We start from the raw sequence: 41,398 nt of genomic DNA on the forward strand, positions 1-41,398 counted from the left end.
GCGTATTGCGACAGAAAACCGCGCGCATACAACGAGGCGACGGCGCCAATGGCAAACATGGCAGCGCTCAAGTGGATGGTACGGCCCAGGCGCGCGGCCGTCAGCTTGGCGCTCAAATGCGCCCACTCGCCCATGAAACTGAGCAAGCCCGAAGACAAGGCGTGCGGCAGTTTGCGCGGCAAGGCAAGGCGCCCTACGCTCAGGTGGCGCACCAGCCCCGCTTTCGGCCAGCCGAGCGAGTGCGAAGGGATGCATAGCCAGATCAGCAAGCCCAGGTAGACCAGCACATTCCAGGCGATGATCAGCAGCAAGGGCGCCGACAGCAAGTCGACGCGATGGGGGTCCGTTATACGGTCCAGTCCGGCGCCCAGCAGCAAAGCCAGCAGGGGCAAGGCCAGCGCCATGGTCTTCATGCCGTTGCGACGCTTCGCGAAAGCAGCGAAGGCGGGAGTGCGCTCGGTGATGCGCTTGAGGATCAGCTCGGAACGCTGCTGCAGGAAATCGTCACCCGTGACTTCGGCCTGCTTGCCCGAAGCTTGCCACTGCGCAAGCTCACGCGCACTGCGGCTGGCATACATGCGGTCATCCTCGCTGAGGACTTCTTTTTTCTGGTCGGCCGTCTCGATAGCACGGACCAATACCACTTCTCTCGCAATCTGCTCGTTCATGGTGCTCCTGTTTTTGTATGAAACGACAACTCGACAGGCAGATTGTGACGTACTTTCGTGTTTCAGGCCAACGCGTCCTCGGCCCGGAACAAATGATGCAGCAGATAGATCAGGAAAGCAGCAATCCAGGCAGACCACAAGGTGTGTGTAAAGAATTGCGTACCTTGCAACTGTTGCTGCCAGCTTGCCGCCAAACCGCACAGCAGCATGACGCAAGCGAGCAGCAGCGCCGTGCGTGGTCGCCCGGGCAGACAGAACAATGGCAAGGCCAGCATCCACCAGGCAGTGTTCGCCTGGGTAGCAGGCAGGCATGCCATGGCAGATGCGCTGGCTGGCAATGTTTCCAACAGGCGCGTGTACGGCTCCAGTCCACCATAACGCAACAAATCCGTGGGACAGGGCACGTCGCTGAAGGAAGAGAGCAAATAGATGCTTAGCGGCACGAAGATAGCCGACAGCGCCACCACGCGCAAGGCGCTGCGACGCGAAGCAAGCCAGGCCAACGGACGCAAGGTGTCCCACACGGTCAGCCCGATCATGACGGCGCCAAGCAAGATCATACCGATCTGAAAACTGCGCGCCCACACGCTGTCAGCGCCGACAAATTGTCCACGCGCACCGTCGAACATACTGTCGGCAATCATGAGGTCGAGGTTGCTGTAATTACCGATCCAGAGTATCAGCATGGCCGACAGCATCAGGATGCTATCGATGCCTTTGGGAGTTTTGACGAGTTTAAGCTTGGCCAGCATGGGTGCACACGTTACTTGATGAGAATGGACGTCATCGTACAGTGTCAATATGAAGAGAACATGACGGTGCCCGCCGTTCACAACATGTGGTGATAAATGACAAAGGCAGCGCGCGGCGCTGCCTTTTTTTCGCCTGCTGAACAGCCGGGGTCAGCCCCCCCTCACACTGACCGTCAATCGGCGGATCGGGCAGGTCGGCGTAGGTCGGCTTAGCGCAGCGTCAGCCGACAACCACCCGCGGCGCCCCGCAAAACCGCCAGACGAAAAAAAACCCGACCATTGCTGATCGGGTTTTTCTCAAGAAACCACAGCCAAAGGCTGTTGCTTCAAATAACAAGCCTGACGATAACCTACTTTCACACTGGTTGCAGCACTATCATCGGCGCAAAGTTGTTTCACGGTCCTGTTCGGGATGGGAAGGGGTGGGACCAACTTGCTATGGTCATCAGGCATAACTTGTACCGGCATTTGTCCTCAGTGGAGCGACAAAGCCATGAATCTGGAAGAAGCAAAGATCGGGGTAATGAATGGTAGTATCAACACACACGCAACGTTGTACCGTCTTATCCTCTGTACCTGCTAAGGTTATAGGGACAAGCCGTACGGGCAATTAGTACTGGTTAGCTTAATGCATTACTGCACTTCCACACCCAGCCTATCAACGTCCTGGTCTCGAACGACCCTTCAAAGAGCTCAAGGCTCTGGGAAATCTCATCTCAAGGCAAGTTTCCCGCTTAGATGCTTTCAGCGGTTATCTCTTCCGAACTTAGCTACCCGGCAATGCCACTGGCGTGACAACCGGTACACCAGAGGTTCGTCCACTCCGGTCCTCTCGTACTAGGAGCAGCCCCCTTCAAATTTCCAACGCCCACGGCAGATAGGGACCAAACTGTCTCACGACGTTTTAAACCCAGCTCACGTACCACTTTAAATGGCGAACAGCCATACCCTTGGGACCGGCTACAGCCCCAGGATGTGATGAGCCGACATCGAGGTGCCAAACTCCCCCGTCGATATGAACTCTTGGGAGGAATCAGCCTGTTATCCCCAGAGTACCTTTTATCCGTTGAGCGATGGCCCTTCCATACAGAACCACCGGATCACTATGTCCTACTTTCGTACCTGCTCGACTTGTCAGTCTCGCAGTTAAGCACGCTTATGCCATTGCACTATCAACACGATGTCCGACCGTATCTAGCGTACCTTCGAACTCCTCCGTTACACTTTAGGAGGAGACCGCCCCAGTCAAACTGCCTACCATGCACTGTCCCCGATCCGGATAACGGACCAAGGTTAGAACCTCAAACAAACCAGGGTGGTATTTCAAGGTTGGCTCCACGAGAACTAGCGTCCCCGCTTCAAAGCCTCCCACCTATCCTACACAGATTGGTTCAAAGTCCAATGCAAAGCTACAGTAAAGGTTCATGGGGTCTTTCCGTCTAGCCGCGGGTAGATTGCATCATCACAAACATTTCAACTTCGCTGAGTCTCGGGAGGAGACAGTGTGGCCATCGTTACGCCATTCGTGCAGGTCGGAACTTACCCGACAAGGAATTTCGCTACCTTAGGACCGTTATAGTTACGGCCGCCGTTTACTGGGACTTCAATCAAGAGCTTGCACCCCATCATTTAATCTTCCAGCACCGGGCAGGCGTCACACCCTATACGTCCACTTTCGTGTTTGCAGAGTGCTGTGTTTTTATTAAACAGTCGCAGCCACCAGTTTATTGCAACCCTTTCACCCTTCTGGAGTAAACCAGTCAAGCTACCGGGGCGTACCTTTTCCCGAAGTTACGGTACCAATTTGCCGAGTTCCTTCTCCCGAGTTCTCTCAAGCGCCTTAGAATACTCATCTCGCCCACCTGTGTCGGTTTGCGGTACGGTCTCGTATGACTGAAGCTTAGAGGCTTTTCTTGGAACCACTTCCGATTGCTTCGTGAACAAGTTCACTCGTCCCATCCCCTTGAATTCCGCGCCCGGATTTGCCTAAGCGCCTTCTATGAGACAGAAACTGACTATTCCAACAGTCAGACAACCTTCCGCGATCCGTCCCCCCATCGCATCATACGACGGTGCAGGAATATTAACCTGCTTCCCATCAGCTACGCATCTCTGCCTCGCCTTAGGGGCCGACTCACCCTGCTCCGATGAACGTTGAACAGGAAACCTTGGGCTTACGGCGTGGAGGCTTTTCACCCCCATTATCGCTACTCATGTCAGCATTCGCACTTCTGATACCTCCAGCATCCTTTACAAGACACCTTCGCAGGCTTACAGAACGCTCTCCTACCATATATATCTGTGATAAATCACAGAACAATATCCGCAGCTTCGGTGACTGGCTTAGCCCCGTTACATCTTCCGCGCAGGACGACTCGATCAGTGAGCTATTACGCTTTCTTTAAATGATGGCTGCTTCTAAGCCAACATCCTGACTGTTTTAGCCTTCCCACTTCGTTTTCCACTTAGCCAATCTTTGGGACCTTAGCTGGCGGTCTGGGTTGTTTCCCTCTTGACGCCGGACGTTAGCACCCGACGTCTGTCTCCCAAGCTCGCACTCATCGGTATTCGGAGTTTGCAATGGTTTGGTAAGTCGCAATGACCCCCTAGCCATAACAGTGCTCTACCCCCGATGGTGATACTTGAGGCACTACCTAAATAGTTTTCGGAGAGAACCAGCTATTTCCAAGTTTGTTTAGCCTTTCACCCCTACCCACAGCTCATCCCCTAATTTTTCAACATTAGTGGGTTCGGACCTCCAGGGCGTGTTACCGCACCTTCATCCTGGCCATGAGTAGATCACTTGGTTTCGGGTCTACACCCAGCGACTGATCGCCCTATTCGGACTCGATTTCTCTACGGCTTCCCTATGCGGTTAACCTTGCCACTGAATGTAAGTCGCTGACCCATTATACAAAAGGTACGCAGTCACGGAACAAGTCCGCTCCTACTGTTTGTATGCACACGGTTTCAGGATCTATTTCACTCCCCTTCCGGGGTTCTTTTCGCCTTTCCCTCACGGTACTGGTTCACTATCGGTCGATTACGAGTATTTAGCCTTGGAGGATGGTCCCCCCATATTCAGACAGGATGTCACGTGTCCCGCCCTACTTGTCGTACGCTTAGTACCACCGGTCCGATTTCACATACGGGGCTATCACCCGCTATGGCTCCTATTTCCAGAGGATTCTGTTATCGGTCCGACTATCACGTACAGGCTCTTCCCATTTCGCTCGCCGCTACTTTGGGAATCTCGGTTGATTTCTTTTCCTGCAGCTACTTAGATGTTTCAGTTCGCCGCGTTCGCCTTGCATACCTATGTATTCAGTATGCAATACCCTAAAAGGGTGGGTTGCCCCATTCGGAAATCTGCGGATCAAAGTGTGTTTGCTCACTCCCCGCAGCTTATCGCAAGCTACTACGTCCTTCATCGCCTGTAATCGCCAAGGCATCCACCATGTGCACTTATTCGCTTGTCCCTATAACGTTAGCCTCTTCATTCTTTCAAACGAAAAGAGCGCTACAGGGATAAGAAAGTACAACGTTGTTGCTTGTTTGTTGATACATACAATCATTACCCATCGATCTGCGTTTTACGGCAAACCGATCAATAAATAATCTTTACTTCTTCCAGATTGTTAAAGAACGAAACAGCTTTGATCGCTAAAAGATCAAACCTAAACCTGACTGGCTTACGTTTGCACTTTCAAAGTACTTGGTGGAGGATGACGGGATCGAACCGACGACCCCCTGCTTGCAAAGCAGGTGCTCTCCCAGCTGAGCTAATCCCCCTATGGGTCTTGCGTGGCTTTGACCTCTAAAAATCATCTGGCTTTGCCAGTGGTTTTTAGCTATCAACCAAACGAAAGTAGGTTTGTACTTTCGTTTGACGCTTTTACTGGTAGGGCTGGTTGGACTCGAACCAACGACCCCCGCGTTATCAACACGGTGCTCTAACCAGCTGAGCTACAGCCCCAACGCGGAACTTCTACGACTACTGTTTCTTCTTTGACTAACAGCCGATAAGTGTGAACATTTGATGCGTGAATCATTTACATGATTCGTGCAAACTCTAGAAAGGAGGTGATCCAGCCGCACCTTCCGATACGGCTACCTTGTTACGACTTCACCCCAGTCACGAATCCTACCGTGGTAAGCGCCCTCCTTGCGGTTAAGCTACCTACTTCTGGTAAAACCCGCTCCCATGGTGTGACGGGCGGTGTGTACAAGACCCGGGAACGTATTCACCGCGACATGCTGATCCGCGATTACTAGCGATTCCAACTTCATGCAGTCGAGTTGCAGACTACAATCCGGACTACGATACACTTTCTGCGATTAGCTCCCCCTCGCGGGTTGGCGGCGCTCTGTATGTACCATTGTATGACGTGTGAAGCCCTACCCATAAGGGCCATGAGGACTTGACGTCATCCCCACCTTCCTCCGGTTTGTCACCGGCAGTCTCATTAGAGTGCCCTTTCGTAGCAACTAATGACAAGGGTTGCGCTCGTTGCGGGACTTAACCCAACATCTCACGACACGAGCTGACGACAGCCATGCAGCACCTGTGTACTGGTTCTCTTTCGAGCACTCCCCAATCTCTCGGGGATTCCAGCCATGTCAAGGGTAGGTAAGGTTTTTCGCGTTGCATCGAATTAATCCACATCATCCACCGCTTGTGCGGGTCCCCGTCAATTCCTTTGAGTTTTAATCTTGCGACCGTACTCCCCAGGCGGTCTACTTCACGCGTTAGCTGCGTTACCAAGTCAATTAAGACCCGACAACTAGTAGACATCGTTTAGGGCGTGGACTACCAGGGTATCTAATCCTGTTTGCTCCCCACGCTTTCGTGCATGAGCGTCAATCTTGACCCAGGGGGCTGCCTTCGCCATCGGTGTTCCTCCACATATCTACGCATTTCACTGCTACACGTGGAATTCTACCCCCCTCTGCCAGATTCTAGCCTTGCAGTCTCCAATGCAATTCCCAGGTTGAGCCCGGGGATTTCACATCAGACTTACAAAACCGCCTGCGCACGCTTTACGCCCAGTAATTCCGATTAACGCTTGCACCCTACGTATTACCGCGGCTGCTGGCACGTAGTTAGCCGGTGCTTATTCTTCAGGTACCGTCATTAGCAAGAGATATTAGCTCTCACCGTTTCTTCCCTGACAAAAGAGCTTTACAACCCGAAGGCCTTCTTCACTCACGCGGCATTGCTGGATCAGGCTTTCGCCCATTGTCCAAAATTCCCCACTGCTGCCTCCCGTAGGAGTCTGGACCGTGTCTCAGTTCCAGTGTGGCTGGTCGTCCTCTCAGACCAGCTACTGATCGATGCCTTGGTAGGCTTTTACCCTACCAACTAGCTAATCAGATATCGGCCGCTCCACGAGCATGAGGTCTTGCGATCCCCCACTTTCATCCGTAGATCGTATGCGGTATTAGCGTAACTTTCGCTACGTTATCCCCCACTCCAGGGTACGTTCCGATATATTACTCACCCGTTCGCCACTCGCCACCAGAGCAAGCTCCGTGCTGCCGTTCGACTTGCATGTGTAAGGCATGCCGCCAGCGTTCAATCTGAGCCAGGATCAAACTCTTCAGTTTAATCTCTGTTACTTTGCCGTTTTACCGGCACCGTCATTGCTGACGGGTCGCTCACTCAAAAAACTGACAGGCTACTTCCGAAGAAGTATCCTATTTCATTATTTCTTGTGAACATTTGATATTTTAAGTTAGACGCCAATCCGAAGATTGACGCTGCACTTACATCAAATGCCCACACTTATCGACTGTTAATTGTTAAAGAACTGTATTCGGTTACTGCTTTCGCGCTATCGACAAAGCGTTGTGTTTGTCAGCTGCGAAGAAGGAAGAGTATGAAGCGTTTCGGCTCATTCGTCAACCTTCTTTTTTACCCTGCTTTACTCGGCATTTGCATGCGTCGTTCAGCGAGGGGGCGAATTATAGCCAAGCGACAGCGTGTCCGCAAGAGCCATTTATGGCAAGACGAACGATTTCACCAAGGTCAGCTCGCCGGCGGCCCGCATCGGCACCTGGAAGCTCTGCAGCTTTTCCCGCGGCGTGCCTTCATTGGTGATGATCGACAGGCGGGCGACGGTCAGCATGGCGGTGTTCTCGCCGCTACCGTAGTAATTGACATACGCGTGATAATTGCCCTTCAGGGGTGCCGCGCTGGAAAAGATTTCAGGGCCATAGCCGGTCGTCACGTCCACATCCAGCGCGCCGCCATCTTTCAGGACGCGGTTGCCGTACCAGGCGTGGCCGCCGTCCGGCGTGACCACATGCAGATCAAGATCGGTGCCGGCGCTGTCCCACGACAGCACGATACGCAAGCGCGCTTGCGTCTTGCCCTGGTAGCTGTCGACAAACTGGGTCCGCGCGCGGCTTCTGCCATCGGGCGAGCGCACTTCCACGCTGTTCGAGCCGCTGCCGAAACCATAGGGGCGACCGTAGCTGCCATCCTCCCCCACCTCCATCGGCATCGCCACGCCATTGACCACCAAAGTGGCGGGCTTGCCCTTGACGGCGCCCGCGATACGCCCCCGTATCTGCGCCGTCTCGGCCTGGCCCGGCTGCAGGTTGGCCGACGCGGCGGGATAATTGACCGCTTGCGTGTATTCCTCCTGCGCGCCAGCCGAATTGCGCCAGCCGCCCTTCGGTGCATCGATGGTGACCTGGGCCTGCGCCCATAGTGGCAACAGCATTAGCGGAATCGAGCAACGGATATAAAAACTCACAGGGCCTCCAGGTTAAGGTCGACGAGCCGGCGGGCCAGCCGCTCGACATATTCTTCGTCCTGGCCGCGCGGATGGCGGCGCAGGCCAAGGTGCAAATATTCATGGGCCAAGGTGATCCGGTCTTCGCGCGTGGCCAGCGGGCGCATGAAGATGCGGTTGCGCGACTGTTCCGAATACGGTGCGCCGCTGGACAGGGCGCAGACCAGCGGCGCTTGCGGCGGCGCCTCGTAGCCGGCCTCGCGCAGCAGCACGCGCTGCCAGCGCGGCACGGACCGCGCCAGCCAATCCTCGTTCTGCGCCAGGCGACGGCAACGCACGCCGGTATTGCCAACGGTGCTCAGCGCGCCGCCCGGATAGGCCGCCGCCAGCAATTCATCATAGTGCTTACCCTGTCTGGCCTGCCGCACCGCCTCGCTCCACGCCATCGTGCCCTCCGACGCTTGGTTGCTGTGATAGCGCACGGTGACGCCATCGACGATCAGCTGGTCGGTCCAGCGCGCAATCGCCAGCGCCGCCGGCGTAGCGGGGCTGGGACTGACGCGCTGGGTCGCGCTGCTGTCGGCAATCTGCTGGCAGCCCGCCACCGTCACCGCGTTCTGCTGCAGATACGTGCGCGCGGCAATCGCCAGCGCCTTGGCCGCTTCCGGCTCATTCGCGCTCGCTTCGCGGTCGAGCACGCGCGCCACATATTCATTGACGCCGAAACGGCCGCGCAATTGCGGGCGGCCTCCCTGCTCTTGTACCAGCATCAACTCGCCGCTGCTGCGCAAGGCCAGGTTCTGGCCATTTTCGAACCGAACATGGTAGCGGCCATTCAGCGGGCCGGGCACGGCCACGCCGCGCTCGCCGCGCACGGCACGGATCGGATAGCGCTTGAAGTAATCGACGACCACGCACCCGCCATCGTCGGCCACACCGACTGGCGGCAGACTGGCGGCCAGCCTGGGCGCCCACTGTTCAAAGACATTGCTGCTGCCGCCTGCGCCGCCAAACCAGATCGGGGTGCCATCGGCCAGCCAGCCGGCCGCGCCGCCAATCCGTTCATCTGTCCGGCGCTGCTCGTGCCAGGAATACGTCTTGACGCGCAGCTGGCTGCCGAACCAACGCGCCGTGCCGGCACCGCGTCCATCGAGCACCACGCGCAGCAGCGCCGCTTCGGCGCCCACGCGGCTGGCAGCCGGTATGCTGTCCAGCGCGCGCAGCAGGCTATCCAGCCGTAACAGCCGCCCCGGCGCCAGTTGCGCGGGGTCCGCCAGCCAGGCAAAGTCGCCTGCCGGCGCGCTACCTAAACGGGCGGTCCAGTACCGGCGCCACGGCGCGGCCGCGATCATCAGGCGCCGGGGCGAGAAGAAGGGGCCGCAAGACTGCGCCAGCGCCGCATCGTGGCCGATGCTCTGGCCCGCATCGCAGCAATACACTTCTTCCGGATCGCGGCCGCCGCAGCGGTAGTCGGGCATCGCCACCTTGTTATCGCTCGCGTAGACATATACGAACAGCTTCCACAGGCTGGCCAGCGGCACTTGCCGCGTGCCGTCAAACGGCGGCGAGAATGGCAGCTTGGTGCCGCCCTGGCGCAGCTGGCGCACCTCCATCTTGCCGTCGCGCCACCAGGCCACGTCCAATGAAGCCGACCAGGCAGGCATGGCCAGCAGCATTGCCGCCATCAATGCAGGACGTACAAAGCGCATCACTCGACCTTCAACGCGCGCGTGCTCTTGCCGCCGCCCTCGAAGGCTTTCTGCTCCGGCTGGTACATGCGGTAAAAGCGCGCCGGCGGCAGCACATAACTGCCCTTCTGCGCAAAGCGCAGCAGATGGCGCACGGTCACGGCGCCTTCCAATGGCTCGACCGGCACCGCATAACCGTCGCGGCGCTCCGTGTGACGCGCGCGTTCCAGCGCGGCCGGCTTGTCGCCCGCCATGACCATGCCCCAGGTCGTCGATTCCACCATGGCACCGGGCGGCAGCGCCACCTCCAGCAAGCCAAAGCGGTGCTTCGCACCCGGTGCCGCTTTCAAGGTGATTTCATCGAGGTACAGCGCGTCCGTGCTGAGCGCCTCGCCCGGCTTGACCAGCTCCGTCGTGTAGCCGCCCTTGCCCGCCTTCATGCGCAGGATGCGCCGTTCGACGGTGACCGGCAAGGTCTGCGCTTCGGCGGCATAGCTGTCGTACTGCACCACGGCCACCGTGCCGGCCGGCGCCGGGGCGGCGAGACGCAGTTTGTCAGGCACGCCCTTGGCGTCAAGCCAGCGCCACAGCGGATGGCCGCTGCGGCTGTCGCGTTTCTGCCAGGCGCCGTCCAGCGCGACGGCCGGCCCCTTGCCGAACGATGCGCCACCCAGCTTCTTCTGCACCCACATCAACGTCATCGCGCGGTCCAGGGTCGGCATCTCGGCGCGCACGCCGGCCAGCACCGCGTCCGCCTGCGATGGCGGTATTTCGCCGGCCAGCATCAGCAAGGCTTGCGCCACTGGCGCTTTGGACTCGCGCAACACCTGCCAGGCGCTGGCCACTTGCAGTTGCAGCCCATGCGGCAAGGCGACGCCATTCTGGCTGGCGACCAGCGCCACCAGGCCAAGGCTCATCGCTTGCGCTTCGCGGTCAGATGCCCCGCCCAGCAGCAGGCTGCCGCTGTCGCCCGCCTGGCGCGGCTTGCCGCCCAGGACGGCGATGGCGCTGTCGTCCACCAGGCCCGCTGCCAATGTCTGCGTGGGCAAGCCCATCTCGCGCGCCATCCACAGCACCAGCGCGCGGTCGCCCATCGCATCCTTCAAGCCATGCTCGCTGTAGACGGCCAGCAGCTTGTTCCAGTGCTCGGGCGGCAGTTCGATGTGCAGCGCGCGCGCCGCGTACCAGTCGGCGTAATAAGCGTACGCCGTCATCAGCGCATTGCCGGCCGTGGCATTGCCCCACCAGCCGAAGACGGCATTCGGACCGGCCATCGAGACCAGGCGCAGGCGCTGCGCCGTGAGCAGCGTTTGCAGGGCGCCGGCGTCCGGCCCCAGGCTTTGCGTGGCCAGCGCCAGCGGAATCAAACGGCTGGCCGTCTGCTCGACGCAGCCATACGGATAGTCGATCAGGTCGTCGGCAATGCGCGCGAACTGGCTGGCTGCTCCTTGAGCGAACGAGACGCGGAGATTGCGCGCGTCGGCCGGCAGCTTGAGCGGCATATCACCGGTCGCGCCATCGAGCGGCAGCACAAGCGAACGCGGGCTGCTCCAGGCGGCGGGCAGGGTTTGCATGGCTGCCTCCAACGCGTCGACCGGCTTGCCGTTCTGTTTCAGCTCCAGGCGCAGCGGCCCGCTAGCGCCAGCAGCGAGCGGAAATTCGACGTAGTTGACGCCCGGTTTGGCGGACAGCTTTTCCGTCTTCGGCTGCGCCCCGCCCGAGAGGACGACGTCGAGCGCCTGCTCCTTGCCCGTCTGGTTGAACACGGCCACCGAGGCGCGCGGCGCATCGCCGGCACGCATCCAGTCGGGCGCCGTCCACTTGGCATAGAAGTTTTTGTCGGAACGCAGATAGGCGGTGCGCTGGCCCACGCGCCCCTGCTCATCCATCGTGCGGCCGGTGATCCTCCAGCGGGTCAGCGCGTCGGGCATGGTGAAGCTCACGCGCGCATTGCCGTTGACATCGGTCTTCAGCGATGGCGCCCAGTAGGCCGTATCGATATTGTCGCGGCGCGGGCGTTCAAGCACCTTGACGCCGCGCTCGTTGTAGTTGTGGCGCGCGGGCGCGCCGGCCGTGCGGCCCTGCGCCATGTCGTAGCTGATGAAGGACAGGCTGGCCGTGGTGCGCACGTTGTTGCGGCGCGGATGGTAGAAGAAGTCGCCGATGTCGGGCGCGATTTCCGGCTGCAGCACATAGATCATTTCATCGACGACGCCCAGCGCCACCATGGTGCTCAAGGGCTTGCCGTCCAGCGTGGCCTTGACGTCCAGCGTGACCTTTTCGCCCGGCTGGTAGACTTCCTTGTCGCTCTTGAACTGCAGCGCGATGCGCGGCTCGATCACTTGCAGGCCGGCGTTCTCGAACACGAAATCGCCATTGCGCGTGTACGCCACCGAGAACGTCATGTTCGGGCCATGCTCTTCTTTTACCGGGATGCGCACTCTCCACTGCCGCGGCGCCACGCGCTTCGCCTGGTACCAATCCGCGGCGCCGGCCATCAAGCCATGGTGTTCCACCTTGTCGCGCTCGAGCGTCAGCAGCGCCTGGTCGACCTTGTCGGAGAAGGTGATCAAGGCTTCCGCGGTATCGCCCGGACGGTAGCGGGCGCGGTCCAGCACGATCTCGATGCTGCCCGGCGTCGTCTGCACGCCATCGCCGGCGACCCAGTGGCTGGCGGCGGCCAGCAGGTTGCCCCGTTCGTCGCGCAGCGCCAGCTGATACGAGCCGGAGGCCGGGAATGTCACGTCCCAGCCCTTGGCAGCCGGATCGAAGGCGCCTTCGGTCTTGCTCTGTTTTTCCAGCTGCACCATCTCCCAGCGCACGGGCTTCGCCGCGCTTTGGCCATCGGCCAGCAAATCGAAATGCACGTTTTGTCCCGGATCGGAAAACTGGCGCACGGCCTTCAGCTGGTAGCTGCTGCTCGAGCGCTCTATCATCAGCTCGCGCGTCGTCTTGACGCGGTAGGCCGCGCCATCGGTTGCCAGCACGGTCAAGATGTAGCGCGACGGATCGGCGGCGGGCGGCAAGGTGAAGTCCACATTGCCGCTGCCGTCGCTCGTCACTTCCTCGGTCTTCAAGGCCACCGGGAACAGGCCGCTGTAGCGCAGCTCCCCCTCGACCATGGTGTTTTGCTGGCCGCGCAAGGACAAGGTCATTTTCGCGTTTTTCACCGGTTTGCCATCGGGGTAGCGCAGCGCGATGCTGCCCTTGACCGCCTCGCCCGTCTTGAATTCCGGTTTCGATGGCTGGACGTTGATTTCAAAATGCGGCTTGACGTATTCGGCCACGCGGAAGGCCGCGCCATACACGCCATCCTTGTAATTGAAGCGCAGTTCATAGCCGCCGGCGGTGGCTTCCGTGGGCAGGCGGAAGCGCGTGTCGGCACCCGTATCGCCGGACAGCTGCAGCGTTTGCGTCAGCAGCGGCGTGCCGTTCGGATTGAGCACGCTCAAGCTGATCGGTGCAGCGCTTGCTGCCTGCGAGGCGCGCGCCGAGGTGAATTCGCGGCCCAGGAATTTGACGTTGACCTCGTCGCCGGGACGGTACAGGGGCCGGTCGGTCACCGCATAAATCTTGGTGTTATAGATTTCGCTGTCATAGTAAAAATTCTCGGACACGAACACGCCGCCGGCGCCGTCCTGGCCCAGCACATACGTGTGTTCAGGGCTGCCGCGCTCGAGCGACGCGACGCCATCAATGCCCGTCACGGCCGACTGCAGCACGCCGGTACCGTCCGTCCACGCCACGCTGGCGCCGGCCACGGCGGCGCTGTTGTCGCGCCGCGCCGTCCATACCAGCATCTGGCCGGAAGAGACCTTGGTGACGGCCACCGTGTCCGACACGAACACCAGGGTGGTGGCGCGGTGCTCGCCGATGATCGCTTCGACCAGGTACAAGCCCGGCTTGCGCTTGCCCAGCGGGATCATCACGTTGCCGGCACCGGCGACGATGAAGTCGCTGCTCGATCCATCGAGCTTGACGCCTTTCGGCGGCGCGATGGCCTTGGCCTGCCAGATCGGATAGCGGAAGCTGTCGACCAGCTCCATGCCCTTGATCGGCTTGTACTGCGGATGATTGGCAAATACGGTCGGCTTGCGGATCGCGTCCTTCGTCGCCAGTTGCGGCTGTTCTTTCGTGACCGCGAGGCGCGCTTCGCCGGAAAACAGCTTGCGCCAGGCCAGGCGCGACTGCTTCCACCAGCTATCCCACAGAAAGCTCAAGGTATTGGCCAGGCCCTCGCCCTGATAATTGCCTTCGACCTGGATGCGGTGCAGATTGCGCTGCTTTTTCAGGAATTCCATCGGCTCGGGCACGCGGTAGACGACAATGTCGGCGCCCGAATACGCTTCCAGGTTCATGCGCCCCATGTCGCGCCCGGGCACCTCGAGCCGCACGCGCGCTTCATCCAGACTGCCGTAGCTGGCGTCCGACAGCAGGAAGAAAGGCTCGCCCTTGAAGGTGCTGTAGTTGCTCGATTCGCGCTGCTGCGCAGAGGCGCCGCCAATGAGGACCAAGGCCAGCAGGCTGGCAAAGAATAGCTTCATGACAAAAATCGGCTTCATGATAAAAACGCCAGCCGGAACACGCCGGCGAAATTCGGATTGTTGACCACAGGTTGCCACCGCGTGTCCTTCCAGCTCGTGAGTTCTTTGATATCGACGGTCCGCAGACCATTGTCGTCGGGGGTGACGGTGCCGGTGTGATAGGCGATGCGCGCGCCCATCCAGACCATCAGGTGCTGTTCGTCGCCCTGGTCGAAAAACAGCAAGTCGCCGGGCAGTGCCTGGCTGATCTCGCGGGCGACGAAGCGGCTGTTGTGCTGCACCAGCGCCAGCGCCGTGACGAAATGGCCGACCTTGCCATCCGTCTGCACCCAGCGGTTGCGCAGGGCTGCCTGGTTCGCGTCCAGTTCCAGCTCGGGCGGCAAGCGCCGGTCGCTGGCGATGCCGTTCGCGTGCAGCCATTTCGCGTCATGCACGGTGAGCGCTTCGTTGACGGCAAAGCGCACCAGGCCGGCGCAATCGCGGTGCGTCCAGCGCGGCGACGGCCCCCGTTCGATCTGCGCGTTGACGATGCGCAGCATCCAGGCCTGGAAGGCGCGGCTCTGGGCTTGCGACAGCAGTACTTGCCCCCCGGCGGCCGCGCGCAGCGCCCAGGCATTGGGTGCGGCGACAGCGGCGACGCACACCGCCAGCGCAGCGCGCCGTCCATGCGACACCGTCATCGCGCCGTCTCCTGCCATTCCAGCGTTTCCCACGACGTGCCGCTGGCTGGCTGCCGCTTGAGCACCATGCGCAGCGGCGGATATTTTTTCAGGGCGTTCAGGCGCGGCACCAGGTGTTCGTTGGCGGCCGCGCGCAAGACCGGTTCGTTATTCGCCGGCAGGGTATCGAAGGCTTCCAGCTGGATCAGGCGGGCCAGCGAGGCCGGCGCGATCAGGCCGATCGTGTGCGCGCCATCGGGCAGCAGGTCGCTGGCGGCCGGCGCCTGCTTGCGGCGCACGGCCAGCACCTGGTCCACCAGCTTGCCGTCGGCCGAGAAGACAACCGTATTGCCGGCCACGGCCAGCGCCGGCGTGGATTGGCCAAGGGCCGTGGCGACGCCGCGCTCCCAGCGAATGGCGCCATCCTTGCCGGTGGTCTTGCGCACGGGGTCCTTGCCGCCGATGGCCGCCGCGAACAGGCTGCCATAGACAGCGTCGTCGCCGGCCTGCGCACTGCGCGTGGCGACAAACACGGGCGTATGCAGGCGCGAACTGCCGTACCAGCAGGCGGCGGCGGGGCCTTGCAAGTGCCCGGCCAGCGGCACCACCGGCTCCGATGTCTTGTCGCCCAGGCGCTTGAGCACGGGCTGCAGCGCGGCCCAGTCCACCGGCACGCTGAAGCAGGCGCTCGGGTTATGCGGCAGCTGCGGCCACAGGGCGCTGCTGTCATACGCACCGTTTTTCAGTTTATCGGCATTGAGCAGCACCTTCGATTGCCAGGCGCCCTGTTGAAAATCGAAGCGCAGCGCTTCGAGCGCGCCAAAGAAGGGCTGGTAGCCGAACGACAGGAAGTCGGCCTTGACGGCGATGCTGTGTCCCTCCGGCGCGGCTGGATCGAGATGGAATTGCGCATGAAAGACGTTTTGTTTCGCCGGCTCTGGTGCCAGCAGGCTGGCCACGGTTTTCTCGGCCGTGCCATCGCCATGCTTGCCGTCGCTGCCACCGTACAGCATGCCGGGATGGGACAGGATGACCAGGCGCTGGCCGTGCGCGGCGAACAGCAAGGTGCGCTGGTAGGCATAGTTCAGCGCATACACGGGCACCTGGCCACCATCGACGCGCAAGCTGCCGGCCACGCGCATCTGCGTATCCTTCAAGGCGATCTTGCCCGCTTCCTCGAGCAGGCGCGTCAGCTGGCTGCGCGAGACGGCGATGGCGAAATGCTTGAGCGAGCCGTCGGCGTCGCGCCACAGGGCCACTTCCGCCGGCTGGTCCAGCACCATGCGCAGCAGCTGGTCGCCCCATCCCAATTCATGTTCATAGGCGATGCGGCGCAGGCTGCCCTTCAGGCCCAGCCGGTCTTCGCTCTGCTCGTAATAGAACAGGAAATCCTCGCGCAGCACGTCGCGCGCCAGCGGCACCGTCAGCAGGTCGCGCGGCAAGGCCGACAGGCTTTTCGTGCGGACCAGCGCGTCGGGCCGCGATAAATCCAGCTTCAGGCCGTTGACCGGCCCCAGCGTGCCCCAGCCGAACACCCGGTAACCGACCAGCGCGGCCGCCACCAGCGCCACGCCGGCCAGTGCCCCGACCAGGACTTTTTTATTGAGTACTTTTTTCGCCAGCACCTTGTATCCCTTTTAGCCTGCCGCAGCATTGACAAGTTAGTAATTGTTGACAAATGGTAACATGGCATTGGCAGCCGCAGCGCACAGCTGACGCGACAGCGTAAAATAGCGGATTCGCCGTTTCCATCGCCTCCCATGACCATCCTGCTCTCCACCCTGAACGCCCGCTATACCCACGCCTCGCTGGGATTGCGCTATCTGCTGGCCAATATGGGCCCGCTGCAGGCGCAGACGCGGCTGCAGGAATTCGTCATCGGCACCAAGACGACGGAACTGGTCGAGCGCATCCTCGTCAACAAGCCCCGTATCATCGGTTTTGGCGTCTACATCTGGAACGTCGAGGAAACCACCAAACTGGTGGCCATGCTCAAACGCGTGGCGCCCGAAGTCATCATCGTGCTGGGCGGGCCGGAAGTGTCGCACGAGGCGGGCGAGCAGGAAATCGTCAAACTGGCCGACTACCTGATCACGGGCTGGGGCGACGTCACCTTCCCCAAGCTGTGCGGCGAGATCCTCAACGGCCCGAAGCCGCTGATGAAGATCCATGCGGGCGTGCAGGCGCCGCTGGCGGAACTGCAGCTGCCCTACTCCTTGTACACCGACGACGATATCCGCCACCGCACGATTTACGTGGAAGCGTCGCGCGGCTGCCCGTTCAAGTGCGAATTCTGCCTGTCGGCGCTGGACAAGACGGCCTGGCCCTTCGCGCTGGAGAACTTCCTGGCCGAGATGGAGTCCCTGCATGCGCGCGGCGCGCGCCTGTTCAAGTTCGTCGACCGCACCTTCAACCTGAACATCAAGACCAGTTTGAAGATCATGCAGTTCTTTTTAGACAAGATCGAGGCCAATCCGGACGATCCCATCTATGCCCACTTCGAGCTGGTGCCCGACCACCTGCCCGACGCCTTGAAAGAAGGCATCAGCAAGTTCCCGCCCGGCGCGCTGCAGTTCGAAATCGGCATCCAGAGTTTCAATCCGGACGTGCAATCGCTGGTCAGCCGCAAGCAGGACAACCAAAAGGCGGCCGACAACATCCGCTGGCTGTGCGAGGAATCGAACGCCCACTTGCACGTGGACCTGATCGCCGGCTTGCCGGGCGAGGATGAAGCGAGCTTTGCGGCCGGTTTCAACAAGCTGGTGGCCCTGAAACCGCATGAAATCCAGTTCGGCATCTTGAAGCGGCTGCGCGGCACGCCCATCATCCGGCATACGGAAAACTATGGCATGGTGTTCGACCCGCACCCGCCATACACCATCCTGGCCAATAAACAGCTCGATTTCATGAGCATGCAGCGCCTCGTGCGCTTCGCCCGCTACTGGGACCTGGTGGCCAACTCGGGCCGCTTCGCCAATACGGTGCAATGGATGCTGGGCGAGTCGCCGTTTGAAAACTTCATGGATTTTTCGAACTGGCTGTACGCCCACACGGACGCCACCCACCGCATCGCCATGGAACGCCTGGCCAAGCTGGTGGCGCAATGGCTGCAGACGCGCGGCATGAGCGCGGCCGAGGCCAATGCCCTCGTGGCCAGCGACTATGCGGGCGGCGCGCAGGCGGCCGCACATGCCAAGCCAAGCGAAGTGAGTACTAGCAACGCCAAGGTGCGCCCGGACGTCGCCCTGCCGCAGCGGCAGGCGCGCCACCTGGCGTCCTGAGGGGCGGGCGATTGAACAGCGGTGGCGGTCTGCGCCATTCTCCCTTAAACTGGCACGATGCCGACTGTACAATCGCCGAAACTGACCCTCTCCCAGACCAGCTCCCAACAGGGAGCCCTTGTCACTGCCAGCGGCACCTGGCAGGTGCACGCGCTGGCGCATGACAATGCCATCAAGGCCATCGAGGCCCAGCTCAAGCCCTTGCAGGGTGATACCAAGGCGCAATGGGATTTGTCGGCCATCGACAGCATGGACCATATCGGCGCCCAGCTGTTCTGGAATGCCTGGGGCAAGCAGCGCCCCGCGCAGCTGACCCTGGCGCCGTCGCAGGAAGAGTTTTTCCGGCGCATCGAAGAGACGGGGCCGCTGCAAACGCCGCCGTCGCGCGCCAACCGCCTCACGCCCGTGATGAAGCTGGGCATGGCCATTTTGCTGTTTTTCGAACATTTAAAGGGCTTTATTGCCCTTGTCGGCCAAGTGACGCAGGATATCGGCCGCTTCGCGCGCCACCCGATGCGCGGGCCGTGGCGTGAAATTTCCGCCAATATCTTCCATGCGGGCTTCCAGGCGCTGGGCATCACGGCCCTGGTCGGCTTTCTGATCGGCGTCGTGCTGTCCTATCTTTCCGCGCAGCAACTGCGCGCCTTTGGCGGCGATATTTACCTGGTCAACCTGCTGGGCATGAGCGTGATCCGCGAACTGGGGCCGCTCCTGGCGGCCATTCTCGTGGCCGGCCGCTCCGGCTCGTCCATCACGGCCCAGCTGGGCGTCATGCGCGTCACGGAGGAGCTCGATGCCATGCTGGTGATGGGCATTTCGCACGGTTTCCGCCTGATCATGCCCAAAGTGCTGGCCCTGGCCATTTCCATGCCCCTGCTCGTCATCTGGACGGATACGGCCGCGCTGATCGGCGGCATGGTGGCGGCCAAGGTGGAACTGAATCTGTCGGCGCGTTACTTCATCCAGAAGCTGCCCGATGCCGTGCCGCTGGCCAACTACATGATCGGCCTGGGCAAGGGCGTGATCTTCGGCATGCTGATCGCCCTCGTCTCCTGCCACTTCGGCCTGCGCATCAAGGCCAATACGGAAAGCCTGGGGCGCGGCACCACCACCGCCGTCGTCACGGCCATCACCGTGGTCATCCTGGCCGACGCCGTGTTTGCCATCGTCTTCAATGGAGTGGGCTACTGATGGCGAACGACACCGATATCGCCTGCAAGGCGAGCGAGGGCCAGGACGGCCAGTTCGATCTGCATGGCGACGCGCCCGTGGTGGAAATCACCAATCTCTGGACCAAGTTCGGCCGCACCGTCGTGCACCAGGACTTGAACCTGGAAATCGAGCGGGGCGAAATCCTTTCCATCGTGGGCGGTTCCGGCACGGGCAAGACGGTGCTGCTGCGCCAGATGCTGGGCCTGGAACATCCGGCACGCGGCTGCGTCAAAGTCTTTGGCGAAGATATCAACAAGGCAAGTTCCGACCAGCTGCAGCAGTTGCGCAACCACTGGGGCATGCTGTTCCAGCAAGGTGCCCTGTATTCGGCCCTGACCGTGTTCGACAACGTGGCCCAGCCCATGCGCGAATTGCGCGTGCTGCCCGAAGCGCTGATCCACGACGCGGTATTATTAAAGATGAACATGGTGGGCCTGGGCCCGGAACATGCGCTGAAAATGCCGTCGGACTTGTCTGGTGGCATGATCAAGCGCGTGGCCCTGGCGCGTGCCCTGGCGCTGGAACCGAAGCTGCTGTTCCTTGACGAACCGACGGCCGGCCTGGACCCGGACTTGTCGGAAAGTTTTGTCGCCCTGATCCAGTCGCTGCACCGCGAACTGGGCTTGACGGTGGTGATGGTCACGCATGACCTCGACACTTTGTTTGCCCTGTCCACGCGTATCGCCGTGCTGGCGGAAAAACACGTGATCGCCATCGGCCCCACGCGCGAGGTAATCGAAGTGGACCATCCGTTCATCAAGCAATTTTTCCTCGGCGACCGCGGCAAGCGCGCGCTGGCCGTCCTCGATGAAAAACAGGCGGCGGACAAGGCGGCGCAGCCAGGCGACGACGCCGGCACAGACAAGAAAGCGGAGAAGTAATGGAAAACAGATCACATGCCCTGATGACGGGATTTTTTACACTGACCTTGCTGGTGGCCGCCATCCTGTTCGGCGTCTGGTTCAACCGCGACCGCGTGGAACGGGTGCCGTATTTGCTCGCCACCACCCTGTCCGTGCCGGGCCTGAACCCGCAGGCGACCGTGCGCTACCGGGGCCTGGAAGTGGGCAAGGTCGACGCCATCGACTTCGACACGCAAAAGGCGGGGCAAATCCTCGTGCACATCAGCGTGGCGCCCGATACCCCCGTCACGAATACCACCTTTGCCACCCTGGGCTACCAGGGCGTGACGGGCATCGCCTACATCCAGCTCGACGACGAGCACGTGGGCTCGACACTGCTGGGCACCAGCAAGGACAAGCCGTCGCTGATCCCCCTGCGCGCGGGCTTGCTCGACCAGCTGGAAAAACGGGGCAAACGCATCCTCGACCAGGCCGAGCAGATCACCAACAAAGTGAATAATTTGCTCAGCCCCGACAACCAGGCGGCCATGCTGGGCGCCTTCACTGAAGTGGGCAAGGCGGCCAAGGCCTTTGGCGCCATCCCGCAGCAGCTGGAACCGACCCTGGCGCAATTGCCGCAACTGACGGAACAAACGCGGCAAACCTTGACGGCCGTCAGCACGGCCAGCAAGAACGTGTCGGACTTGACGGCCACGTGGAAAAAACTCGGTAACGACATCCAGGCGCCCGGCGGCGTGCTCGACAAGGTCAATGGCACGGTCGACCGGGTCGGCCATTCCGTGGAAACGGTGGCCAATGGCGTGTCCCTGGAAGTCTTGCCGCAGGTGATAGAGCTGAGCGGCGAGGCGCGCTCCTCGATGCGCGCCCTGAAAACCACCATGAGCACGCTCAATGAACAGCCGCAGAGCATCTTGTTCGGCGCCCCAGACATCCCGCCCGGCCCGGGCGAGCCCGGTTTTTCGGCGCCCGGCAAATAAGGAGAACACCGCATGCCTATTCCTCGCCATCTCACCGCACTCATCGTCGCCGGCGCTTTTTTGCTGGGCGGCTGCGCCAGCCGCGGCCCCGTGTCCACGTTCTATGATTTCGGCCCGGCCGCGCCGCAGGCAGCGGCACCGCAAGCGGCCGCGCCAGCCGTGCCCGTGCTGGTCATTGCCGACGCGAACGGCCCTTCGTGGCTGGATAGCCAGCGCATGTATTACCGCCTGCTGTACGCCGATGCGCAGCAATCGCGGCCGTACGCCTACAACCGCTGGAACACGCCGCCGCTGCAACTGTTAAGCCAGCGCCTGAAAACGCGCGTGGCGCAAAGCGGCGTGAAAGTGCTGTCGACCACGGACGCGGCCGCCGGCATCCCGCTGCTGCGCATCGACGTCGATGATTTTTCGCAAGCGTTTGACACGCAGACGCAAAGCAGCGGCCATGTGTCGCTGCGCGCCTCGCTGTTCCGCGGCCACCGCCTGATCGACCAGAAAACATTCAGCCGCAGCGGTCCGGCCGGCAGCGCCGATGCGCAAGGCGGCGCGCAGGCGCTGGCGGCGGCCTCGGATGCCATCGCCGCCGACCTGCTCACCTGGCTGGGCACGCTGAATATTCCGAAAGAATGACCGACCCCGCATCCCCCGCCAGCCCGGCGGCGCCGCTGCCGCCCGTCCGTTCCTCGCCCGTGTCGCGCGCGACCCTGCTCGCCTACGTCTTCCTGATCGTCTACGCGAGCTGGTTTCCGTTCACGGGCTGGCACAGCAATGGCTTGTCGCCGCTGACTTTCCTGGAAAACACGCGCATGCCCCGTTACTGGACGGGCTTCGATGTCGGCGTAAATATCGTCGGCTACATCCCGCTGGGCGCCTTGATCGTGTATTCGTTGTTTCCAAGGATCACGGGTTTCTTTGCCGTCATCGTCGCCAGCCTGTGCGGCATGTTGATTTCCGGCAGCATGGAAGCCGTGCAAACCTATCTGCCCAGCCGCGTATCGTCGAATCTCGATTTCTATACGAATGCGGCCGGCTGCTGCATCGGTTCCATCATCGGCGCCCTGACGGCGCGCAAGCTGCTCGACCACAGCCATTTGTACCGCTTGCGCCAGCGCTGGTTTGCCCAGCACGCCAGCCAGGGCCTGGTGCTGGTGGCCCTGTGGCCGCTGGCGCAGATTTATCCGCAAGGCTATCTGTTCGGCCTGGGCCAGCTGCTGCCCATCCTGTCGGACTGGCTGTCGCAGCTGGCGGGCGTCGACATCGACCTGGCCACGTATCTGCGTCCCGACGTGGTCTTAACGGTTGAGCAATATTGGCTTTCGGAAACCATCATCACGGCTTGCGGCATGACGGGCGCCGTGCTCACTTTGCTGTGCCTGCTGCGCCGCGCCGCGCCGCGCGCCATCCTGATGCTGACCCTGATCGCCGCCGCCTTGACCGTGCGCTCGATGGCCAGCGCGCTGCTGTTTTCGCCGGAAAATGCCTTCGTCTGGATCACGCCGGGCGCCCAGGGCGGCTTTTTGATCGGCCTGATCATGCTGGGCGGCCTGGCCTTCGCGCCGCACGTGGCGCAGCGCCGCATCGCAGCCGCCACCTTGCTGCTGAGCCTGGTGATGGTGAATACGACGCCGATCAATCCCTATTTCATGTCAACCTTGCAAGGCTGGGTACAAGGCAAGTTCCTGAACTTTAATGGCGCGGCGCAATTTCTCGCCTTGCTGTGGCCCTTCGTGGCCCTGTGGTTCCTGTGCCTGCCCTCGCACCGCCTGAACCGGCAGGACGATGTGCAGCGCCAGCGTCGCGAAGACCACCCATAAGCGCTATCATGGCGCATTGATGAATCAGCAGGAGCATAGTATGAGCGACGCACCGTATTTTGAACGCCACGTTTTTTTCTGCATGAACAAACGTGAAGATGGCCGCAACAGCTGCGGCGACCATGGCGCGGAAGCGGCGCAAAAGCATTGCAAGCGCCGCATCAAGGAACTCGACATGAACGGCGCGGGCAAGATCCGCATCAACCAGGCCGGCTGCATGGACCGCTGCGAGGAAGGCCCGCTGCTGGTGATCTACCCGGAAGCGACCTGGTACACCTATGTCGACACCAGCGATATCGATGAAATCATCGATACCCACCTGGTGGGCGGCAAGGTCGTCGAACGCCTGAAAATCTAAGAACGCTTAACAGAACCTACTGCACGTCGCGATTTGCGGCCTCCGATGCTCGCTGTGCTCAAGCACAGTTCCGCTTCTCAGCCACAACTCACTGCCGCTCGCTACGGTTTTGTTAGGCGTTCTATGCCGCATATTTAATCCTAATTTAAGCCTACGCCACCAGTATGAGCATCATGAACAGAAACTCGGAAAAATTTACCCTCGCCGGCCATGCAGGCAGCATGGAAGGCTTGCTCGATTTCCCGGCAGACACCCCGCGCGGCATCGCCCTCGTTGCTCATCCGCACCCGTTGTACGGCGGCACGATGGATAACAAGGTCACGCAAACCCTGGCGCGCGCGTTTGTCGCCCTCGGTTACGTGGTGGCGCGCATCAACTTCCGCGGCGTGGGCGCCTCCGAAGGCGTACATGACCATGGCGCGGGCGAGACGGACGATATGCAACTGTTATACGAACACATGGTCGGCCTGTACCCGGGCTTGCCCGTGGCCTTGTCCGGCTTCTCGTTCGGCACCTACGTGCAATCGAAACTGCAGGAACGCCTGGCCGCCGCCGGCACGCCCGCCGAGCGTCTGGCGCTGATCGGCAGCGCGGCCGGCAAATGGGCGATGGCCGACATTCCGGCCGACACCATTTTGATCCACGGCGAACTGGACGACACGATTCCCCTGTCCGCCGTCTTCGACTGGGCCCGTCCACAAGACATCCCCGTGATTGTGATCCCCGGCGCCGACCACTTTTTCCACCGCAAGCTCAACCACATCAAGAACCTCGTGATTGCGCTGTGGCATGGTGACAAACCCGCAATCGCAGCAGATGATCATTGAAGTGTGGGCTTACTAGCGCCTCCACGGCTATAATTGATCCGTTTTTTCCACGCGGCCACGTACGCAGCAACTGCGTGGCCCTCAGCCTTCATCTTTTTCGCAGACCAGCCTCCATGAAAAAACTTTTAGCGGCACTGGCCTCCAGTGTACTTTTCCTATCCGCCGCCTACGCGCAAACCGTTCCAGCCCCGACCATCGCCGCCAAGTCCTGGCTGCTGCTCGACGCCACCAGTGGCCAGATCATTGCTTCGCAAGATCCGGACGCGCGCATCGAGCCGGCCTCGTTGACCAAGATCATGACGGCCTACCTGACGTTTGCCGCCATCCGCGAAAAGAAGCTGGCGCTGGACCAGAAAGTGAACGTGTCCGTGCGCGCATGGAAAGTCGATTCGAGCAGCTCGAAGATGTTCATCGACCCGGCCACGCCCGTGTCGATCGACGACTTGCTGCACGGCCTGATGATTCAATCGGGTAACGACGCTGCCGTGGCACTGGCCGAAGCCGTCGCCGGCGATGAAGGCACCTTCGTCGTGCTGATGAACCGCGAAGCCCAGCGCATGGGTCTGAAAAACACGCGTTTTGCCAATCCGCATGGCTTGCCTAGCCCCGAGAACTATTCCACGGCGCAAGACTTGTCCGTGCTGGCCAAGCGCGTGATCGCCGACTACCCGGAATTCTACAAAATCGATTCCATTAAAAGTTTCACGTACAACAAGATCACCCAGCCTAACCGCAACCGCCTGCTGTGGCTGGACCCGACCGTCGACGGCATGAAGACGGGCCACACGGAAGCGGCCGGCTATTGCATGATCGCCTCGGCACGCCGTCCGGGCGGCACCGGCGAGCGCCGTTTGATCTCCGTGGTGCTGGGTACGACGTCGGACCAGGCCCGCACGCAGGAAAGCCAGAAGCTGCTGAACTGGGGCTTCCAGAACTTCGATACGGTCAAGCTGTACTCGAAAGGCCAGGCCGTCGCCACGCCGGAAGTGTGGAAGGGCTCGAAAGGCACCGTGAAAATCGGTTTCGCCCGCGATGTTCTCGTCACCGTACCAAAAGGCACGGCGGCCAAGATGAAACCTGTGCTGGAGCGCAAGGACCCGCTGGTCGCGCCATTGGCGGAAAACGCCCCTGTCGGCAAGCTGAAAATGATGGTCGATGACAAGGTCCTGCTGGAACTGCCCGTCGTGGCGCTGGAAACCATCAACCAGGCAACGATCTTCGGCCGCGCCTGGGATTCGATGCGCCTGTGGATGAAATAAGCCCTTAGCATTCCCCATAAAAAATGCCCGCATCGCTGCGGGCATTTTTTTTCGTCCGTCGACGTTACTTCGCCGGCGCATCCTTCAGGTGCGGCTGGCGCGCCACAGGCGGGAACGTGCCGTGGCGCCCTGCCGCAAACGTCGCTTCCGTCTGCGATGGTTCCACCGGCACGGACAGCTTGCGCACCTTGGCCACCTGCGCCGCCGTCACGGGCGTGCCCCGGTTGCCCCAGCTGGTCTGGATGAAGGTCACTACCTGCGCGGTTTGCTCATCATTGAAAATGTCGGCATACGGCGCCATCGTCAGCGCCGACGGCGCCGTGCGCGTGGCCGGCACGGCGCCGCCCGACAGCACGATATTGATGGCCGAGGTCGGATCGTTCGTCTGCAGCACGGCATTGCCGGCCAGCGCAGGGAAAGCCTTGTCGTAGCCCTTGCCGTCGGAACGGTGGCAACCGGCGCAGCGGTCCAGGTACAGTTGCGCGCCTTTCGAGTTGACGATGCCGCTGAACAATTGCTTGCCCAGCTTGTCGTCGGCCACGAAGGTGGGCGTGCCTGGATTCGATGGCGGCAAAGACTTCAGGTATTTCGCCATCGCCGCCAGGTCGCCATCCGTCATGTGCTGCATGGAATGGGCCACCACGTCGTTCATGGCGCCAAACGAGGCCGTGTGGCTGTTGCGGCCCGTCTTCAGGAATTCGGCGATCTCGGCTGCGCTCCAGCGCGCCAGGCCGCCGCCATGTTCATTGCGCAGCGAAGGCACGGACCAGCCGTCGATCACGCCGCCGCCGGCCAGGAAGGTCGTGTTGCCCTCGTCCGTCAGCGATTTTTCCTGCATGCCCACGCCGCGCGCCGTATGGCAGGCGCCGCAGTGGCCCAGGCCCTGCACCAGGTAGGCGCCGCGCAGCAATTGCGCGTCGCCCGTGGCCGGCGTTTTATACGGCTGCGGCGTGGGGGCAAACGCCCAGCGCCAGATGGTCAGCGGAAAGCGCATCGACAATGGCCACGGAATGTCGGCCGCCTTGTTCGGCGTCGGGTCCGCCTTCACGCCATGCATGAAGTAGGCGTACAGCGCCTGCATGTCCGCCTCGCTCAGGCGCGAATACGACGGATACGGCATGGCCGGATATACGGTATAGCCGTGCTTGGTCACGCCGGTGCGCATCAGCTTGTCGAAATCGGCAAAGCTCCAGTCGCCGATGCCGGCCTTCTTGTCGGGCGTGATGTTGGTGGAATACACCTTGCCGATCGGCGTTTCCATGCCCAGGCCGCCCGCGAACGGTTTGCCTTTCGTGCCGGCCGTGTGGCAGGCGATGCAGTCGCCGGCGCGGGCCAGGTATTCGCCCTGGCGTATCAGCTGGGCGTTCGGGACGGTGGCGGCCGTGGTGGCAGACAGGACGGTGCAGGGGGTACTGGCGGCGAGCGCCAGCAGCAGCGCGCCCACGGTATGGGTGAATGTGTTGTTCATCTTCTTGTTCTTTATCAAGCGACCAGGGGACGGGGATCTTTCAGGTATTGCTCGCGGATGGCCTTGGCCGACCAGTAGGTCAGCGCGCAAGCGAGGCCCGTCGGGTTGTAGCCGATGCCGACCGGGAACACGCTGGAACCGACGGCAAACACGTTGTGCACGTCCCAGCTTTGCAGGTAGCGGTTGACGACGCTGGTCTTGCGGTCCGTGCCCATGGCCGTGCCGCCCGCCCAGTGCGTGGTCTGGTAATTGCGCAAGTCGAGGTGGTCGCCCACGCTCTTGACCGATACCTTGATCGATTCGGGATTCATGGCTTCGGCCACCTTCATCATCTTGTCGGTGACGAAACGGCTCATCTTGATGTCGTTTTCCTTCCAGTCAAAGGTAAAGCGCAGCAATTGCTGGCCATACTTGTCCGTGTAGGTCGGGTCGAGGTCGACATAGCAGTCGCGGTAAGTCATGTTGGCGCCGTGGCAATCGAACGACACCGTGTTCAAATAGCTCTTCTTGACGGCCTTTTTCCAGGCAGCACCCCAGGCGGGCGTGCCGTCCGGCGTGGCGATGCCCGAGATCGGCTTCGAGCCGGCCGGGTTGCACCAGGCGGGCGAACCGCCCACGAAGCCCAGCGGGCCATGGTCGAAATTGTCGCCATTCCAGTCATCGAGCGCGACACCGGTGCCGCCGGCGCCGATGAACGGGTTCGTGTTCGTGTCTTCCTTGAAGAAAGTCTGGATGGTCGACATCATCTGGTAGGCGATATTGCGCCCCACCACGCCTTCATTGCTGACGGGGTCGTACGGCTTGCCGATGCCCGACAGCAGGAACAGGTGCGCATTGTTGTAGGCAAAGGCACTGGCGATGACCAGGTCGGCAGGCTGTTCGACGGCCTTGCCATCCGCATTGATATAGGTCACGCCCGTGGCGCGTTTCTTGCTGCCGTCGAGGTTGATGCGCACGACGTTGCAATTGGCGCGCAATTCAAAGTTGGCCACCATACGCAGAGCCGGCATGATGTTGACGTTGGGCGAGGCCTTGGAATAGTTGTAGCAGGCGTAGCCGGAGCAGAAGCCGCAGAAGTTGCACGGGCCCATCTGGCAGCCGTACGGATTCGTGTACGGACCGGACGCGTTCGACGAGGCGTTGACGAACGGGTGGTAGCCGACGGCCTTGGCCGCGCGGCGGAACAGTTCGGCCGTGTACGGCACTTTTTGCGGCGCCAGCGCGTAATTGTCGGAGCGGTCGCCTTCGAACACATTGCCGTCACCGACGACGATGCCGTTGACCTTATACGCCTGGCCCGAGGTGCCGAAGACTTTCTCGACGAAATCGAAGTGCGGCTCCAGCTCGGCGTAAGTCACGCCAAAATCCTGGATCGTCATGCCTTCAGGGATGAATTTCTTGCCGTAGCGGCGTTCGTAGTGGCTGCGGATCTGCAGCTCTTCCGGCAGGACGCGCCAGTGCATGCCCGACCAGTGCAAACCCGCGCCGCCCACGCCCGTGCCGGGCTTGAAGGCGCCGATCTGGCGGTACGGCACGGCCACGCCCGTGATGCTGTGGCGGAAGGTGAACGTGCTCTTCGACATATCCTGGAACAGCTTGCTGCGCTGGATATAGGTCAGCTCGTCGAGGGTCTTCGGATAGGCGCCGTCGGGATAGGTGTCGCGGTACTCGCCGCGTTCCAGCGCGACCACGTTCAGGCCCGCCTCCGTCAATTCCTTGGCCATGATGGCGCCGGTCCAGCCGAAGCCCACAATCACGGCATCGACAGGCTTCATTTTTACATCGGGTTTGATATCACTCATGATGGTTTTTCTTTTTCTTTGATCGGGTACTAAAAGTTTTACGCTATGGACACGGGAGGCAACGGGTATTTCTTGCCGTACTGCTCCACCCAGTCCATGTAGTCGGCGCGCGCGCCAGGGAATCCGACCATCTTCCAGGCCAGCATGTCCTTGTTGCCGCCGTGCACGGGGTCGCAAAAATAGCCTTCGCGGGTGTTTTGCAGCAGCTGGTTGAAGAAGATTTTCGACGGCACTTCGCCGATGTCCAAGGTGCCCTTTTGCAATTGCGTGATGACGGCGTCGCGCTCGGCCGCGTTCAGCTGGACGAAAGGCTTGCCCGACTGTTTCTGCACGGCCGCATTCACGCCCGCCAGGGCGCTCTTGTACAGCTCGCGCGGCGCCATGTGGAACTGGTAGCCGAACTGTTCGATCGAGGGCACGAACGGCCCTTGCATGTACCACAGCGCGCCATACGCGTAAGGCGTGTTCATCTGCGCATCGATGAATTCATGCGCGCCCGATTCCAGCGCGCCCGGCCCTTCGCCATCGGCGGGGATCAGGCGGTCGACCAGCGCGCTCAATGTGGCCCACTCGGTGGCGTCGAAAAAGCGCGGTTTGTAGGCAGGCTGGTCTTTGGAGACGGCCATGGCCAGGCCGCCGCCGGCGCCAGCCAGCAAGGCCACAGCAGGCGCGGCGCCGACGGCCTTGCGCAAGAAGTTACGCCGGTGGGGCGAAATCCCGATGATTTTCATAGGTTGTCCTCAGGCGGCATAAGCCGCCACAGTGATGGATGTGGGAGTCAGAAAGAAAATGCGGACACGCGCCGCTGAGATGGCAGATTTCACGTAAAGATGGCTGGAGTATCGCGGCGCGGTGCATCCGCCTGCCGGTTAATTGATCAAGATGATTGACAAGCGCTAGCTTTGCATTTACGGTGCGCATCGTACCATAATTAAAAGAAACATTCAGAGACAGGTGAGACGTGACTACAAAAGAGGCACCGGTGCGTGGCCGCCCGCGCAAGGCGGGCGTGGAAGATGCAGTACTGGAAGCGATCGTCATGCTGGTGCGCCAGCATGGACTGGAGGCGGTGACGATACAGATGGTGGCCGACGTGGCCGGCGTGGGGCGCCAGACGATCTACCGGCGCTGGCCGCGGCGCGAAGACATGCTGCTCGACGCGCTCGTCAAACGCACGGCGGAAAAACTGCAGCGCGCGCTCGACATGCCGGACGGCCAGGAAATCGAGGCGATCTGCGCGCGCATCTTCGACAACCTGAACGCCGACGGCCGCTTCACCTGCGACCTGCTGGTGCTGATCCACAATGATGCGGCGGCGCAACTGCGCTTTCGCGAGCAGATCGTCGCGCCATGGATCACCCTGGTGGTGCAGCGCCTGGTCAACATCGGCGTGCGCGCCGACCTCGACCTGCGCCTGTTCGCCTTCATGCTGCAATCGGCGCTCGTGTACCAGATGCAACTGGGCGGCCAGCTCGACGATGCCCTGCAGGAGCGTTGCTGCCGCTTTATCCGCAGCATGCTGTAGATTAGCTGGCTATAATCGTGGCGAGTCCCATCACGTCACCACCAGAAAGCCAGCCCATGAGCCATGTATTTCCCGCCAGCCTGCAAGCGCCGCGCAGCCGTTTAAGCAGCAACGGTCCCGAACTGTCGCGCATCGTCGCCGGCATGTGGCGCATCGGCGAGTGGAATATGTCGGCGCAGCAGCGCCTGGCTTTCATCGAGCAATGCCTGGCGCTGGGCGTATCGAGTTTCGACCATGCCGATATCTATGGCGATTACAGCGCCGAAGGGCTGTTCGGCGAAGCGCTGGCCCTGCAGCCGGGCTTGCGCGACAAGATGGAGCTGGTCAGCAAGTGCGGCATCAAGCTGCTCTCGCCGCACCGTCCCGGCCACGCCATCCAGCACTACGACACGAGCGCGGCGCACATCACCGGTTCCGTGGAACACAGCTTGCGCCAGCTGCAGACGGACCGCCTGGACCTGCTGCTGATCCACCGCCCCGACCCGCTGATGGATTTCGACGAAATCGCCGGCGCGTTTACCCAATTGCAGAAAGATGGCAAGGTGCTGCACTTTGGCGTGTCGAACTTCAGCCGCCACCAGTTCGAATGCCTGCACCGGCGCTTCCCGCTGGTGACGAACCAGGTGGAATGCTCGCCGCTGCACGTGGCGCCCCTGTTCGACGAAACCTTCGACGGCTTGCAGGACGTGGGGGTGGCGCCGATGATCTGGTCACCGCTAGCGGGCGGGCGCCTGTTCCAGGGTGGCGATGCGAATGTGGAGAATTTGCGCAATGTCATCAAGCAGATCGCCGACCAGCTGCAGCGTCCGTTTGCCAGCGTGGTGTTTGCCTGGATCATGCAATTGCCTTGCCGCCCCCTGCCGCTGACGGGCACGGGCCGCATCGAGGCCGTGGGCGTGGCCGTGGAAGGCACGCAGTTCACGCTCAGCCGCAGTGACTGGTTCGCCATCCTGCGCGCCGCGCGTGGGCACGAGGTGGCTTAACGTTTAATCAATCTCATCCGGGTCGTTAAAAACCTGGGGTAAGGCAATACCGCGCCAGCCCAGATGCCATGCCAGGTTGAGCAGCAGGGTGGCGGCGATGTAGACGGCGAAGAACAGGGCGAAGAAACTCGTCTTCAGCCACACCAGCAGGGCGATGGCAAGGATCAGCACCAGCAGCGCGGCCAGGCTTTTCTTTTGCTTGGAGCTGGGGAAACGCAAGGTCGACACCATCAGGCTGCCCACGCCGACGAGCAGCAGCATCAATAGATAGCTGTGCAGCATGGAATCGATGGGCGCCGGCCAGGCTACCACCACGGCCGCCACGCAGGCGGCGCCGGCCGTGATTGGCATGCCGACGAAATACAGGGGATCGGTACGCCCCACGTTCACATTGAAGCGCGCCAGGCGCATGGCCCCGCAGGCGACAAAGAAAAAGCTGGCCATGCCGCCAAAGCGCAGCAGCAGCGGATCGTGCACGCCCATCTGCACGAAGCCGTAGCAATACAACAGGACGGCCGGGGCGCAGCCGAAATTCATCACGTCGGCGATCGAATCGAGCTGCACGCCGAACTGCGAACTGGTTCCCGTCAGCCGGGCCACGTAGCCGTCGAGCGCGTCAAACACGCCGGCGAGCACCAGCAGCGCCGCCGCCAGCCGGTAGGCATCCGCGTCGCCCACGGCGGCGTTGTCGACGGAAATGACGATGCTGGCAAAACCGCAGGCTATCGAAAGCAAAGTCACCATGCTGGGCAAGGCGTATTTGGCGCGCTGCAGGCGCGACTTGGGTAATGTGTTCAAATGTATGGGCAATCAAAAAAATCGGAAGTAAGGCAATGCAGCGGCAAACGCTGCGCTGCGCCCATTCTACCCTGCGCAGCGGCGGCACCGTCCCCGCACGAGCGCGACATATCTTTTCACGGATGCTCTACGCGTGATCAAAATACCTTAGAATCGTTTTACAGGACAGCACGCTGACCCCACCGCTGCCCGCCTACCTCTACAGGAGTCGACTTGATTGCCTCGTCACTGCGTTGGAAATACTGGATACCTGCCCTGCTGAGCGCAGCCCTGCTGAGCGCCTGCGGCGGCGGCAGCGATAGCGGCAATACGTCGCTGAGCAACTCGACCCCGGCCGGGCAATTGACGCAGGAGCCGGGTGCTCCCGTTCTCAGCAACAATATTGCCACCGATGGCTTCAACTGGTTCAACTACCGGCGCAGCCAGATCGGCCTGTCGCCGCTGGTGCGCAATAGCCTGATCGACAGCGCGGCCCTCGGCCATTCCAGCTATCTCAATCTCAACAATACGGTGGCGCACGAACAGGTGCAGGGCAAGCCCGGCTTTACAGGCGTCACACTGGGCGACCGCCTGGCCAAGGCCGGCTACGTCGTCACCTCGCTGCAGGGCGAAGTGATCGCCGGCGCGAGCAACACGTCCGGCTTTTACCTGGCCGAAGAACTGGTCACGGCCATCTATCACCGCTTCGTCATTTTCGAGCCGCTGTTCAAGGAAGGCGGCGCGGGCGCGGCCGTCAGCGGCGCCGGCTATGCGTATTTCACCACCGACCTGGCCGGCAACCGCAGCTATGGCCCGGGGCTGGCGGCGGGACAGATCGTCACTTACCCCTACAGCGGACAGCAGAAAGTGGCCGTCAGTTTTTCCAGCAATAACGAATCGCCCGATCCCGTGCCGAACCAGGACGTGGTCGGCTACCCGATCAGCGTGCATGCCAATTACGGCACGCCCGTCAGCGTGACGGCGTTCAGCGTGCGCCAGCGCGGCGCCTCCGCAGACCTGGCCGTGCGCCTGCTCACCAGCGGCAATGACGTGCATACACCGGTCTCGGCCGCATCCATCATCCCGCTGGCGGCCTTGAACGCGAACACCAGCTATGACGTGAGTTTCATCGGCAAAGTCAATGGCGCGGACGTCACGCAGAGCTGGTCATTCACGACGCGCTAGGCGGCAAGCTGGCGCCTAGCGGACGCAGTGCAGAGTACGACTGGATGTAAAATAGCAGTTCCTGCTTTACTGACATTGACAAGTTTTGGGGCGCTCTGCACAGCATGCTGAAACCACACGCCACTTGCGATGATGATGCCGCCGTTGCGGCATCCGACATGGTCCGCATTCTCGACGTTGAGAACGGACTGGGCCGCATCATGGGCGACCGCATCCTGTACCTGAAAATCCTGCGCCGCTTCCTGCACGACCACGGCACCACGCCGTGCCAGATCCGCGCCGAATTCGACACGGGCAACTACGTTTCCGCGCGTCTGAAAGCGCATACCCTGAAAGGCGCCGCCGGCATGATCGGGGCGCGCCATGTGCACAGCCTGTCGGAAACCCTGGAATCGGCACTGCGTGCGCAGGCGCCCGACCTGGCCCAGCAGATGCTGCAGCTGGAACTGGCGCAGGATCAATTGCTCGGCGCAGTCAGCAGCATGCTGGGCACGCCGGAGGCAAACCACACGGCGGCGCAGGACGTGGCGCCCGACCCGGCCGCGCCCGCCATCCAGCTGCTGCTGGCGCGCCTGGCCAGCCATTTGCGCGAAGGCGACGGCGCGGCCATCGACATCCTGGAAAACTCGGCCAGCCTGCTCGCGGCCAGCCTGGGCGTGAATGTGTACCAGGAGGTGGCCGCCGCCGCGCACGAGTTCGATTTCGAAGGCGCCCTGGCGGCGCTGCTGCGGCGCCGCTAGCGCACAGCGAGCTGCCGCTCAGCTGTTGAACTGCGCCTCTTCCGCATACGCCACGCAACAACTCTTGCAACAGAAACGGCGCACGGCATCGAGCGGCTTGTCGCAGTACCAGCATGCACCTTTCGGCGGCAGCGCTGCGATCAATTGCGGCAGGGAAGGCAATGGCGGCGCCGCCATGCCCCTGCTTTCCACGACTTCCGGCTGTTCGCTGTCCATGGCGCTTCCTTTCCTAGCGGCACTTCAAGGCCGCTCAGCAAGATTACGTCAGCACAGTTTGAAGCCCATGACATTTCTCAACCGTGGCCACGCTTGCCCCATCGGCACCTTGAAATTTCCAAACGACAACGTTGTCACTTCACACTACAATCAGTGCTCCGTTCACTTGCGCGCACGCCATGAAACACATCCCCCTGTTGCTCTCCTGCCTGCTGCTCAGCGCCTGCGCCACGCGCGCGCCCACCGCCTACACCCTCAATTCGGGTGCCGAACGCACGCCGGAACAATTGGCGGTGGTATTCGAACATGCCGACCTGACCCTGCGCATCGATCCGGCCCGCCGCAGCATTGCCGGCGATGCGCGCCTGACCTTCCTGGCCACGCAGCCGATCTCGCGGTTCGCGCTGGACCTGGACCGCAACCTGCCCGTCGATGCCATCGAAGTCGACGGCAAGGCGCTGCGGCCGCAAGACTATGCCAATCCGGACGGCCGCCTGAGCATGACCTTGCCGGCCACCCTCGCGGCAGGCGCGCGCACCACCATCCGCATCGTCTACCACGGCGTGCCGCACGTCGCCGTGAAAGCGCCGTGGGATGGCGGCATGGTGTGGTCGAGCACCGCCGATGGCGCGCCGTGGATCGCCAGCGCCGTGCAAGGCGAAGGCTGCGACCTGTTCTGGCCCTGCATCGACCACCCGATGGGCAAGGCCCGGCTGATCGACCAGCACATCCAGGTACCGGCGCCGCTGGTGGCGGCCGGCAACGGCATCGCGCTCGGCATGGATGAGACCGACGGCTGGCGCACCTGGCACTGGCGCGCCAAACACCCGAGCACCTATGGCATCGCCCTGAACGTGGCGCCCTACCGCAGCCTGCAGGGCGAGTATGCTAGCCGCTACGGCAACCGCATCCCCCTGCAATTCTGGTACTTGCCGGAAAGCGAGGCCAAGGCAGGCGCCCTGTTCGCGGAATTGCCGCCCATGCTGGACTTTTTTGAAAGCGTCATCGGCCCCTACCCGTTTGGCGATGAGAAAGTCGGCATCGCCGAAACCCCGCACAAGGGCATGGAACACCAGACCATCAATGCCTATGGCAACAAATTCGCCAAGACCAGCTATGGCTACGATGAATTGCTGCAGCATGAGTTTGCCCATGAATGGTTCGGCAACCAGCTCACCAACAGCAACTGGGACGATATGTGGCTGCACGAAGGCTTCGGCACGTATATGCAGCCGCTGTACATGCAATATCTGCGAGGCGAGCAAGAGTATTTTGCTTCGTTGCAGCAAATGCGGGCCGGCATCGTCAACAAGGCGCCCATGGTTTCGGGCAAGCCGAGAAGCGAGGAAGAAGTCTACGACCAGAAAAAGGGCGGACCGGGCGGCGACCTGTATGTGAAAGGGGCGCTGGTGCTGCACACCTTGCGCGGCCTGATCGGCGACGAGGCCTTCTTCCGCGCCGTGCGCCTGCTCGTCTACGGCACGGAACAGCCGCTGCCAGGCCAGTTCCAGCCGCGTTACGGCAGCACGGCGGAATTCATGGCCATCGTCAACAAAGTCACGGGCAGCAATTACGACTGGTTCTTCCAGGTTTATCTGTACCAGGCGGCATTGCCGGAACTGTCCTCCGTGCGCGACGGCGACACCTTGCGCCTGCTATGGAAGACGCCTGCCGACATCGCCTTCCCGATGCCAGTGGAAGTGCGTATCGGCAAGGAAATCCATACCGTGTCCATGTCGCTGGGCTTTGGCGAACTGCCCCTGCCGGCCGGCGCCACGTACACGCTCGACCCGCATTCGCGCGTGCTGCGCCGCGCCGAGCATATCGGGGCGTTCCAGAAGTTCAAGGAAGAACAGGCGAAGGGGAGGAAAGGGTGACAAAACCTGGGGTCAGACCCCCTCGCACCTGAGCGATGACCTTTGTGTTAGCGGTGTTGAGGGTCTGACCCCGGCCTTTTCGCCGTTCGGACTTATTTCCGAAAGCTCCTGACCGCGTCATTGGCATTCTCGGCAATGACTTGTTGCAGCTTCGGCTGCTTCGCGTATTTCACGCGCAAGCGCTTCCACTGCCGCTGCGCCTGACCGCACGAGCTGGCCACGGCTTGCGTGATCTCGCGCTGGCGCGCCTTGTCGTTGTCATCCCATTCGCCGGCGAAGTGCTCGCACATCTGCGCATTTTCGACGAATTTCGCCACGTCTTGCGGCAACTTTTCCTGCGCACCGGCCAGCAGGGGCAGGCAGGCGAACATGACGGCAAACAGCAGCTTCATCCGATTCTCCTTACTTGCCGATGCAGAAACGGCTGAAGATCACGCCCAGCAGATCGTCAGGCGAGAACTCGCCCGTGATGCTCGACAGCTGCACCTGCGCCAGGCGCAGCTCTTCGGCGAACAGGTCCAGCGACTGGTCGTCCTGCGCCGCGTGCGCGGCGGCGATATCGAGATGCTTGCCGGCCGATTTCAAGGCGATCAGATGGCGTTCGCGCGCCAGGTACAGCGATTCGCCCGTCTGCTGCCAGCCGGCGATGCGCAACAGTTCCGCGCGCAGCAGGTCGATACCGATGTGCTCGTGCGCCGACAGATACACGTGGGTGGCGTCCGGCATGTTGTCGACGCCGGGCTTGTGGCCCGACAGGTCGATCTTGTTCCACACGCGCACCACGGGCACGCCTTCCGGGAAGGCGGCGACGATGGTTTCATCGGCCAGTGTCGGGCCATGGTCGGCGTCGAGCAGGTGCAAAATCACGTCCGCCTTGCCGATCTCGCCCCAGGTGCGCTCGATGCCGATGCGCTCGACGGCGTCGATGGTGTCGCCCGCGCTGCGGATACCGGCCGTGTCGATGATGTTGAGCGGAATGCCTTCGATCTGGATGGTTTCGCTGACCTTGTCGCGCGTGGTGCCGGCGATCGGCGTGACGATGGCCACGTCGGCGCCCGCCAGCGCGTTCAGCAAGGACGACTTGCCCACGTTCGGCTGGCCGGCCAGCACCACGTTCAGGCCTTCGCGCAGCAGCGCGCCCTGCGCCGCCTGCGCAAACACTTTATTCAACGCTTCGATGACGGCTTTTAATTGACCGCGCGCATTCGATTTTTCCAGGAAATCGATTTCCTCTTCCGGGAAGTCCAGGGTGGCCTCGACCAGCATCCTTAAACCCGTCACCTGTTCCACCAACGCGTGGATGGTGTTCGAGAACGCGCCCGACAGCGATTGCGAGGCGGACTTGGCGGCCGCTTCAGTGGAAGCGTCGATCAGGTCGGCGACGGCTTCGGCTTGCGCCAGGTCCAGCTTGTCATTGAGAAAAGCGCGGCGCGTGAATTCGCCCGGTTCGGCCAGGCGCAAGCCGCTGTCCTTGCCCGCTTCGAGCACGCGCGCCAGCAGCAGCTGCAGCACGATGGGGCCGCCGTGGCCCTGCAATTCCAGCACGTCTTCGCCCGTGTAGGAATGCGGGCCCTTGAAGTGGATGGCGATGCCCTGGTCGATGATGCTGCCATCGGCTTCCGTGAACGGCAGATAGGTGGCGTGGCGCGGTTTCAGCGTTTGCGCGCCGAACAGGGCCGTCATCAGCGGGGCGAGATTTTTGCCGGAGGCGCGTACCACGCCGATGCCGCCGCGCCCGGGAGCGGTGGCGATGGCGGCGATAGGGGAAGAGTCGAGTTTCATGGGGATATTGTAATAGGTACGGCAAGGGAAGGTGCAGCAACGTAGGTCGGCTTAGCGCGCAGCGCGTAAGCCGACGCAGCACACGCTGGCGATAGTGTCGGATTACGCGTGGCCTTGCCACGCTAATCCGACCTACAAGAATTAAAAAGCCCGCACTAGGCGGGCTTTTACTTCGCTAACCCTGCTTACACAGTGGACGGCGCGTATTTCTTGGTGATCACCCATTGCTGGCCGATCGACAGGACGTTGTTGACGACCCAGTAGAGTACCAGGCCCGACGGGAAGAAGAAGAACATCACCGAGAATGCCAACGGCATGAACAGCATCATCTTCGCTTGCATCGGATCGGCCGGGGCCGGGTTCAGCTTGGTCGTGATGTACATCGAGATCGCGTACAGCACCGGCAGGATGCACCATGGGTCATGCTGGGCCAGGTCGGTGATCCAGCCGATCCATGGCGCGCCGCGGATTTCCACGGACGCGTTCAGCACCCAGTACAGGGCGATAAAGACGGGCATCTGGATCAGGATCGGCAGGCAGCCGCCCAGCGGATTGATCTTTTCCGTCTTGTACAGCTCCATCGTGGCCTGGTTCATCTTTTGCGGATCGCCTTTGTAGCGCTCGCGGATCGCCTGCATCTTCGGCGTGACCAGTTTCATCTTGGCCATGCTGCGGTAGCCGGCGGCCGACAATGGGAAGAACGCCAGCTTGATCAGGATCGTGAAAGCGATGATGGTCCAGCCCCAGTTGCCCAGCACGCTGTGGATGTGTTCCATGACCCAGAAGATCGGCTTGGCGATGATGGTCAGCCAGCCGTAATCCTTGACCAGTTCCAGGCCAGGCGAAACGTTTTCCAGCAGGTGCGCGATTTGCGGACCCGAGTACAGCTTGCTGTCCATGCTGGCCGTGGCGCCTGGCGCCAGGGTCGGCAGTGGCAGCACGTTGCCGATGGCATACAGGTTGGTGCCGAGCTTTTTCGTGAAGATGTCGCGCTTGGCGTTTTCAGGCGGAACGAAAGCCGACACGAAGAAGTGTTGCGAAATCGCAAACCAGCCGCCATTCGCCGTGGCCGGATGCAGGCCCTTCATGGCGTTGTCGTTGCCCTTCTTCTCGTCTTCCACGGCCGCTTTTTCGATTTTCTCGAACGTCAGCTTCTGGTACTTGTCTTGCGGCGTGTACAGGGTCGGACCCGTGAAGCTGCTGTTGAAGAACGAGTCGCCGACCGGCTTGTTGCCGTCATGCGTCAGTTGCAGATACAGCTGCGGCGTGACAGGGGCCGCGCCCACGTTGGCCACGTCGTGGCGCACGTCGATGACGTAGTCGCCGCGCTTGAACGTAAACGTCTTGGTCAGCTTGACGCCGCCTTCGACCGCTTCCATCACCAGTTGCACTTGCTTGCCGTCACCGAGGGTGCGCACGCCAGGCTGCACGGTGAAACCGCTCGCGTGGGTAGGGAAAGGACCGCCGACCAGGCCCGATTGCGCCAGGTAGGTGTGGTTCGCGCCTTCGTCGAACAGCACTTCGTTTTGCTTGCCTTCATCAGGCTGGCACCATTTGAACAGGCCGAAGCAGCCGCCGAACCAGCCCGGATTGCCCGCGCCCTTGAACTTCAGCAATTCCAGACGCTTGACCTGGCCGCCCAGGGTGTCGATATCGACCTTGATAACGTCGGTGGTGATGGTAATCACTTCGCGCTTGAACGCGGCGGGATCGGTCGCTTCGCCAGGCACGGCGGTCGCGCCGGCAGCAGCCAGGGCGGCCGTCTTGGCCGGGGTGACAGGCGCCTTGGCGGTTTGTTCCGTGTTCGCGGAGAACATCGACGGCTTGCCGTTCGAGATCATCCATTCGTTCCAGAGAATTACCAGCGAGACGGAAAACACGATCCACAGGATGGTACGTTTATTGATATCCATTAGGGTATTTGTCAGGAGTGGTTGCAACCGCAAGCGGTCGTTGAAGATTGTTTGCCATCGGCCGGCGGCACCGGGTCGACGCCCCCTTCATTCCAGGGGTGGCAACGGCACAGGCGCTTGGCAGCCAGCAGGCTGCCCTTGGCCGTACCGTGCACGCGCAGCGCTTCCATCGCGTAATGCGAACAGCTCGGATAGAAACGGCAATTCTGTCCCAGCATGGGGCTGATCAGCAACTGATAAGCACGCAGCAGGAACAGCAGCAGGGTTTTCATGGCGCGGATGGTGGTGGCGCAGCAACAGAACGGGCCTGGGCGGCGATTTGCGCCGCGAACAGGCGGCTCAATTCTTCACGCAGCTCGGCTTTGAGCTTGCTCGTGGTGGCCGGGCCATCCTTGCTGTTGACGGCGCGCGACAAACGCACCACGCAGTCGACCGGCGGCATCGCGCTGTTGCGAAACAGCTCGCGCGTGACGCGCTTGATCGTGTTGCGGGTCGCCGCGCGCGGCGCGAAACGCTTGGCCACAACGACGCCCAGCCGCGCATGCGGCAATTGATTGTGTCGGGTGTACAGCACAAAATGCGCTGTTTTTTGCGAAGGGCGCAAACGAAAAACGGATGAAAATTCATCCGTTTTAACGATACGCCGAAAGCGCGCGAAGTCGTGTGAACCTTCGCGTTGATTGCCGACTGGAGTACAGCTAGCCACGCGATCAGCTGTCAACGACAAGCCTAGACGGCCAGACGTTTGCGGCCCTTTGCGCGACGTGCGTTGAGCACATCACGGCCACCACGGGTAGCCATACGAGCGCGGAAGCCGTGCGTACGCTTGCGGCGAACGACGGAAGGTTGGTAAGTACGTTTCATGTTGGTCTCGCTAAAAACAAAAAAAATGCAAAATCGGGTCTGACGTCCCGTCAGTTTTTGGTGCCAATGACAATCGCGCACTTATGCCAAGGCACAAGCTGGCCAATCTCATCGCCCGCTTGAACGCGCACCAAATCGACTACGCGGAGCGATTTGCGGCCTCCGGTGCTCACTGTGCCTTCGCACAGTTGCGCGCCTCAGCCACAACTCATCACCGCTCGCTACGATTTGGTACTGCGTCGTTAATCCACGCTTAGTCCATATTGTCGTTCCAAATGAATAAACACGGAATACGGGCGGGGAACCCTGAATTATTCAGCATATGCCCCCCTCTTGTCAAGGATTGCCGTGATCGCCTGGAAATTTGCGCGCGGCTCCCCACCTGCGCCGCAGGCCGCGCCAGCACTGCCTGTGACGGGATAACCGGGGGATAAGTCGCTTCTTATACACATGGCGCCCCACCCCGCCACACAAAAATAAGCGTCGTGCCTGTGGATAACTTTGTCAGTCGGGAGTAGAATAGCGCGTTACGTGTGGCGAGCCCTCGCGCGACGCCGGCCTTGCAACACGGTGACCGCAGGGCAGAATCGATACGCCCTCCCACACCTTTTCACATAGACATAC

General features: G+C 61.4%; 32 protein-coding genes, 2 tRNA genes and 3 rRNA genes (1 of these 37 cut by a window edge). 14 read left to right on the plus strand and 23 right to left on the minus strand.

Features of this window, described 5'->3' with window-relative positions; genetic code table 11:
- The 12 genes from AC3RCG_RS27405 to AC3RCG_RS27460 form a co-directional block, all read right to left on the minus strand.
- Positions 1-668: the beginning of a DUF2868 domain-containing protein gene (locus tag AC3RCG_RS27405; protein WP_492405693.1), read on the minus strand. It extends 811 nt beyond the left edge of the window; the window shows 668 of its 1,479 coding nt (coding positions 1-668); it begins with the start codon at positions 666-668; its stop codon lies off the left edge, out of view.
- A gap of 62 nt (positions 669-730) precedes the next feature.
- Positions 731-1,420, minus strand: coding sequence for a phosphatase PAP2 family protein (locus AC3RCG_RS27410; protein WP_492405695.1), 690 nt, complete (start codon positions 1,418-1,420; stop codon positions 731-733).
- 337 nt (positions 1,421-1,757) lie between these two features.
- Positions 1,758-1,870: ribosomal RNA gene (rrf, locus tag AC3RCG_RS27415) — 5S ribosomal RNA — on the minus strand.
- A 139-nt stretch (positions 1,871-2,009) separates the two neighbouring features.
- Positions 2,010-4,899, minus strand: a 23S ribosomal RNA gene (locus AC3RCG_RS27420).
- A 237-nt stretch (positions 4,900-5,136) separates the two neighbouring features.
- Positions 5,137-5,212, minus strand: a tRNA-Ala gene (locus AC3RCG_RS27425).
- A 107-nt stretch (positions 5,213-5,319) separates the two neighbouring features.
- Positions 5,320-5,396 (minus strand) — tRNA-Ile (locus AC3RCG_RS27430).
- A 100-nt stretch (positions 5,397-5,496) separates the two neighbouring features.
- Positions 5,497-7,027 (minus strand): 16S ribosomal RNA (locus tag AC3RCG_RS27435).
- Together the 16S, 23S and 5S rRNA genes with 2 tRNA genes alongside form the textbook arrangement of a ribosomal RNA operon.
- A 392-nt stretch (positions 7,028-7,419) precedes the next feature.
- Positions 7,420-8,148, minus strand: a complete 729-nt coding sequence (locus AC3RCG_RS27440; protein WP_070224745.1) for a YfaP family protein — start codon at positions 8,146-8,148, stop codon at positions 7,420-7,422.
- A gap of 29 nt (positions 8,149-8,177) precedes the next feature.
- The gene (locus tag AC3RCG_RS27445; RefSeq protein ID WP_492404945.1) at positions 8,178-9,869 is read right to left on the minus strand and encodes a DUF2300 domain-containing protein; all 1,692 of its coding nucleotides are present in this window, start codon (positions 9,867-9,869) and stop codon (positions 8,178-8,180) included.
- Positions 9,869-14,410 (minus strand): alpha-2-macroglobulin family protein, encoded by a 4,542-nt coding sequence (locus tag AC3RCG_RS27450; protein WP_492404947.1) that lies wholly within the window; start codon positions 14,408-14,410, stop codon positions 9,869-9,871. Before AC3RCG_RS27450 ends, AC3RCG_RS27445 begins: the two co-directional genes overlap by 1 nt.
- Positions 14,407-15,072 carry a DUF1175 family protein gene (locus AC3RCG_RS27455; RefSeq protein WP_492404949.1) on the minus strand — a complete coding sequence of 222 codons (666 nt, stop codon included), beginning with the start codon at positions 15,070-15,072 and terminating at the stop codon, positions 14,407-14,409. The genes AC3RCG_RS27450 and AC3RCG_RS27455 overlap by 4 nt, the downstream gene beginning before the upstream one ends.
- Positions 15,069-16,676 (minus strand): DUF2138 family protein, encoded by a 1,608-nt coding sequence (locus AC3RCG_RS27460; RefSeq protein ID WP_492404951.1) that lies wholly within the window; start codon positions 16,674-16,676, stop codon positions 15,069-15,071. Before AC3RCG_RS27460 ends, AC3RCG_RS27455 begins: the two co-directional genes overlap by 4 nt.
- A gap of 135 nt (positions 16,677-16,811) precedes the next feature.
- On the opposite strand from AC3RCG_RS27460, the gene AC3RCG_RS27465 reads away from it, so the two are divergent.
- The 9 genes from AC3RCG_RS27465 (at position 16,812) to AC3RCG_RS27505 (ending at position 25,642) form a co-directional block, all read left to right on the plus strand.
- Complete coding sequence (locus AC3RCG_RS27465; RefSeq protein WP_070310273.1) at positions 16,812-18,332, plus strand: B12-binding domain-containing radical SAM protein; 1,521 nt, start codon at positions 16,812-16,814, stop codon at positions 18,330-18,332.
- 57 nt (positions 18,333-18,389) lie between these two features.
- Positions 18,390-19,523, plus strand: coding sequence for an MlaE family ABC transporter permease (locus AC3RCG_RS27470; RefSeq protein ID WP_121670653.1), 1,134 nt, complete (start codon positions 18,390-18,392; stop codon positions 19,521-19,523).
- Complete coding sequence (locus AC3RCG_RS27475) at positions 19,523-20,425, plus strand: ABC transporter ATP-binding protein (protein ID WP_070291996.1); 903 nt, start codon at positions 19,523-19,525, stop codon at positions 20,423-20,425. Before AC3RCG_RS27470 ends, AC3RCG_RS27475 begins: the two co-directional genes overlap by 1 nt.
- Positions 20,425-21,384 (plus strand): MlaD family protein, encoded by a 960-nt coding sequence (locus tag AC3RCG_RS27480; protein WP_492404955.1) that lies wholly within the window; start codon positions 20,425-20,427, stop codon positions 21,382-21,384. Before AC3RCG_RS27475 ends, AC3RCG_RS27480 begins: the two co-directional genes overlap by 1 nt.
- Before the next feature lie 12 nt (positions 21,385-21,396).
- On the plus strand, positions 21,397-22,014 hold the full coding sequence (locus AC3RCG_RS27485; protein WP_492404957.1) for an ABC-type transport auxiliary lipoprotein family protein: 618 nt from the start codon (positions 21,397-21,399) through the stop codon (positions 22,012-22,014).
- The gene (locus AC3RCG_RS27490) at positions 22,011-23,198 is read left to right on the plus strand and encodes a VanZ family protein (RefSeq protein ID WP_070224753.1); all 1,188 of its coding nucleotides are present in this window, start codon (positions 22,011-22,013) and stop codon (positions 23,196-23,198) included. The genes AC3RCG_RS27485 and AC3RCG_RS27490 overlap by 4 nt, the downstream gene beginning before the upstream one ends.
- A 40-nt stretch (positions 23,199-23,238) precedes the next feature.
- Positions 23,239-23,556, plus strand: a complete 318-nt coding sequence (locus AC3RCG_RS27495; RefSeq protein WP_070310269.1) for a (2Fe-2S) ferredoxin domain-containing protein — start codon at positions 23,239-23,241, stop codon at positions 23,554-23,556.
- A gap of 173 nt (positions 23,557-23,729) precedes the next feature.
- Positions 23,730-24,383, plus strand: a complete 654-nt coding sequence (locus AC3RCG_RS27500; RefSeq protein WP_070224815.1) for an alpha/beta hydrolase — start codon at positions 23,730-23,732, stop codon at positions 24,381-24,383.
- A 113-nt stretch (positions 24,384-24,496) separates the two neighbouring features.
- A complete protein-coding gene (locus AC3RCG_RS27505) occupies positions 24,497-25,642 on the plus strand; it encodes a D-alanyl-D-alanine carboxypeptidase family protein (protein WP_492404960.1) in 1,146 nt (381 codons plus the stop codon).
- Between the two features lie 64 nt (positions 25,643-25,706).
- On the opposite strand, the gene AC3RCG_RS27510 is transcribed toward AC3RCG_RS27505, so the two are convergent.
- Genes AC3RCG_RS27510 through AC3RCG_RS27520 form a run of 3 tightly spaced genes read right to left on the minus strand, consistent with a single transcriptional unit; the run spans position 25,707 to position 29,643 of the window.
- Positions 25,707-27,110 (minus strand): cytochrome c, encoded by a 1,404-nt coding sequence (locus AC3RCG_RS27510; protein WP_492404962.1) that lies wholly within the window; start codon positions 27,108-27,110, stop codon positions 25,707-25,709.
- A 14-nt stretch (positions 27,111-27,124) separates the two neighbouring features.
- On the minus strand, positions 27,125-28,912 hold the full coding sequence (locus AC3RCG_RS27515; RefSeq protein WP_492404964.1) for a GMC family oxidoreductase: 1,788 nt from the start codon (positions 28,910-28,912) through the stop codon (positions 27,125-27,127).
- 38 nt (positions 28,913-28,950) lie between these two features.
- Positions 28,951-29,643 (minus strand): gluconate 2-dehydrogenase subunit 3 family protein, encoded by a 693-nt coding sequence (locus AC3RCG_RS27520; protein ID WP_070310266.1) that lies wholly within the window; start codon positions 29,641-29,643, stop codon positions 28,951-28,953.
- A 230-nt stretch (positions 29,644-29,873) separates the two neighbouring features.
- Between AC3RCG_RS27520 and AC3RCG_RS27525 the strand changes: the two genes are divergently transcribed.
- Together AC3RCG_RS27525 and AC3RCG_RS27530 are read left to right on the plus strand one after the other, a co-directional pair.
- Positions 29,874-30,437 carry a TetR/AcrR family transcriptional regulator gene (locus AC3RCG_RS27525; protein ID WP_205602303.1) on the plus strand — a complete coding sequence of 188 codons (564 nt, stop codon included), beginning with the start codon at positions 29,874-29,876 and terminating at the stop codon, positions 30,435-30,437.
- A gap of 56 nt (positions 30,438-30,493) precedes the next feature.
- Positions 30,494-31,420, plus strand: coding sequence for an aldo/keto reductase (locus tag AC3RCG_RS27530; protein WP_070224759.1), 927 nt, complete (start codon positions 30,494-30,496; stop codon positions 31,418-31,420).
- Positions 31,421-31,423: 3 nt separating this feature from the next.
- Here the strand turns inward: AC3RCG_RS27530 and pssA are convergent, their stop codons facing one another.
- The gene (gene pssA / locus AC3RCG_RS27535) at positions 31,424-32,164 is read right to left on the minus strand and encodes a CDP-diacylglycerol--serine O-phosphatidyltransferase (RefSeq protein ID WP_227742191.1); all 741 of its coding nucleotides are present in this window, start codon (positions 32,162-32,164) and stop codon (positions 31,424-31,426) included.
- Positions 32,165-32,431: 267 nt separating this feature from the next.
- Here pssA and AC3RCG_RS27540 point away from each other — a divergent pair, with 267 nt between their 5' ends.
- Together AC3RCG_RS27540 and AC3RCG_RS27545 are read left to right on the plus strand one after the other, a co-directional pair.
- Entirely contained in the window at positions 32,432-33,382 is a 951-nt protein-coding gene (locus tag AC3RCG_RS27540; protein ID WP_492404967.1) for a CAP domain-containing protein, read from the plus strand.
- A 104-nt stretch (positions 33,383-33,486) separates the two neighbouring features.
- Positions 33,487-34,122 carry an Hpt domain-containing protein gene (locus tag AC3RCG_RS27545; protein WP_070224760.1) on the plus strand — a complete coding sequence of 212 codons (636 nt, stop codon included), beginning with the start codon at positions 33,487-33,489 and terminating at the stop codon, positions 34,120-34,122.
- A gap of 18 nt (positions 34,123-34,140) precedes the next feature.
- On the opposite strand, the gene AC3RCG_RS27550 is transcribed toward AC3RCG_RS27545, so the two are convergent.
- Entirely contained in the window at positions 34,141-34,338 is a 198-nt protein-coding gene (locus AC3RCG_RS27550; RefSeq protein ID WP_070224761.1) for a hypothetical protein, read from the minus strand.
- Between the two features lie 179 nt (positions 34,339-34,517).
- On the opposite strand from AC3RCG_RS27550, the gene AC3RCG_RS27555 reads away from it, so the two are divergent.
- On the plus strand, positions 34,518-36,215 hold the full coding sequence (locus tag AC3RCG_RS27555) for a M1 family metallopeptidase (RefSeq protein ID WP_492404969.1): 1,698 nt from the start codon (positions 34,518-34,520) through the stop codon (positions 36,213-36,215).
- Positions 36,216-36,307: 92 nt separating this feature from the next.
- Here the strand turns inward: AC3RCG_RS27555 and AC3RCG_RS27560 are convergent, their stop codons facing one another.
- The 6 genes from AC3RCG_RS27560 to rpmH form a co-directional block, all read right to left on the minus strand.
- The gene (locus AC3RCG_RS27560) at positions 36,308-36,607 is read right to left on the minus strand and encodes a hypothetical protein (RefSeq protein ID WP_070310264.1); all 300 of its coding nucleotides are present in this window, start codon (positions 36,605-36,607) and stop codon (positions 36,308-36,310) included.
- A gap of 10 nt (positions 36,608-36,617) precedes the next feature.
- Positions 36,618-37,997 (minus strand): tRNA uridine-5-carboxymethylaminomethyl(34) synthesis GTPase MnmE, encoded by a 1,380-nt coding sequence (gene mnmE / locus AC3RCG_RS27565; RefSeq protein WP_070310263.1) that lies wholly within the window; start codon positions 37,995-37,997, stop codon positions 36,618-36,620.
- A gap of 185 nt (positions 37,998-38,182) precedes the next feature.
- A complete protein-coding gene (gene yidC / locus AC3RCG_RS27570) occupies positions 38,183-39,910 on the minus strand; it encodes a membrane protein insertase YidC (protein WP_409027610.1) in 1,728 nt (575 codons plus the stop codon).
- 11 nt (positions 39,911-39,921) lie between these two features.
- Positions 39,922-40,182: a membrane protein insertion efficiency factor YidD gene (gene yidD / locus AC3RCG_RS27575; RefSeq protein WP_034754335.1), complete on the minus strand. Its 261-nt coding sequence runs from the start codon at positions 40,180-40,182 to the stop codon at positions 39,922-39,924.
- Positions 40,179-40,616, minus strand: coding sequence for a ribonuclease P protein component (rnpA, locus tag AC3RCG_RS27580; protein WP_071650299.1), 438 nt, complete (start codon positions 40,614-40,616; stop codon positions 40,179-40,181). Before rnpA ends, yidD begins: the two co-directional genes overlap by 4 nt.
- Before the next feature lie 23 nt (positions 40,617-40,639).
- Positions 40,640-40,774, minus strand: coding sequence for a 50S ribosomal protein L34 (gene rpmH / locus AC3RCG_RS27585; RefSeq protein ID WP_010401996.1), 135 nt, complete (start codon positions 40,772-40,774; stop codon positions 40,640-40,642).
- Between the last annotated feature and the right edge of the window lie 624 nt (positions 40,775-41,398).

Source organism: Janthinobacterium sp. GW823-FHT01H08, from assembly GCF_058797855.1.

Coding starts and splice junctions, on each gene's coding strand:
- AC3RCG_RS27515 (WP_492404964.1), bottom strand. CDS start 28,912: ATGAGTGATATCAAACCCGATGTAAAAATGAAGCCTGTCGATGCCGTG.
- pssA (WP_227742191.1), bottom strand. CDS start 32,164: ATGGTGACTTTGCTTTCGATAGCCTGCGGTTTTGCCAGCATCGTCATT.
- AC3RCG_RS27475 (WP_070291996.1), top strand. CDS start 19,523: ATGGCGAACGACACCGATATCGCCTGCAAGGCGAGCGAGGGCCAGGAC.
- AC3RCG_RS27440 (WP_070224745.1), bottom strand. CDS start 8,148: ATGCTGTTGCCACTATGGGCGCAGGCCCAGGTCACCATCGATGCACCG.
- AC3RCG_RS27485 (WP_492404957.1), top strand. CDS start 21,397: ATGCCTATTCCTCGCCATCTCACCGCACTCATCGTCGCCGGCGCTTTT.
- AC3RCG_RS27510 (WP_492404962.1), bottom strand. CDS start 27,110: ATGAACAACACATTCACCCATACCGTGGGCGCGCTGCTGCTGGCGCTC.
- AC3RCG_RS27470 (WP_121670653.1), top strand. CDS start 18,390: ATGCCGACTGTACAATCGCCGAAACTGACCCTCTCCCAGACCAGCTCC.
- yidD (WP_034754335.1), bottom strand. CDS start 40,182: ATGAAAACCCTGCTGCTGTTCCTGCTGCGTGCTTATCAGTTGCTGATC.
- mnmE (WP_070310263.1), bottom strand. CDS start 37,997: ATGAAACTCGACTCTTCCCCTATCGCCGCCATCGCCACCGCTCCCGGG.
- rpmH (WP_010401996.1), bottom strand. CDS start 40,774: ATGAAACGTACTTACCAACCTTCCGTCGTTCGCCGCAAGCGTACGCAC.
- yidC (WP_409027610.1), bottom strand. CDS start 39,910: ATGGATATCAATAAACGTACCATCCTGTGGATCGTGTTTTCCGTCTCG.
- AC3RCG_RS27560 (WP_070310264.1), bottom strand. CDS start 36,607: ATGAAGCTGCTGTTTGCCGTCATGTTCGCCTGCCTGCCCCTGCTGGCC.
- AC3RCG_RS27520 (WP_070310266.1), bottom strand. CDS start 29,643: ATGAAAATCATCGGGATTTCGCCCCACCGGCGTAACTTCTTGCGCAAG.
- AC3RCG_RS27480 (WP_492404955.1), top strand. CDS start 20,425: ATGGAAAACAGATCACATGCCCTGATGACGGGATTTTTTACACTGACC.
- AC3RCG_RS27545 (WP_070224760.1), top strand. CDS start 33,487: ATGCTGAAACCACACGCCACTTGCGATGATGATGCCGCCGTTGCGGCA.
- AC3RCG_RS27410 (WP_492405695.1), bottom strand. CDS start 1,420: ATGCTGGCCAAGCTTAAACTCGTCAAAACTCCCAAAGGCATCGATAGC.
- AC3RCG_RS27445 (WP_492404945.1), bottom strand. CDS start 9,869: ATGCGCTTTGTACGTCCTGCATTGATGGCGGCAATGCTGCTGGCCATG.
- AC3RCG_RS27495 (WP_070310269.1), top strand. CDS start 23,239: ATGAGCGACGCACCGTATTTTGAACGCCACGTTTTTTTCTGCATGAAC.
- AC3RCG_RS27455 (WP_492404949.1), bottom strand. CDS start 15,072: ATGACGGTGTCGCATGGACGGCGCGCTGCGCTGGCGGTGTGCGTCGCC.
- AC3RCG_RS27530 (WP_070224759.1), top strand. CDS start 30,494: ATGAGCCATGTATTTCCCGCCAGCCTGCAAGCGCCGCGCAGCCGTTTA.
- AC3RCG_RS27555 (WP_492404969.1), top strand. CDS start 34,518: ATGAAACACATCCCCCTGTTGCTCTCCTGCCTGCTGCTCAGCGCCTGC.
- AC3RCG_RS27500 (WP_070224815.1), top strand. CDS start 23,730: ATGAACAGAAACTCGGAAAAATTTACCCTCGCCGGCCATGCAGGCAGC.
- AC3RCG_RS27465 (WP_070310273.1), top strand. CDS start 16,812: ATGACCATCCTGCTCTCCACCCTGAACGCCCGCTATACCCACGCCTCG.
- AC3RCG_RS27550 (WP_070224761.1), bottom strand. CDS start 34,338: ATGGACAGCGAACAGCCGGAAGTCGTGGAAAGCAGGGGCATGGCGGCG.
- AC3RCG_RS27490 (WP_070224753.1), top strand. CDS start 22,011: ATGACCGACCCCGCATCCCCCGCCAGCCCGGCGGCGCCGCTGCCGCCC.
- AC3RCG_RS27450 (WP_492404947.1), bottom strand. CDS start 14,410: ATGAAGCCGATTTTTGTCATGAAGCTATTCTTTGCCAGCCTGCTGGCC.
- AC3RCG_RS27505 (WP_492404960.1), top strand. CDS start 24,497: ATGAAAAAACTTTTAGCGGCACTGGCCTCCAGTGTACTTTTCCTATCC.